The organism is Paenibacillus nuruki (assembly GCF_001721045.1).
Lineage (GTDB): Bacteria > Bacillota > Bacilli > Paenibacillales > Paenibacillaceae > Saccharibacillus > Saccharibacillus nuruki.
Genome location: NZ_MDER01000028.1, coordinates 1 through 57,671 on the forward strand (window position 1 = coordinate 1; position 57,671 = coordinate 57,671).

General features: G+C 39.4%; 54 protein-coding genes and 1 riboswitch (1 of these 55 running past the window's edge). Of the genes, 36 read left to right on the forward strand and 18 right to left on the reverse strand.

Going from position 1 to position 57,671, the window contains the following annotated elements; genetic code table 11:
- Window positions 1–273 precede the first annotated feature (273 nt).
- Window positions 274–1,215 carry a heme o synthase gene (gene cyoE, locus PTI45_RS03705; RefSeq protein WP_425415565.1) on the forward strand — a complete coding sequence of 314 codons (942 nt, stop codon included), beginning with the start codon at window positions 274–276 and terminating at the stop codon, window positions 1,213–1,215.
- Between the two features lie 60 nt (window positions 1,216–1,275).
- Here cyoE and PTI45_RS03710 read toward each other — a convergent pair whose 3' ends face one another.
- A complete protein-coding gene (locus PTI45_RS03710; RefSeq protein ID WP_069326198.1) occupies window positions 1,276–1,611 on the reverse strand; it encodes a toprim domain-containing protein in 336 nt (111 codons plus the stop codon).
- A 182-nt stretch (window positions 1,612–1,793) separates the two neighbouring features.
- Between PTI45_RS03710 and PTI45_RS03715 the strand changes: the two genes are divergently transcribed.
- The 18 genes from PTI45_RS03715 to PTI45_RS03800 all read left to right on the forward strand — a co-directional run bounded on the left by PTI45_RS03715 (window position 1,794) and on the right by PTI45_RS03800 (window position 22,385).
- On the forward strand, window positions 1,794–2,252 hold the full coding sequence (locus tag PTI45_RS03715; protein ID WP_069326199.1) for an ATPase: 459 nt from the start codon (window positions 1,794–1,796) through the stop codon (window positions 2,250–2,252).
- Window positions 2,253–2,282: 30 nt separating this feature from the next.
- Window positions 2,283–3,437, forward strand: coding sequence for a transglutaminase domain-containing protein (locus tag PTI45_RS03720; RefSeq protein ID WP_069326200.1), 1,155 nt, complete (start codon window positions 2,283–2,285; stop codon window positions 3,435–3,437).
- 132 nt (window positions 3,438–3,569) lie between these two features.
- Window positions 3,570–5,591, forward strand: a complete 2,022-nt coding sequence (locus PTI45_RS03725; protein WP_069326201.1) for a peptidoglycan D,D-transpeptidase FtsI family protein — start codon at window positions 3,570–3,572, stop codon at window positions 5,589–5,591.
- Between the two features lie 167 nt (window positions 5,592–5,758).
- Entirely contained in the window at window positions 5,759–7,765 is a 2,007-nt protein-coding gene (locus PTI45_RS03730) for a peptidoglycan D,D-transpeptidase FtsI family protein (protein ID WP_069326202.1), read from the forward strand.
- A gap of 26 nt (window positions 7,766–7,791) precedes the next feature.
- Window positions 7,792–9,819, forward strand: coding sequence for a peptidoglycan D,D-transpeptidase FtsI family protein (locus PTI45_RS03735; RefSeq protein ID WP_069326203.1), 2,028 nt, complete (start codon window positions 7,792–7,794; stop codon window positions 9,817–9,819).
- A 228-nt stretch (window positions 9,820–10,047) separates the two neighbouring features.
- Complete coding sequence (locus tag PTI45_RS03740; protein ID WP_245703412.1) at window positions 10,048–11,079, forward strand: metal ABC transporter solute-binding protein, Zn/Mn family; 1,032 nt, start codon at window positions 10,048–10,050, stop codon at window positions 11,077–11,079.
- Between the two features lie 51 nt (window positions 11,080–11,130).
- Complete coding sequence (locus PTI45_RS03745) at window positions 11,131–11,937, forward strand: metal ABC transporter ATP-binding protein (protein WP_083243326.1); 807 nt, start codon at window positions 11,131–11,133, stop codon at window positions 11,935–11,937.
- A 38-nt stretch (window positions 11,938–11,975) separates the two neighbouring features.
- Entirely contained in the window at window positions 11,976–12,893 is a 918-nt protein-coding gene (locus PTI45_RS03750) for a metal ABC transporter permease (protein WP_069326204.1), read from the forward strand.
- Complete coding sequence (locus tag PTI45_RS03755) at window positions 12,886–13,776, forward strand: metal ABC transporter permease (protein ID WP_069326205.1); 891 nt, start codon at window positions 12,886–12,888, stop codon at window positions 13,774–13,776. The genes PTI45_RS03750 and PTI45_RS03755 overlap by 8 nt, the downstream gene beginning before the upstream one ends.
- Window positions 13,777–14,063: 287 nt before the next feature.
- Complete coding sequence (locus tag PTI45_RS03760) at window positions 14,064–14,816, forward strand: Cof-type HAD-IIB family hydrolase (RefSeq protein WP_069326206.1); 753 nt, start codon at window positions 14,064–14,066, stop codon at window positions 14,814–14,816.
- Between the two features lie 75 nt (window positions 14,817–14,891).
- Entirely contained in the window at window positions 14,892–15,377 is a 486-nt protein-coding gene (locus PTI45_RS03765; RefSeq protein WP_069326207.1) for a DUF456 domain-containing protein, read from the forward strand.
- Between the two features lie 137 nt (window positions 15,378–15,514).
- Complete coding sequence (locus PTI45_RS03770; RefSeq protein WP_069326208.1) at window positions 15,515–17,134, forward strand: putative polysaccharide biosynthesis protein; 1,620 nt, start codon at window positions 15,515–15,517, stop codon at window positions 17,132–17,134.
- 13 nt (window positions 17,135–17,147) lie between these two features.
- Window positions 17,148–17,504, forward strand: a complete 357-nt coding sequence (locus tag PTI45_RS03775) for a thioredoxin family protein (protein WP_069326209.1) — start codon at window positions 17,148–17,150, stop codon at window positions 17,502–17,504.
- Window positions 17,505–17,726: 222 nt separating this feature from the next.
- On the forward strand, window positions 17,727–18,053 hold the full coding sequence (locus tag PTI45_RS03780; RefSeq protein ID WP_069326210.1) for a DUF3139 domain-containing protein: 327 nt from the start codon (window positions 17,727–17,729) through the stop codon (window positions 18,051–18,053).
- Between the two features lie 191 nt (window positions 18,054–18,244).
- Window positions 18,245–19,210, forward strand: a complete 966-nt coding sequence (locus PTI45_RS03785) for a COX15/CtaA family protein (RefSeq protein ID WP_069326211.1) — start codon at window positions 18,245–18,247, stop codon at window positions 19,208–19,210.
- Between the two features lie 181 nt (window positions 19,211–19,391).
- Window positions 19,392–19,554, forward strand: a riboswitch (SAM riboswitch).
- Between the two features lie 183 nt (window positions 19,555–19,737).
- Window positions 19,738–20,754, forward strand: a complete 1,017-nt coding sequence (locus PTI45_RS03790; protein ID WP_069326212.1) for a methionine ABC transporter ATP-binding protein — start codon at window positions 19,738–19,740, stop codon at window positions 20,752–20,754.
- Window positions 20,754–21,422, forward strand: a complete 669-nt coding sequence (locus PTI45_RS03795; protein ID WP_069326213.1) for a methionine ABC transporter permease — start codon at window positions 20,754–20,756, stop codon at window positions 21,420–21,422. Before PTI45_RS03790 ends, PTI45_RS03795 begins: the two co-directional genes overlap by 1 nt.
- 129 nt (window positions 21,423–21,551) lie before the next feature.
- On the forward strand, window positions 21,552–22,385 hold the full coding sequence (locus tag PTI45_RS03800) for a MetQ/NlpA family ABC transporter substrate-binding protein (RefSeq protein ID WP_069326214.1): 834 nt from the start codon (window positions 21,552–21,554) through the stop codon (window positions 22,383–22,385).
- 108 nt (window positions 22,386–22,493) lie between these two features.
- Here PTI45_RS03800 and ybaK read toward each other — a convergent pair whose 3' ends face one another.
- Complete coding sequence (gene ybaK, locus PTI45_RS03805; RefSeq protein ID WP_069326215.1) at window positions 22,494–23,003, reverse strand: Cys-tRNA(Pro) deacylase; 510 nt, start codon at window positions 23,001–23,003, stop codon at window positions 22,494–22,496.
- A 229-nt stretch (window positions 23,004–23,232) separates the two neighbouring features.
- On the opposite strand from ybaK, the gene PTI45_RS03810 reads away from it, so the two are divergent.
- Complete coding sequence (locus tag PTI45_RS03810; protein WP_083243328.1) at window positions 23,233–24,003, forward strand: SDR family oxidoreductase; 771 nt, start codon at window positions 23,233–23,235, stop codon at window positions 24,001–24,003.
- Between the two features lie 141 nt (window positions 24,004–24,144).
- On the opposite strand, the gene PTI45_RS03815 is transcribed toward PTI45_RS03810, so the two are convergent.
- Window positions 24,145–24,390 carry a NifU family protein gene (locus PTI45_RS03815; RefSeq protein ID WP_069326216.1) on the reverse strand — a complete coding sequence of 82 codons (246 nt, stop codon included), beginning with the start codon at window positions 24,388–24,390 and terminating at the stop codon, window positions 24,145–24,147.
- Window positions 24,391–24,565: 175 nt separating this feature from the next.
- Here PTI45_RS03815 and PTI45_RS03820 point away from each other — a divergent pair, with 175 nt between their 5' ends.
- The gene (locus PTI45_RS03820; protein ID WP_069326217.1) at window positions 24,566–24,820 is read left to right on the forward strand and encodes a YuzB family protein; all 255 of its coding nucleotides are present in this window, start codon (window positions 24,566–24,568) and stop codon (window positions 24,818–24,820) included.
- A gap of 72 nt (window positions 24,821–24,892) precedes the next feature.
- Here the strand turns inward: PTI45_RS03820 and PTI45_RS03825 are convergent, their stop codons facing one another.
- Window positions 24,893–25,969, reverse strand: coding sequence for an NAD(P)/FAD-dependent oxidoreductase (locus PTI45_RS03825; protein ID WP_069326218.1), 1,077 nt, complete (start codon window positions 25,967–25,969; stop codon window positions 24,893–24,895).
- A gap of 286 nt (window positions 25,970–26,255) precedes the next feature.
- A complete protein-coding gene (gene mqnE, locus PTI45_RS03830; RefSeq protein WP_069326219.1) occupies window positions 26,256–27,362 on the reverse strand; it encodes an aminofutalosine synthase MqnE in 1,107 nt (368 codons plus the stop codon).
- Between the two features lie 456 nt (window positions 27,363–27,818).
- Here mqnE and PTI45_RS03835 point away from each other — a divergent pair, with 456 nt between their 5' ends.
- Window positions 27,819–28,181, forward strand: coding sequence for a HesB/IscA family protein (locus PTI45_RS03835; RefSeq protein WP_069326220.1), 363 nt, complete (start codon window positions 27,819–27,821; stop codon window positions 28,179–28,181).
- Between the two features lie 147 nt (window positions 28,182–28,328).
- Here PTI45_RS03835 and PTI45_RS03840 read toward each other — a convergent pair whose 3' ends face one another.
- Entirely contained in the window at window positions 28,329–28,511 is a 183-nt protein-coding gene (locus PTI45_RS03840) for a hypothetical protein (RefSeq protein WP_069326221.1), read from the reverse strand.
- Between the two features lie 43 nt (window positions 28,512–28,554).
- Window positions 28,555–28,929, reverse strand: a complete 375-nt coding sequence (locus PTI45_RS03845; RefSeq protein ID WP_069326222.1) for a cupin domain-containing protein — start codon at window positions 28,927–28,929, stop codon at window positions 28,555–28,557.
- A 185-nt stretch (window positions 28,930–29,114) separates the two neighbouring features.
- Here PTI45_RS03845 and PTI45_RS03850 point away from each other — a divergent pair, with 185 nt between their 5' ends.
- Complete coding sequence (locus PTI45_RS03850) at window positions 29,115–29,840, forward strand: hypothetical protein (RefSeq protein ID WP_069326223.1); 726 nt, start codon at window positions 29,115–29,117, stop codon at window positions 29,838–29,840.
- Between the two features lie 73 nt (window positions 29,841–29,913).
- Here the strand turns inward: PTI45_RS03850 and PTI45_RS24535 are convergent, their stop codons facing one another.
- The 6 genes from PTI45_RS24535 to PTI45_RS03880 form a co-directional block, all read right to left on the reverse strand.
- Window positions 29,914–30,717: a hypothetical protein gene (locus PTI45_RS24535; protein ID WP_069326224.1), complete on the reverse strand. Its 804-nt coding sequence runs from the start codon at window positions 30,715–30,717 to the stop codon at window positions 29,914–29,916.
- Between the two features lie 274 nt (window positions 30,718–30,991).
- On the reverse strand, window positions 30,992–31,543 hold the full coding sequence (locus PTI45_RS03860; RefSeq protein WP_069326225.1) for a hypothetical protein: 552 nt from the start codon (window positions 31,541–31,543) through the stop codon (window positions 30,992–30,994).
- 198 nt (window positions 31,544–31,741) lie between these two features.
- Complete coding sequence (locus PTI45_RS03865) at window positions 31,742–31,969, reverse strand: hypothetical protein (RefSeq protein ID WP_069326226.1); 228 nt, start codon at window positions 31,967–31,969, stop codon at window positions 31,742–31,744.
- A 149-nt stretch (window positions 31,970–32,118) separates the two neighbouring features.
- A complete protein-coding gene (locus tag PTI45_RS03870; protein ID WP_069326227.1) occupies window positions 32,119–32,751 on the reverse strand; it encodes a TraX family protein in 633 nt (210 codons plus the stop codon).
- An 18-nt stretch (window positions 32,752–32,769) separates the two neighbouring features.
- The gene (locus tag PTI45_RS03875; protein WP_069326228.1) at window positions 32,770–32,967 is read right to left on the reverse strand and encodes a hypothetical protein; all 198 of its coding nucleotides are present in this window, start codon (window positions 32,965–32,967) and stop codon (window positions 32,770–32,772) included.
- A gap of 163 nt (window positions 32,968–33,130) precedes the next feature.
- Entirely contained in the window at window positions 33,131–34,129 is a 999-nt protein-coding gene (locus PTI45_RS03880) for an NAD(P)/FAD-dependent oxidoreductase (protein WP_069326229.1), read from the reverse strand.
- Between the two features lie 553 nt (window positions 34,130–34,682).
- On the opposite strand from PTI45_RS03880, the gene PTI45_RS03885 reads away from it, so the two are divergent.
- The gene (locus tag PTI45_RS03885; RefSeq protein ID WP_069326230.1) at window positions 34,683–35,876 is read left to right on the forward strand and encodes an NAD(P)/FAD-dependent oxidoreductase; all 1,194 of its coding nucleotides are present in this window, start codon (window positions 34,683–34,685) and stop codon (window positions 35,874–35,876) included.
- 1 nt (window position 35,877) lies between these two features.
- Window positions 35,878–36,135: a hypothetical protein gene (locus PTI45_RS03890; protein WP_069326231.1), complete on the forward strand. Its 258-nt coding sequence runs from the start codon at window positions 35,878–35,880 to the stop codon at window positions 36,133–36,135.
- A gap of 68 nt (window positions 36,136–36,203) precedes the next feature.
- Here the strand turns inward: PTI45_RS03890 and PTI45_RS03895 are convergent, their stop codons facing one another.
- The 3 genes from PTI45_RS03895 to hemQ form a co-directional block, all read right to left on the reverse strand.
- On the reverse strand, window positions 36,204–38,225 hold the full coding sequence (locus tag PTI45_RS03895) for a methyl-accepting chemotaxis protein (RefSeq protein WP_069326232.1): 2,022 nt from the start codon (window positions 38,223–38,225) through the stop codon (window positions 36,204–36,206).
- Between the two features lie 285 nt (window positions 38,226–38,510).
- The gene (locus PTI45_RS03900; RefSeq protein ID WP_069326233.1) at window positions 38,511–40,529 is read right to left on the reverse strand and encodes a methyl-accepting chemotaxis protein; all 2,019 of its coding nucleotides are present in this window, start codon (window positions 40,527–40,529) and stop codon (window positions 38,511–38,513) included.
- Window positions 40,530–40,809: 280 nt separating this feature from the next.
- Window positions 40,810–41,559: a hydrogen peroxide-dependent heme synthase gene (hemQ, locus tag PTI45_RS03905; protein WP_069326234.1), complete on the reverse strand. Its 750-nt coding sequence runs from the start codon at window positions 41,557–41,559 to the stop codon at window positions 40,810–40,812.
- Window positions 41,560–41,878: 319 nt separating this feature from the next.
- Between hemQ and PTI45_RS03910 the strand changes: the two genes are divergently transcribed.
- The 4 genes from PTI45_RS03910 (at window position 41,879) to uvrC (ending at window position 47,195) form a co-directional block, all read left to right on the forward strand.
- Window positions 41,879–43,441: a replication initiation and membrane attachment family protein gene (locus PTI45_RS03910; RefSeq protein ID WP_069326235.1), complete on the forward strand. Its 1,563-nt coding sequence runs from the start codon at window positions 41,879–41,881 to the stop codon at window positions 43,439–43,441.
- Window positions 43,442–43,470: 29 nt separating this feature from the next.
- Window positions 43,471–44,433, forward strand: coding sequence for a primosomal protein DnaI (gene dnaI / locus PTI45_RS03915; protein WP_069326236.1), 963 nt, complete (start codon window positions 43,471–43,473; stop codon window positions 44,431–44,433).
- 175 nt (window positions 44,434–44,608) lie between these two features.
- On the forward strand, window positions 44,609–44,935 hold the full coding sequence (gene trxA, locus PTI45_RS03920) for a thioredoxin (protein ID WP_465264549.1): 327 nt from the start codon (window positions 44,609–44,611) through the stop codon (window positions 44,933–44,935).
- A 193-nt stretch (window positions 44,936–45,128) separates the two neighbouring features.
- Window positions 45,129–47,195, forward strand: coding sequence for an excinuclease ABC subunit UvrC (gene uvrC / locus PTI45_RS03925; RefSeq protein WP_069326238.1), 2,067 nt, complete (start codon window positions 45,129–45,131; stop codon window positions 47,193–47,195).
- A gap of 82 nt (window positions 47,196–47,277) precedes the next feature.
- On the opposite strand, the gene PTI45_RS03930 is transcribed toward uvrC, so the two are convergent.
- Window positions 47,278–49,077 (reverse strand): CPBP family glutamic-type intramembrane protease, encoded by a 1,800-nt coding sequence (locus PTI45_RS03930; RefSeq protein ID WP_069326239.1) that lies wholly within the window; start codon window positions 49,075–49,077, stop codon window positions 47,278–47,280.
- Window positions 49,078–49,310: 233 nt separating this feature from the next.
- On the opposite strand from PTI45_RS03930, the gene PTI45_RS03935 reads away from it, so the two are divergent.
- Window positions 49,311–50,651 (forward strand): TrkH family potassium uptake protein, encoded by a 1,341-nt coding sequence (locus PTI45_RS03935; protein WP_069326240.1) that lies wholly within the window; start codon window positions 49,311–49,313, stop codon window positions 50,649–50,651.
- A gap of 10 nt (window positions 50,652–50,661) precedes the next feature.
- Here the strand turns inward: PTI45_RS03935 and PTI45_RS03940 are convergent, their stop codons facing one another.
- Window positions 50,662–51,579 carry a LysR family transcriptional regulator gene (locus PTI45_RS03940; protein ID WP_069326241.1) on the reverse strand — a complete coding sequence of 306 codons (918 nt, stop codon included), beginning with the start codon at window positions 51,577–51,579 and terminating at the stop codon, window positions 50,662–50,664.
- 277 nt (window positions 51,580–51,856) lie between these two features.
- Here PTI45_RS03940 and PTI45_RS03945 point away from each other — a divergent pair, with 277 nt between their 5' ends.
- The 6 genes from PTI45_RS03945 to PTI45_RS03970 all read left to right on the forward strand — a co-directional run.
- A complete protein-coding gene (locus PTI45_RS03945) occupies window positions 51,857–52,525 on the forward strand; it encodes a succinate dehydrogenase cytochrome b558 subunit (RefSeq protein ID WP_069326242.1) in 669 nt (222 codons plus the stop codon).
- A gap of 200 nt (window positions 52,526–52,725) precedes the next feature.
- On the forward strand, window positions 52,726–54,468 hold the full coding sequence (sdhA, locus tag PTI45_RS03950; protein ID WP_069326243.1) for a succinate dehydrogenase flavoprotein subunit: 1,743 nt from the start codon (window positions 52,726–52,728) through the stop codon (window positions 54,466–54,468).
- A gap of 53 nt (window positions 54,469–54,521) precedes the next feature.
- On the forward strand, window positions 54,522–55,310 hold the full coding sequence (sdhB, locus tag PTI45_RS03955) for a succinate dehydrogenase iron-sulfur subunit (protein WP_069326244.1): 789 nt from the start codon (window positions 54,522–54,524) through the stop codon (window positions 55,308–55,310).
- A 119-nt stretch (window positions 55,311–55,429) separates the two neighbouring features.
- A complete protein-coding gene (locus PTI45_RS03960) occupies window positions 55,430–56,227 on the forward strand; it encodes an AAC(3) family N-acetyltransferase (RefSeq protein WP_069326245.1) in 798 nt (265 codons plus the stop codon).
- A 65-nt stretch (window positions 56,228–56,292) separates the two neighbouring features.
- The gene (locus PTI45_RS03965; protein WP_069326246.1) at window positions 56,293–57,069 is read left to right on the forward strand and encodes a DUF3891 family protein; all 777 of its coding nucleotides are present in this window, start codon (window positions 56,293–56,295) and stop codon (window positions 57,067–57,069) included.
- 276 nt (window positions 57,070–57,345) lie between these two features.
- Window positions 57,346–57,671 carry the 5' end (the start) of a metallophosphoesterase gene (locus tag PTI45_RS03970; protein WP_281181683.1) on the forward strand. It continues 520 nt past the right edge of the window, so 326 of the gene's 846 nt are visible here — the first part of the coding sequence; its start codon is at window positions 57,346–57,348; its stop codon lies beyond the right edge, outside the window.

The following is a 57,671-nucleotide window of genomic DNA, read 5'->3' on the forward strand; positions in this document are numbered from 1 at the left end:
TTGAAGTCAGTAGAAGGGGAAGATTGCAAAGCAAAATATCTTACGATAAGCGCTTGGCAATTAAAGCGCGACATCTTCTAGTGCGGTAAAAAAGATCCATCTTTTATTGATATCGGCAACATTATCGAATGGATTATAGCTATTTTACATGATATACGTAATAATTGCCTGTTCAGATTATGATAAACCAATTGCAAAAAGATGAATCTTAGTTAGCTCATTTGATAACAAAATGCGCTTGCCAAAGTAAGCGCTGAGGAGGAACTTATCAACGTGGACAATCGATTCAGTCAACCTACTCCTTCAGAGGCTACAATGCTCTCTACAGAACCTGCTCTTCCAGATCAACCAGTGACTTGGAAAGACTTTGTGACGTTAGCGAAGCCCGGGATTTTAAGATCTAATCTGATCGCTACATTTGGTGGGTTTTGGTTAGCGTCCGGCTGGAATGTCAATTATATTCATTTAATATGGACATTGCTGGGAACCATGTTAGTCATGGCATCTTCCTGTGTATTTAACAATTACTTTGATCGTGACCTCGATACCAAAATGACACGTACCCAAGATCGTGTACTAGCAACACGCCGCGTCTCGCCTCATATCGTGCTCTGGTATGCGATCATATTAGGCGTACTTGGAATGGCTGTACTGACATTATTTGTAGGATTACTGGCAGTAGCATTCGGTATACTTGGAATGTTTGTCTATGTGGTGATCTATACGTTGTGGTTAAAACGTTCATCCACATGGAGCACCTCACTTGGTGGTATATCAGGAGCAATGCCACCGGTTATTGGTTATGTAGCCGTTACACATCAAGTGGATCTAGGAGCATGGTTATTATTTGCAATGTTATTCTTATGGCAACCTCCTCATTTTTGGGCACTCGGGATTCGCCGTGTAGAAGAATATCGTGCCGCAGGATTTCCACTTTTACCTGTTGTCAAAGGTATTAAACGCACAAAGTATCAAATGCTTCCTTATATTGCACTGTTGATTCCTATCCCTATCTTGATGTATGTCTACAATTATACAGGTATTATTTTTATGATCGTCTCGCTTGTTTTATCAGTACTATGGTTCGGGATGGCAGTCGCAGGATTTAGAAAACAAGATAATGATAAATGGGCGAAAACGGCTTTTATTTTTTCCATTAATTATTTGACGATTAGCTTTATTATGATGATTATAGATACGGTTCATCACTCCTAAACATGTATTAAAATCATAAAAAAGAACACCACAAGAGGAGTATCTCTATGCGGTGTTCTTTTAATATAGGATGGGATAAATAATGTATTCTTCTAAGCCTGCTTTTTCTAATTGAGCCACTAGATATTCATCCGGTGTGCCTTCAACCCCTGCATAACCTCGCCGGGTATATATATGAACAGCATCCGGGAAAGTATCACGTAACACACCACGAATTTTTTTGCCTGCGGGGTCATTGTCCATAAATAAGTAAACTTCATCATGCCCGATTTGTTTGCGAAGTTTTTCTGATTTTAAGGCGTTAAGTGTTCCAAATGTGCATTCGATCTTTACATCTTCTTTTAACAATCGGCGTAATCGACTACGATCATTTTTACCTTCAACAATAATATACATCGTATCGTTCTCCTTCCATTTATTGTAATATATTCGAAGTGGATGTTATAAAAGTTATGATATCGGGCGTTTGCTGACATATCGTCTATACATCTTGTATAATGAACAAAGGTTATCAGGTAGGGTATGTATTATTACACAAATGGATTCATCATGAAAAATGAAAGTTGGAGGTTATATGTATGGATTGGCAAGTATGGGGCGAGTTTTTTAAACAAAATTGGCTAATCATTTTGGTTGCCTTAATTATACTCTTTCTCGTTATCAATCTGGTCAAAACGGTGATCAAATGGTTGATTGTTATTATTATTGCTGTAGCTTTATTTATCTACAGTGGGATTTCAATGGATCAAATTAAAGATACGGTATCTGGAGTAACGGAACAGACGATTTCAGCATTACAACAAGAAGCAACAGAAGTGATGAAAAAAGAAGCCGCTGATGCGAAGTTTGAAAAAAATCAAGATGGTAGCTATACGATTCGTACCACTAATCTTCAAGTGCTAGGAACGCCTGGCAAAAATACAGTGGGTGTTACTTTCCGTGGTGTGTCTTTAGGGGAATGGGATGTGAAGGGAACGATGAAATCTTTTATTGATGAAGCTAAATCGAACGCTGGCACATCAGGTAACCCTTCTTAAACCGTGTGATCAAAATGTAGGGGGACCTGTATGACATTCAATGAGCTGTCCACGTTTTTCGATAGCAGTCCAGTATCGGTTTTGATTTATGTGATTGTTTTATTTTCGATTATTCAGGGAATACGTCATGGAGCTGTACGTTCAGCAGGAAGATTATTTTCGTGGGCGGGTCGTACGTTATTAACAGTACTTGCACTTGTACTAGCCGCTCCGTTTGCTTTGTGGGCATCGCCTCATGTTCAAGCATGGGCGCAAAGTGTATCTTCGGTTACACCAGAAGGTGAATTGAAATGGTGGACTGAAATGTATTATTCAGCCATTTATTTAATTTCTGAATTTTCATTATTGCGTTTTATTGTGCTATTTGTACTGAGTTATGTAGTAGCTAGTATTGCTTTTTCATTGCTAACCGTATTGCTTTTACCTGAAAAATGGCGCAGAGGAACAATCGTGGTGAATGAGAAGCGTTCTTCATGGGTCAATCGTCTAGCAGGTGGAGGAATTGGGCTTTTGAATGGAGCGATTCGATCCGTAATAGTGATTTTAATTTTATTTATCGTGGTCAGCCTGTATCCAAGTACAACGGTCACTGCTTATGTAGAAGGTTCCTCTCTGTATCAAAAAAGTGTGTCTACTGTGATTAAGCCGTTAACCGGTTCGTTTGTAGCGGATACTTTACCTGTATTCACCAGTGCAGTGGAAAAAGAGCTGACCGGTATTTTTCAACGTAAATACGATGTCGTTGATCGCAGTATCCCATCTGATATCGAAGATGCGGCGGCAGCGATTGTAGCCAAAGAAACAAGTACAGAAAGTAAAGCTCGTCTGCTCTACGAATGGGTAGGATCTCGAGTAACTTATGACTATAGTAAAGTCGAAAATTATGAACAGCGTGGAATCTGGCATGAGCAGAATCCTGAAGAAACCTTTGCGACTCGTAAAGGGGTATGTATTGATTATGCCCGCTTATATGCGGTGATGGCTCGTTCTCAAGGGATAGATGTAAGAGTCGTCACAGGGCTTGGTTATAACGGACAAGGTGGTTATGGTCCGCATGCTTGGAATCAAGTGTATTTGCCAGATTCAGAGCAATGGGTTCCACTTGATCCAACATGGGCTTCAGCGGGTGATTGGTTTAATCCTCCCAAATTTGCAGAAACACATATCGAGCAAAGCGTGTTGTAAAAGAGCGAAAATATTCAACAGCAGGTTGTCTATGGTATGATAAAAAAAGTTCAAAAGTCGTCTCGTTTTATAGTTGATGTACAGAATGACAGGCCTCATGTAGTGCCGTAAGAGAAAGGGAAATGTTACAACATGAATAAATCGGGTATGGACGATCCGTCAAAGCGCGAGATTAAAAATCAGCGTCAGTTTTCGATTCGACTGAATGTATTTTTTTTCGCGACCTTTGTCATTTTTAGTGTGTTAATTGTTCGTCTGGCGGTCTTGCAGTTTGTTGAAGGTCCAACGTTGAAAGAAAAAGAAGCAAGTATTTCTAGTAAAAGTACCCCGATTCCACCGATCCGTGGCAATATTATGGATGCTTCCGGTGAAAAAATTGCTTATTCTACGTCGTCTCAGTCACTTTATTTTACATTGGAAAAAAATTATTCTTTAGCTAAAAATAAAGATGAATTGTACGGCATCGTAAGCAAACTCAAAAAAGTATTCAATCAATATGGAAGTAAAGATGAAACAATGACAGCGGATCAGATTATTGAAGCGATGGATATTACATATCGCAAAAATTTCGGTTACACTCCGCGCCGTGTCAAAAAAGATTTAACCAATGAAGAGATTGCTTATTTCCTTGAACATAAAGATCAATTTCCAGGGATTGAGATTGTAGAAGAAAGTGTTCGACATTATGATACGGATCGTGTCGCTGTGCAGACCGTCGGCTACTTGTCTTCTTTTGCCGGTGTACGTAATACGATGGATCATTATAAAAACAAAGCGAGATTAGAAGATGCTCAAGAAAAATATCTAGATACAGAGTTTGTCGGTGTCGATGGTATTGAGTATGCGTATCAAGATGATCTACGCGGTAAAAATGGTCTTAAAACAACCCCTGTTAATGCAATGAATATTGCAAGCGGGCGTACTGAATTGACTGCTCCTGAAAAAGGGAACAACGTCTGGATGACGATTGATAAAAATGTACAAAAAACAACGCAACAAGCGATTACCGATCAATTGTCGTTTCTTCATTCCTACCGTAGCGGTTCATCCTATGCGCCTAATGCACAAACAGGATATGCAGTAGCGATGGAAGTCGATACAGGAAATATTGTCGCTATGGCAAGTATGCCTGATTATGATTCTAATGTATGGGAAAGTATGACAGACGATAAATATAAAGACATTCAGCATTATTATGCGAACGGAGCGATTCGTGAAGTGTATCGTGAAGGGCATGCTTCTTCAATGGTGTTGATGGGTTCTGTTATTAAGCCTTTGAGTGTTCTAGTAGGTCTTAAAGAAGGATTGTTTACACCTTATAGTGGTTATCAAGATATTGGATTTGCACAGTTTGGTAAAGCAGGATACGAGACCAAAGTACGTAATTCCAGTAATCATGTATATGGCTATTTAACTCCTTCTACAGCGATCGAACATTCATCAAATGCTTTTATGGTCGATATGGTCGGCAAAAAGTTATACACCAAATACGGTGGCGAATCGATCAATGTCTGGGATAAATATATGAAAGAATTCGGTCTGGGTGTTTCTACGAAAAGTGGGCTTCCTTACGAGAGTGATGGTTCAGGGGAGTATATGAATCTTAAAGCCGCTGGTAGTGCGCAAGCCGCAATGGCATATGCTTCTTTCGGACAACAAGGAAAATATACGACTTTGCAATTAGCACAGTATGTAGCGACCTTAGCCAACAAAGGGACACGTCTTAAACCTCAATTGGTAAGCAAAATTACAGATTCAGAAGGTAATATTGTACAGAAAACCAAAGCACAAGTAGTTAATCAAATTGATTTCCCTGATTCTTACTGGTCTGCGATCAAGTCAGGAATGAAGAGTAAAGTATCTGGATTTGATGGATTCCCGTACGACTATGCTCGTAAAACAGGTACATCTCAGCAATCAGTATATGGTCATCTTGTGGATAATGGTGTATTTATAGCTTATGCTCCACGAGATAATCCGAAATTGGCTGTTGCCGTAGTGATTCCAGAAGGTGGATTCGGTGCGCAAAGTGCGGCTCCAGTAGCTCGTAAAATCTTTGATGCTTATGATCAAGAATATGGCTTAGATGGTATTCCGAAAAAAGTATCTGAAGCAAAAACAACAGATCAAACCGCAGCTACAAGTAATAATTAATTGTAAAAGTAGATGTGTATGTTCCAAATATGTGTCAGCAGGTTCCTTTCGATAAGGAACCTGCTTTTTTGTTATCTTTTTGTAGTCTACATAGCGCTTACATATGTTAAAATGAAGAAAGAACAACATTATATGGAACAAAATACATAGGAGGTTCAACAACCCGAATGAAAAAGTGGAATGAACAATCATCAGAGGACCTCGAAGTCAGTCACCGTAAGCAATTTTCGGTGCGTTTGAATATATTCTTTTTTTCTGTATTTGTTATTTTTAGCGTGCTTATTGTACGTTTGGCTATTTTACAATTTGTAGAAGGTCCAACGTTGAAAGAAAAAGAAGCCTATGTTGCCAACGATATCACTCCGATTGTACCGACCCGTGGGAATATTTATGATGCTACAGGAACCAAAGTTGCTTATTCCCTTTCGATGCAATCGTTATATTTTACATTGAGTAAAGATTATCGCTTGGATAAAAATAAACCAGAATTATACCAAATTATTGGTGACCTCAAGCGTGTATTTAATAAATACGGTGATCCTGATCGTAAAATGACAGCCGCAGAAATTGAAAAAGAAATGGATATTAAATATATTAAAAACTATGGCTTTACACCGCGTCGAATCAAAAAAGATTTGAGTAACAGCGAGATTGCTTATTTTCTTGAACATAAAGATCAATTCCAAGGGATTGAAGTTAGAGAAGAAAGTGTGCGTGAGTACAGTAAAGATCAGTTAGCTGTACAGACGGTAGGTTATTTGAAAGCCTTTTATGGTGTGAAAACTTCAATGAATAAATATATAAATCGTGCTCGACTATCAGATGAGGAATCTCGTTATATTGATACCGAACTAGTCGGTGTCGATGGTCTTGAATATACGTATCAAGACGAACTTCGTGGAAAAAATGGTGTGAAGAAAACGCCAATCAATGCGTTAAATCGTGTGAATGGACGTGCTACTTTAACACCACCAGTTAAAGGGAACAATCTCTGGATGACGATTGATAAAAATCTACAGTTGGTTGCTCAACAAGCAATCACTGATCAGCTTTCATACTTGCATTCTTATAGTAGTGGTAATGCTTATGCACCTAATGCTCAAACGGGTTATGCAGTAGCGATGGAAGTCGAAACAGGCAATGTAGTGGCTATCGCAAGTATGCCAGATTACGATTCCAATATCTGGGGAAATGCACCTAGTCAAGACCAAATCAACGAGATCCTATCTCGCTCTGCTAATGGTACGATTCGAGAAGTATACCGGGGTAAAGGAGCTTCATCTATGGTCTTGATGGGTTCTGTTATTAAGCCTTTAAGTGTATTGATCGGAATGGAAGAAGGACTATTTACGCCGTATGCAGGATACTCTGACCGCGGATATGCTGAATTTGGTAAAGCAGGTCATGAGACTCGTGTACGTAATGCATTAGGTGAAGTTCTAGGCTATTTAACACCGACTGAAGGGATTCGAAAATCCTCCAATGCTTTTATGGTCGATATGGTCGGCAAGCGTTTGTATAACAAATATGGTGCCGAATCCGTCAACGTCTGGGACAAATACATGAAAGAATTTGGTCTAGGTGTAACTACAGGAAGCGGACTTCCTTACGAGAATGAAGGTCGGGGAGAGTATCTAAATCTTGAAGCCGCAGGTAGTGCGCAGGCAGCGATGGCTTATGCTTCTTTTGGACAGCAAGGTCGTTATACTACCTTACAACTAGCACAGTATGCAACAACACTAGCTAATCGTGGTAAACGCCTCAAACCTCAATTTGTAAGTAAAATTACAGATGCTCAAGGAAATCTAGTGAAAAAGATCGAGCCTGAAGTATTAAATACTGTAAACTTTCCAGACGAATATTGGAATACTGTTATTCAAGGGATGAGAAGTAAAGTACCTGTATTTGAAAATTATCGTTATGATGTAGCACGTAAAACAGGTACATCCCAGCAATCTATCTATGGTAAATTAGTCGATAACGGTGTATTTATTTCTTTTGCTCCTCGTAATAATCCGAAGTTAGCTATTGCTGTAATGATTCCTGAAGGTGGCTTTGGTTCTCGAAGTGCAGCTCCAGTCGCCAAAAAAATATTTGATGCGTATGATCAATACTATGGTTTGGATGGAGTCCCTAAAGGTAAAGCTGTAACTGAAGAAACAACAACAGAATAAACACAATTGATAAAAGGTGGATATCTATGAATTTGAACAAAAGTCCTGCTCATGAAAATGAGCAGGAAAAACACCGTAAACAGTTCGCTATTCGACTCAATATTTTCTTCTTTATAACGTTTGCTGTATTTTCAGTGATTGTTGTTAGATTAGCTATTATTCAATTTGTTGAAGGGCCAGAATTACGTAAAGTAGCAGAAGGCGATATTGTTAAAGAAGTCCCTCTTTTACCGACACGAGGAACGATTTACGATTCAAGTATGCATCCGATTGCTTATTCAGAACCTACGCAGTCTTTATATTTGACCCTAGATAAAGATTATAATCGAGCAGATCGTATTCAAGAAGCGAAGCAGTTAGCAAGAAAGTTACAGAAGATATTTGATCAATATGGCGATCCAAATACTAAGAAGTTAACAACAGTCGATATTTTTAAAGCGATGGATACTACATATGCTAAAGGAAATGGCTACACACCTCGACGTATCAAAACAGGATTATCTGATAAAGAAATTGCCTATTTTTTAGAGCGTAGAGATGAATTCGAAGGCATAGAAATTGTAGAAGAAAATATACGACATTATGATACAGATACGGTTGCTGTTCAGACGGTAGGATATTTGCGTCCTTTCGTATCTTCTATGAGTCGAAATAAATATAAAAATATTCAACGCAATTCAAGTGAAGATCCAGCTATGAAATATTCGGCTATCGAAAATGTAGGATTTGATGGATTAGAACTGTTATATCAAGATGAATTAAGAGGAAAAAGTGGTTATCGTAGAGTGCCAATCAATCCTAAAAATATGGCTTCTGGACCGACAGAGCTGATTCCACCTGTCAAAGGATCGGATCTTGTACTAACGATCAACAAAGAGATACAAGTAGCGACGGAGAAAGCAATCACAGAGCATACGGCTAAAATACGCTATTCAGGCACACGCGGAGTTAGTGCTCCTAATGCTGTAACAGGGTATGCAGTAGCAATGGAAATAGATACAGGTAAAGTGGTTACTATGGCAAGTATGCCTGATTATGATAGTAATATTTGGAGTAAAGATACACGTACTGAAAGTGAATGGAAAAATATAGAGCCTTACTATATGAATGGCGCTATTCGTTCGGTGAATCGTCCGGGTGGTGGAGATCATCCTTCTTCGGTTGTCTTGCTAGGTTCAACGATGAAACCTTTATCTGTATTGCTCGGTTTAAATGAACATCTATTTACAAGATATGATTATTATAATGATCGTGGTGTGACTACACTTGGTAAAGAAGGATATGGTACTAAAGTAAGAAATGCGAGTAGTCATGCTTATGGAATGCTTAATCCGGTTGACGCTATTTCTCATTCATCGAATACCTTTATGGTGGATATGGTTGGTAAACGGTTATATCAGAAGTATGAAGGTAAACCTGGTGTAGATGTATGGGATAAATATATGGAGCAATTTGGATTAGGAGTATCTACAGAAAGTGGACTTGCCGCAGAATATATAGGATACAAAGAGTATATACATGAAATGGAATCAGGAAGTGCTCAATCTGCTCTAGCATATGCTTCTTTTGGACAACAAGGGAAATATACAACTCTACAACTAGCACAATATACAACGATGTTAGCGAATCGTGGAGAACGTTTGAAGCCACAATTTGTGAATGAGATTCGTAATGCAGATGGACAAGTAACCAAGAAATTTAAAAAAGAAGTACTGAATAAAGTAGATTTTCCTTCAGAGTATTGGGATGCTGTACAACAAGGAATGCAAAGTAAAGTGGATGCGTTCAAAGGATTCCCTTATGATTATCGTCGCAAAACAGGAACTTCACAACAGCGGATGGCTACAGGTAAAACGATTGAAAATGCTGTCTTTATCGCGTATGCTCCAGCACAAAATCCTAAACTAGCTGTGGCTGTTGTTGTACCTGAAGGTGGATATGGTGCTCAAGGTGCCGCTCCAATTGCACGTCAGATTTTTGAAGCCTATGATCAGAAATATGGATTAGATGGTGTACCCAAAAAGAAACCCGCTACTGAAAATAGTGCAGAGTAATATACAGTAAATGATTAAATAAATGAGTCTAAATATAACATTAAGCAAGGGGGAAAATAGCCTCTTGCTTTTTTTTGCCTTCTACTTTAAAATTTGCACTAGGGAAACATTATTTCCTAATATAAAAATATAGTCATATGAGAAAAATAATTGCTTCAATGTAATATTTAAAGTGTAGATTATTGGTATATAGAAACAGACTATTTTGAAAGTACAGGAGGATCATATATGTCGATTCATCGTTCCAAATCAACATGGGCAAAAGCATATCTTATTAATAAACATAACCGTAAATCCGCAACATCGTCTCCGTTATATCAACGCATGCTGTATAGCATTAGTATCGCTGTGATTGTTCTTATTCTTAGTGGATGTACAACTATTCAAGGGGCAACCGACGAATCGCCTTCGTTTGCAGAAGGGGGAGCATTACGAATAACAGCAACTACCGGTATGATTGCTGATGCCGCTCAGGAAGTCGGTGGGGAGCATGTATCCGTTGTAGGATTAATGGGACCTGGTGTTGATCCGCATATGTATAAAGCTTCGCAAGGAGATATTCGTAAGTTAGACGATGCGGATCTAGTGTTGTATAACGGACTGCATTTGGAAGGTAGTATGACCAAGATTATGGAGAAAATGAGCAAATCTCGCCATGTGGTGGCTGTAGCTGAAAATATTGATCCTAACAAGCTTCGTTACAGTGAAGATGGAGCAACCGAATATGATCCTCATATCTGGTTCGATGTGAGTCTTTGGGTGAATGTGACTCAGACGATTGAAGCGGCATTGATTGAAGCTGATCCTGCACACGCAGCAGATTATCGCCAAAATGCTTCTGTTTATATAGCAAAGCTGAATACGTTACATCAAGAAGTACAGAGTAAAATAACGAGCATTCCAGAGTCGGGTCGAGTGTTGATTACAGCTCATGATGCTTTTGGATACTATGGTGATGCTTATAATATTGAAGTTAAAGGGTTACAAGGGATCAGCACAGCCGCAGAATACGGTTCTAAAGACGTAAGTGATCTACGGAATGAATTAGTCGAGCGGGGAATCAAAGCGGTATTTGTAGAGTCTAGTGTGCCTTCCAGATCGATGGAAGCTATTATCGCAGGTGCTCGGTCAATGGGACACACGGTTCGTATTGGTGGAGAATTGTTCTCGGATGCTATGGGTGAAGCAGGAACAACCGAAGGAACGTATATCGGAATGGTACGTCACAATACAGATACGATTGTAGAAGCGCTGAAATAATAAATGATTGCATACACTTGTTCATCATACATTATACAAGGAGGTTTATTTATGACCCATTTATCTCTATCTGATCCTATAGCCGTTACAGACAACAACGCGATGGCTATGCCTCTGCAAGTAACAGGGCTGACTGTAGCCTATCATAAAAAACCAGTTGTACAGGACGTATCATTCACTTTAGCTCCTGGAAGACTGATTGGATTAATCGGCCCGAATGGTGCAGGGAAATCCACTTTACTTAAAGCTTCACTTGGATTAGTCCCTTCGATCGCAGGGGATGTCAAAGTCTATGGAAAAACCTATCAACAACACCGTAAAAAAATAGGGTATGTGCCACAGCGAGAATCAGTAGATTGGGATTTCCCTACGAATGCTTTAGACGTGGTATTAATGGGCACCTATGGACGATTAGGCTGGTTCCGTCGCCCTGGCAAACATGAACATGAAACAGCGATGGAATGTCTACGCAAAGTAGGGATGGCAGATTATGCACAACGGCAGATTAGCCAATTGTCTGGTGGACAACAACAACGTATTTTTTTAGCTAGAGCGTTAGCGCAACAAGCTCAATTGTATTTGATGGATGAACCTTTTGCAGGGGTCGATGCGACGACAGAGAAAGCCATTATTTCATTGCTTGAACAACTCAAAGCAGAAGGTAAAACAGTTCTGGTCGTTCATCATGATCTTTCTACCGTAGAAGCGTATTTTGATGATGTATTACTGCTAAATCGTACACTGATTGGTGTAGGGGCAGTCAAAGATATATTTAATGCTGACATGTTACAGCAGACATATGGTGGCAAAATGGCGGTGTTACAAGGTAAAGAAGGCATTGTACTTGCAGGGAAATAAGCACTTATAGTGCCAAGTGCTGGGGGTGAGGAGAGTATATGTGGAATACGATAGGGGCTTTGATACTTGATCCGAATGTACGCTGGATTATTGTCGGTTGTATGTTACTCGGATTAAGTAGTGGAGTGATTGGTTCGTTTATGGTTTTGCGGAAGCAAAGTTTGATAGGAGATGCACTGGCTCATGCGGCATTACCGGGGATTTGTATTGCTTTTATGTTGAGTGGTGTCAAATCAACAGGTGGATTTTTTATTGGAGCTTTAGTTGCAGGGGTACTCGCGACCTTTGGGATTCGATGGATTACACAATATTCACGAATCAAACAAGATGCGGCAATGGGCATTATTTTATCTTTCTTTTTCGGAGTAGGCGTATTGTTACTGACTCATATTCAACATAGCGGAGACGGTGGACAAAGTGGGTTAGACAAGTACCTATTTGGACAAGCGGCTTCTATGATGCAAAGTGATGTCTATGTTCTTGCCGGTATTAGCCTATTGATGATTGTTATCTGTGTGGCTTTATTCCGATTATTTAAACTAATCAGTTTTGATCCTGGATTTGCCAAAGGTATGGGCTTGCCTGTCGCCTTTTTGGAGCAACTTCTTCTACTATTGACGGTTATTATTGTGGTTGCAGGAATTCAAGCAGTAGGCGTAGTATTGATGTCTGCGTTGTTGATTACACCTGCTATTGCAGCACGTTTCTGGACAGATCGTCTGCATATTATGGTGATGGTATCCGGTATATTCGGAGCGTTAAGTGGTCTAATCGGAACATTGTGGAGTGGAATGGTGTCTCAATTGCCAACAGGTCCAGTGACAGTACTTGCGGCTACTGTATTTTTTGCAATCTCGGCACTATGTGCTCCGCGTCGTGGATGGTTAGCCAAGTTATGGTCGCGTAAGCAGACCAAAGAGCAGTGGCAGCGTCAAGGAGGAATAAGCCATGAGTAGTGATTTTTGGATTATTTTAACGGCTTGTCTGATGTCAGCCGCTTGTGGATTACTGGGTTGTTTTCTTATTTTGCGCAAAATGGCACTGATTGGGGACGCGATTAGTCATGCCGTATTACCCGGCATTGCGATTGCTTTTCTACTGAGTGGCACACGAGATTCGTTAGCGATGATGATTGGAGCAACTGCTCTCGGATTGCTTGCTGTATTTCTAATTCAATGGTTACAAAATTCAGGTATTCAATCGGATGCGTCAATCGGCATTATTTTTACAGCATTATTTGCGATTGGCGTTATTATTATCAGTCTCAATGCCCGTAATATTGATCTGGATCTTGACTGTGTATTGTTCGGCGAGATTGCTTATGTACAGTGGGATACGTGGACAGCGAACGGGATAGATATGGGACCACGTTCGGTCTGGATGTTAGGATCGGCATTGTTGATTATATTACTGTTACTTGCATTATTTTATAAACAATTCAAAATTTCAGCATTTGATCCAGCGATGGCAGTAGCTTGTGGGATTCCAGTGATGTTATTCCATTATTTATTAATGGGAATGGTGTCGATGACTTCGGTGGCTTCTTTTGAAAGTGTAGGAGCTATTCTAGTGGTCGGTATGTTGATTATTCCAGCATCTACTGCTTACTTGTTAACAGATCGTCTAGGCAGAATGCTAATGTATAGTGTACTAACAGGAGTCGTTAGTTCTATTATTGGTTATTATACAGCATATATACTTAATGCTTCGATTGCAGGCAGTATTGTTACAGTAGCAGGTATATTGTTTGGAATTGCTTTTGTATTTTCTCCAAAGCATGGTGTATTGATTCGCCGTCTGCGTCAACGCCGTTCTCAAGGAACAGCAATCGCTGAATAAGAATCCTACCAGAAAAGTATAAATATAGACTTTCTAACCATCTTGTCTTTGTTGAAAGTGAAACAACATGATAGGTCTACACATGAATGTAAACCATTTGCAAAACATCCTGTAATCTTGCAGGGTGTTTTGATTATTTTTCACATGTAATTTACAAAAGCTTTTGTGACCGATGTAACATCTATGATAAAATGAGCCTGTTATCGCAATAAGCTCACTGACTGGCTACAGTAGATTCAATAAACACCACTATAGAAATAGGAACAGGAAAGGAACGATACGACAAGATGACGACACGTAAATATAAGTTATTAGCTTTAGATATGGATGGAACATTATTAAACGATAATCATGAGATTACCCTCGAAACGATTAAATGGATTAATAAAGCGATGGATGAGGGTATTCATGTGTGTTTGTCTACAGGACGTGCAGCTCATAGTGCAATGCCTTATGCCGAGCAATTAGGCTTAGATACTCCTATGGTCACTGTAAATGGTAGTGAGGTCTGGAAAGCTCCTCATGAGCTACATCGACGTACACTGGTTGATCCTGATCTCATTCGTCAAATGTACGAATTGGCAATCGAAAAAGATGTCTGGTTCTGGGCATATACAGTGAACGGTTTACACAATCGTGATAACTGGCTAGAAGAAGGTACAGACCTTACAAGTATTGAATGGCTCAAATTTGGCTATAATACCGAAAATGATGAATTGCGTTACCAGATTCTTATGGCATTACAAGATATGGGTGGACTTGAGATTTCCAATTCGTCTCCACATAATCTAGAGATCAATCCACTCGGAATTAACAAAGCAGCAGGCATTAACGAAGTATGCCAGTTGCTTAATATTGATATGTCTGAAGTGGTTGCTGTAGGCGATAGCTTAAACGATCTCGCTGTCATTCAAGCTGTTGGATTAGGTGTAGCGATGGGTAATGCTCAAGAACCTGTGAAAGAATCGGCAGATTTGGTTGTAGGCTCTAATAATGATGATGGAATTGTTGAAGTCATTCGCGATTATATTCTGATCTAAAAAAAGTTGCAACGGATCAGGCTCTCTTCGAGTATATAGGTATAGAAAGATTACTGGAAGGAGTGAACCACACCGATGGAAATTCTCGGTTGGAGTTTAGTCATTATTTTATTTTTAGTCGGGATCGCAGGAGCGGTTTATCCTGTATTACCTGGCGCATTAGCTATTTATTTCGGATTTTTTGTGTACGGATGGTTTTTCTCATTCGCTGAATATAATGTCTGGTTCTGGATTATTCAGACGTTAATTGTGATTGTGCTGTTTGTAGCCGATTACGTCGTAGGTGCTTATGGAACCAAAAAGTTTGGAGGAACCAAGCTCACCGTCATTTTATCAACGATTGGATTGATTGTTGGACCGTTTGTTATTCCTGCTTTTGGTCTGATTTTGGGTCCATTGATCGGTGCAATTCTCGGTGAGTTGATTTCAGGTAAAGATTTTCAGCAATCGCTTAAAGCTGCATGGGGCACGATGCTTGGATTATTCACCAGCATGGTTGTGAAGATTATTTTACAAGTAGCGATGATCGTTATCTTCTTTCTCTGGATTTTTGTATTTTAAAAAAATAACCCGCATTGCTTAGATGACTATAGGTTGTCTATAATAGAGGTTGTTGAAAAAGCCCAAGACCGGAAGGCCTTTCAGCCTTCCGGTTTTTTGGTATGGTTGAGATCGGGCGTGAGAAAAGGGGAGCCGTTTTGTCTAAAACAGAGTCATTTGTCAGAGGAACCGTGATTTTGGCCGTTGCTGCTTTGATTGCAAGGGTGATAGGTCTGGTACAACGTGTACCATTAGAGCATATGTTAGGCTTTACAGGAAATGCTTCATTTACAGTTGCTAACAATCTATATTTGATGTTACTTGCTGTAGCCACAGCAGGGATTCCTAGTACACTGAGTAAAATGGTATCTGAGCGTTATGCGTTAGGTAGACCGGCAGAAGCGCAACGTATTTACTTTGCCGCTTTGTTATTTGCAGGTGTGATCGGTGTTATTATGACAATTGGGTTGTATGCGTTAGCACCATTTTTTGCAATTTATAACTCGAAAGTACCTGAAGCGGTTATCTCTATTCGAGCGATTGCACCATCATTATTATTATTCCCGATGATTGCGATGATGCGCGGTTATTTTCAAGGACGTAACTTGATGATTGCAGGCGGTATTTCTCAGATTATTGAGCAAATTGCACGCGTATTTACAGCCATTTTGTTAGCTTATGTTATTTTGCATCTGGGTTATAGCGGTGTCGAAGCTTCAGCAGGAGCTTCATTTGGTAGTGTACTCGGTAGTATCGGTGCATTTACCGTGATGTTATACTATGCGTTCAAAATGCGTAAGCAAGATAAGTTAGAGGGATTGGATGCGAAGTCAGACACAACGCATGCTGTGATTCCTTTGCGACAAATTTATAGTGATATTTTCAAATTATCAATTCCGATTGTTATATCGTCTCTGACGATTCCAGCTGTGTATTATATTGATAGTACACTTGTTAAGCCGTTATTGATGGGCGAAATTGGAGATAAGATGGCGACAAGAGTACTGGCTATTCTCGGTTCAAGAGCACAAAGTGTTGCCGGAATCCCACCGATTCTAGCGATTGCACTGAGTCAATCACTGATTCCGATTATCTCGGCTGCTTTTGCCAGTAACAAAATGGAACATTTGAAAAATCAGATCACTTTAGCATTAAGGATTTCAATATTAACGGGTATACCGATTGTATTGATTTTTAGTACTTCTGCATATTCGTTAAATGGATTGTTATTTAGTAGTAAAGATGGAGCAGGCATTATTGCTGCTTTGACGCTGGGAACAATTTTCCAGATTACGATGATGACAACCAATTCAATGTTAATAGGTATTAATAAAGCGAATCAATCGATGGTACATGTGTTAATCGGAATTGTCGTGAAATTGATTGTTAGTTTTGCATTAGCACCATTTATTGGTATTTACGGCATTATTTTAGGTACTTCGTTATGTTTTATTACGATCACATGGATGAATATGCGTTCGCTTCAAAAGATCGTTACGTTCTCTATTTTGGGCAATCGTTGGATCGGCTTCTTGATTACCGTAGTAGTGCTTGGCGGAATCGGTCTATTACTTAACCAAGTAGGTATTTTATTAACAGGTTATATGAATGATCGAGTTGCATTTTTTATCGGTTGTTGTATGGTAGGAATAGCGATACTATTGGTATATCCAGTCATGCTTGTTTTACTAAGAGTGGTTAAAGCCAATGAATTGGATTCATACCCTAAAGTATTACGAAAAGTTTTCCGTCCATTAATGCGTCTACAAAAGAATTAGGAGGAATATCATTATGCAAATGATTAATAGCAAAGAAGATTTTATAACTGTCACTCATTCTTCTCAATTAACTGTCGCTGTATTTAAAGCAGACTGGTGTGGAGATTGCCGATATATTGATCCATTTATGCCTGAAGTAGAAAGTAAATATGCGGATCGTCTAACGCTTGTTGAAGTGGATGTAGAAGCAACAGGTGATGTGAGCCAAGAACAGAATATCCTTGGTATCCCTAGCTTTGTCGCGTATGCGAATGGCAAAGAATTAGTCCGTTTCGTTAACAAAGCACGCAAATCTCGTGAGGAAATTGAACAATTTCTAGATCGTGCTGTCGCTGTGTATGAGACATTGGCTACAACAGCAGCAGAATAAAAAGATTTTGTTGAAATAGAAATATATAATAACTATATGTTGCTATAAGTACATCTATATTTATAAGTAAAGACGTACAAAGATATGCTTTGAACAGCTATCGTTGTACGTCTTTTTATTTTGACTGTATATTGATTTTTAGTGCGAACTGGTTTATAAATTATGTCAATATTTGCTTACCTGACTTTTCATTTGTTACGATACATTCAGGAGGTGGATATCATGTCAAAAAAAGGAATGATTATTACCAGTTTTTTAATAGTAATTGTTATTGTTGGAGTAGCCGCTGTTTATTTAGGTTTACATGGCAATCCTTTTACAAAAAAAGAAGCAGGACAAAAAATTGAAGCTTATTTAGTTTATGATAAAGGATACAACATTGAAAAAGTTGAAGGTACATATTCATTTACATCATCCAATGCGCCTTATGGTGCTAATGTAGTTTTTAAAGATGAACCTAACACCACATATTCTTATGCTATTTTTAAAGATGGGCATATTGCTCAAGAAGGATATAGTGGAAATACTTCCAAGCATCTCATCAAGTAAAATAACATGAATAGTCTATAATTCTATCTTAGATAGAACACATTATATCTATAAAAGTTAGTTACATAGTATTGTGTAGATATTGATCATTTTTTGTCACAAAGGATGCGGTAGTAATTACTGGTGATTCGTTATAATAGATAGTGACTATAAACAATGTCACTATTATAAAATAGCGGGTGATTCTCTAAATGGCAAGAAAGTTCAGAATAACAACTACACATCTAAAATGGTTGAGCTTTGTCACCTGTGTTGTTATGTTTTTAGCAACAATGGGGGGACTTGTAGTAACGAAATCAGGTTCAGGGCTCGGTTGCGGAACAGAATGGCCGCTATGTCATGGCAAATTTGTACCAGCGTATACGATTTCTTCACTTATCGAGTATTCGCATCGGGCAATTAGTGCTTTAGCGGGCTTAACAGCATTATTTTCTTTTATCGGATTTATCTTTTTTAATAAGCATCGTGAGCTTAAAGTATATGCATCATTAACATTACTATTTGTGTTAGTTCAAGCAGTAATGGGCGCATTGGCTGTTGTATTCTCACAATCTGCTCCTATTATGGCGCTCCACTTTGGATTTGCGATGATTGCTTTTGCAAGTTCGTCGATGATGGCACTTGGAGCAAGACGGATGGATCAGCAAAAAGGAGATTTACCGATTCCTGATGAACCACCGGTGAGTAAAGGGATGCGTAATCTGACGTGGTTTGCTACGATCTATACGTATATGGTAGTGTATACAGGTGCTTTTGTAACTCATACCGATTCTAGAGGTGGTTGTTCAGGAGTACTACTGTGTAACGGTTCAATCTTACCGGAATTATCCGGTGGGGTAGCTGTAGCCTTTTTCCATCGTGTAGCAGCATATAGTCTGTTAATCGTAATTGCGGTTCTAGCACACTATGCTTACCGTCGTCATCCGTATAATCCGGGTATTCGTAAGTTAGGTGTAACAGCTATCGTCTTTATCATTATGCAGATTCTAAGCGGAATGTTGAATATTGTAACGATGAAAGTACCTGAATGGTATTTCTTCTCCAGTATGTTGCATACGCTATTGATTCAGATTTTGTTCGGTGTGTTATGTTATATGAGTGTACGAGTATGGCAATTAAGTCGTGGTACACGTGGTAAAATAGGACAGGATCTATAAAAGCAACACTATTAATATGCTTCTGGATACTTTAAAATCAATACTGATTGTGTATAACGACTTTATTAAATAATAAAAGATTTCTAATTTCCTTAGGAAATGTTTATTTTTGCTTTGACAAAGCGTGTGAAGTTCAATATACTGAGAAAAGATTTTCATTTTCATTCGAATTTTTCATATTTTCTTATCGAGAGTGGTGGAGGGACTGGCCCGATGAAACCCGGCAACCGATTTTAGAAAATGGATTGCAGTGAATGTAGCAATCTACTTTCTAAAATGTCATGGTGCTAATTCCTTCAAAATGGCATGTGCAGTCAATGCAATGTGATTTTGGCAGATGAGAAGGAAGTATCTCTAATAATAGAGAACCCTTTTCTGCGAAAGGGTTCTTTTTTTGTATAAAGAAGAGAGAAGCGAATACCGACATATATTATAATGAAAATATATCCGACTTATTCGATGGTTTATATATGATTAATGTAATATCGCTTGAGGAATGAAGAGATAGAAGGAAGGAGCACCCATCTGTGATTGAGTTAAAAAATATAACTAAAACGTATGGCAAAGGTAAAAATCTAAGTCCTGCGTTAAGCGGTATCGATTTGAAGATCGAAAAAGGTGAGATTTTCGGTGTGATTGGACATTCGGGTGCAGGTAAAAGTACGTTAATCCGATGTATCAACTTACTCGAACGTCCCACTTCCGGTGAAGTATGGATCGATGGCGTTGATATGACCAAGCTTAACAAAGCACGGTTGCAAGTGAGACGACGTAAAATAGGAATGATTTTTCAGCATTTCAATCTATTATCTTCGGCAACGGTGTATGAGAATATCGCTTTTCCTTTACGCTTGGTCAAAACACCAGAACGTAAAATTAAAGAAAAAGTGAAAGAATTATTAGCTCTGGTTGGACTTGAGAATCATGCAAATAAATATCCTGCGCAATTATCTGGCGGACAGAAACAACGTGTAGGAATTGCCCGTTCACTAGCAAGTGACCCTGATGTATTACTTTGTGATGAAGCTACTTCGGCACTTGATCCTCAGACCACCAATTCGATTCTCAAATTGTTAGTTGATATCAATGAGCGCTTTAATTTAACAATCATTTTGATTACACATGAAATGCATGTGATTCAGAGCATCTGCGATAAAGTAGCTGTTATTCATCGTGGTGGGATTGTAGAACAGGGTCCTGTCACTGACGTTTTTTTGAAGCCACAGCATGAAGTGACACGTGATTTTATTTTAAATGAATCCAACAATGCTGAACTATTGAACACGTCTTGGACAGCACCAAATGTTCCCAATTCTTTAACTGTTAAAGTTTCATTTTTAGGTGACAAAACGTATCAATCGATTCTTTCGCAAACGGTACGTCATACAGGTGTCGATTTTGCTATTTTGCAAGGAACGATTTCAACATTAAAAAATGTACCTTATGGACAACTGATTGTTCGCTTTGAAGGAACAGAAGGAGACATTAAGCGTACACTCGATGGATTGACTGCTGAAGGTCTGGATGTGGAGGTGATCAACTGATGGGTGAATTGGATTTTTCACAAATCGATTGGAATGAATTCGGTACAGCAACGCTAGATACACTCAAAATGGTAGGTGCTTCCGGGTTATTTACTTTAATTTTAGGATTGCCTCTAGGTATATTACTATTTATTACAGGACGTTCTACGGTAGCATGGGTACGTTATTTCTATGCGGTGATTGCATTTATCGTTAATATTTTGCGCTCGGTTCCGTTTATCATTTTGATCGTAGCCATATTACCATTAACGCAAATTCTAGTAGGTACAACAATCGGAGTACTGGGAACGATTCCACCGTTAGTCATTGCCGCTGCCCCGTTTTTTGCCAGATTGGTGGAGACAGCACTGCGCGAAGTGGATCGTGGTGTGATTGAAGCAGCCAATGCTATGGGAGCTTCTCTCTGGCAGATCGTCACACGTGTACTTGTACGCGAAGCTATGCCAGGACTACTTGCCGGATTGACAGTGACTGTTGTTGCTCTAGTATCAAATACAGCGATGGCAGGAATGATTGGTGCTGGAGGACTCGGAACACTTGCGATCAACTATGGTTATTATCGCTATGATACGGCGATTATGTTAGTGGCTGTAGTCATCATGGTCATTATTGTTCAGATTCTACAAATGCTTGGCGATCGTCTAGTGGTTCATTTCTCTAGAAGATAAATATAGATAAAGAATCGTCTATATGTGGTAATTCTGCTGAATATTCAGGTGGTCAGATCGACAACAATAAGATGTTCAGCATATCAATAGCATGAATTAAAATACCAAACCAATAAAGGGGTAGAGAAGATGAAAAAATGGACTCTAATTGTACTAAGTATTATGTTGGTAGCTATTATATCGGCTTGTGGTAATAAAGCCGCTGATAACACAGCAGCTACAGGAACCACTGAAGGTGGAGCAGAGGCAGTGACATTGAAAGTCGGTGCTACAGCTGTACCTCATGCTGAAATCTTAAAGCATATTCAACCTGCACTTGCTAAAGAAGGCGTTAATTTACAAGTTGTTGAATTTACAGATTATATCCAACCTAACGTTCAATTGAACGGTAAACAACTAGATGCTAACTATTTTCAAACATTGCCTTACCTTGAAGAACAAAATAAATCACGTGGTATGACACTTAAAGCAGTACAACCTGTACACATCGAACCTTTTGGTGCCTATTCTACAAAGTATAAATCTATCGATGAATTGCCAGATGGCGCAAATATCGCTATTCCTAACGAAGTATCCAATGGAGCACGTGCTTTGATTTTGCTTGCGAACAACGGATTGATTGAATTGAAAGACAAAACAAACATCACTTCTTCTGTCAAAGATATCACATCGAATCCAAAAAACTTTAAATTCACACCGATGGATGCAGCTTTTATCACTCGACAATTGGGTCAAGTAGACTTGGGTATGATCAACATGAACTATGTATTAGAAGCTAAAATCGATCCTAAAACAGCATTGTTGACAGAAACAAGTAGCGCACCTTATGCCAACTACTTGGTAACTCGTGAAGATAACCAAAACGATGCAGCTATCGAAAAATTGAAAAAAGCTTTAACATCTGATGATACAAAAAAATTCATTGAAGATACGTACAACGGTGCTGTTATTCCAGCATTTTAAGTCCATATCCTCACTGAAAGTATACAGAAAGAGCTTAACTTCACTCCAGAAGTTAGGCTCTTTTTTTTTTGCGTTTTTAGAAATGTATATTTATTGTAAAAAAATAACTTATATCGTATCTCCATGATCGTCTACGCTCTCCGTATCATGAACTAAAGATGTAGATATCGCACGAGTCACTTCCACAAGTTGTGATGGAGAAAGCTCTACTTGCATGCCTATTTTGCCTGCACTAACGATCATTGTTTCAAGTGACATAGCATCTTGATCGATAAAGGTAGGATACAATTTCTTCATACCTATCGGAGAACAGCCTCCTCGAATATAACCTGTCCATTTCTGCAACTCATTCACAGGCAATAACTCTAATTTCTTTTCTCCAGCTGCTTTGGCTGCCTTTTTAAGATCTAATTCAGCGCCAACCGGAATAACAAAAATAAATAAGTTATCTTTACTTTGAGTCACTAAGGTTTTAAACACCATTTCAGGTGGCTTATTGATTTTGACGGCAACCGCATTACCGTGAATTTTGCCGTCTTTATTATCATATTCAATAATGGTGTATGGAATATGGGCTTTGTCTAAAATGCGCATCGCATTGGTCTTACTTGTATTCATTCAAATACCCCCTACTTCATAAGCTGAATACTACTATTATAAACGATCTTTTGAGATTTCGTAGAGTGTGTCAAAGCTTGATGTACTGAACCTTTTGACATCTATAGGTTAGGGTCTGTACACTATATAAGAATGGGTATCATCCAAAAGCTATGATTCCAACGTATACCATTATAAAAGATCATAACAATCGAAAAGATGTAATAGATGTTCTAGAGGAGGAACTTTTTTGGATCGTAAAATTGCCCTGATTACAGGCAGTGCCAAAGGATTAGGTAAAATGACGGCGCTTACGCTAGCGGGTCAAGGCTGTGATATCGCTCTAAATTATATGAATAGTCATGAAGAAGCTATACATTTACAGTCTCGTATTGAAAAAATGGGAGTACGCTGTATTGTTGTACAAGCTGATATTTCGCTTGAAGCCGATATAGATCGCCTTGTAGACGAAGTGGAACAACAGCTGGGTGGTATTGATATTTTAGTCAATAACGCAGGACCTTTTATCCGGGAACGCCGTCTATTTGCTGATTATGAGCGTGCAGAAATCATGTCGTTAATGCAAGGAAATCTGATCGGTGCGATGTTGCTAGATCACCGTGTATTACCTCATATGCGTCAGCAGAAATGGGGACGCATTATTCATTTTGGTTTTGGACATGCAGCTGAATCGAGATCATGGCCTCATCGTGCTGTATATGCCGCAGCCAAAGTAGGATTGGTTTCGTTTACCAAAACATTGGCTGTAGAAGAAGCAGAAAATGCGATTACTGTTAATATGATCTGTCCGGGTGATATTCGCGGGGATAACAAAGAAAAACGGATTGCCGATGTCCTTCATCTTGGTGATGAAGAAACGCCGCGAGGTAGACCGGGTAGTGGAGAAGACATTTCGCGTGTTATTTCTTATCTATGTCATTCCGATTCTGACTTTATTACAGGTAATATCATGGATATCTCGGGTGGACTTGATCCGATTCGTCCATATATCAAAGGATGAACCGAATAGATAGGGCTTACAGTAAAAGGTGAATACATGTATAAGCACAAAAAAAGCGTCCTGCTTCCCGAAGGAAGACAAGACGCTTTTTGTTATGAAGCGAAGGCAATCAATCGTTGCCTCTGTATAAAAAAGTCTGAATTAGAATACTTGGACAACCTCTTGCACACCTTCAACTTCTTCGAAAAGGGCGCGCTCGATACCCGCTTTTAGCGTGATTGTCGAACTTGGGCAACTACCGCAAGCTCCCATCAACTTAAGCTTAACGATACCATCCTCAACGTCTACCAACTCAACGTCGCCGCCATCGCGTTGCAAGAATGGACGCAATTTGTCCAGAACTTCCAATACTTCATCGTACATTTCAACCTGTACACTTTCACTCATATTGTTCAACTCCTTTCGTAACTATATTATAGTATAAATACACCAAAATTTCAGCATTTACGCAATGATTTTTATACTCATTTCAAATTTCTTTCTAAAAATGACAATATAGGTGCATATTCAGACACATTTTAGTGTATGATGTTCAAGGTACAACGATTGGAGGAATACACATATGAGACCGATTATAGAGTTTTGCCAGAGTAATATGCATACCGGTACAGATCAGGTGATGAAGAAGTTAGAAGCAGATCCTGATTATGATATTATAGAATACGGTTGTCTGGGCAATTGTGGTCAATGTTATGCAATGCCTTATGCTTTAGTCAACGGAGAAATCGTTGCATCGGAAGATGCGGATACACTATATACGTTAATTTTAGAAAAGGTTAATGAAGCTGATGCTTGGGCTGATCTCGATTTAGACTGAGATCAGCTTTTTTTTATGCTCAAGCACCAATGAATAGTTCATTATCACAAAGTACATCATGAAGATAGGATTCTAACCGAAATGATGTTTGGACATCCAGAGCACGCCACTTTTCAGTAGACGAGGCACTTTACCTGTAACAGAGCTTTTACCACCGAATCCAAATCCTGTACCAAAACCAGATTTTTTACCTAATGCTCCTAAAGTTCCTTTAAGTTTCAGTGGTTGCACTTTCGGTTGTTCCCCTTTCCAACCGGCTACAATCACATTAGCAATCTGTTCTGCTTGAGCTTCTGCTGCTTGTGCACTAGCTGCGAAAGGGAGGGAAGCACAATCTCCACATACAAATACTTCCGGGCGACCTGGAATACGATACAGCTCGTCCAAAATGACACGTCCAGAGTTATCCTGATTGACATTTAACTCATCGATCAATGGTACAGGGCGAATACCTGCTGTCCAGACCGTTACATCTGCTGAAATGCGCTCAGACTCACCGTTATAGACACAATGTCCTTCTACACGGCTAATATTGATATGGTTACGTACTTCTACATTATGCTCACGGAACCATTCTTCTACATATTTAGACAAGCGTGGAGGAGATGAAGACAATAGACGCTCACCACGATCCAGAATACGCACATTCAAATCTTCACGACTTTCACGAATTTCAGCCGCAATCTCTATTCCGCTTAATCCTCCGCCAACAATATTCACTGTAGCTTGAGGAGGTAAATTATTTATTTTTAAGTACGTATCACGAGTAGCTGTGAATGATTGAATAGTACTTGTGTATTCAGCAGCACCGGGTACACCATGGAAATTATCGGTACAACCTAAAGCGATTACCATTTGATCGTAATTCAACGGTTCGCCATCTTCAAATGAAATCACTTTATCTTCTAAATTAATGCCTGTTACATCACCATATCTAGTGGTCATTTTGGCATGTGTAGGAAATTTAACGCGCAACTCAAGATCAGAAGCTGTTCCTGCTGCTAAAGCATAATATTCTGTTTTAAGTCCCTGGAAAGGCATACGATCTACTAAAATAATCTGTGTGTCTGCTGGAATCTTATGATCCAATAATTCGTGGGCTAATGTAACGCCACCGTAACCTGCACCGAGTATAACTAAATTTTTCATGATATCTTCTCCTTCTGGTAGATAATAAATAGATGAGAATCGTACATGATCCCCGTAGTCATAATGATTTCAAAAATCATAAACATAGAGGCAAGTCATCCGGCGCAGAGAAGGCAAAGCGGTGAGCCGGGTGATGCCTTTTTTGCCCAAAAAGCCACATATTGCCAGCTTACAGGCGTATAAACGGGCTTTACTTCTAAGATACAGCGATAGGATATCTAAAACGAATCCACTGTATGATTAAGTAAAGCCCGGGGTATGATGAGATGTTGAATAGATCTAAAGACTATTCGTATACTTTAATTTCGTTGTAGAATGTATCGCGTTCTACAGGAATACGACCTGCGCCTTTAATCAACCAGATCAACTCTTTACGAGTCAAACCTTCTGGAGTCAAAGCACCTGCTGCATGACTGATACGTTCTTTGATAATTGTACCGTGAGCATCAGAAGCACCAAAAGTTAGAGCCATTTGAGTCAACTGAGTACCAATATTGATAAAGTACGCTTTAATATGATCGATATTGTCAAGCATCAGACGACTGATTGCGATTGTTTTCAAATCTTCATAAGCCGAGTTACGACGCATAATACTTGCATTTTTACTTTTCGGTTGCATAGACAATGGAATAAATACAAGGAATCCATTTGTTTCGTCTTGCAACTCACGAATTTGTACCATATGACGTACACGGTCTTCGTAACTTTCAATCGAACCGTATAACATGGTGGTGTGTGTACGCATACCCATATTATGAGCAGTACGATGCACTTCTAGATAACGGTCAACGTTTGCTTTGTCGACACGCATTTTTTTACGATACTCATCAGATAAGATCTCTGCGCCACCACCGGTCAACGATTGCAAACCTGCTTCACGTAGCTTTGTGAGTACTTGTTCAATATTCAATCCGCTGATCCGAGTAAAGAAGTCAATCTCAGCTGCTGTGTATGCTTTGAGTACCACTTCTGGAAAAGCTTCTTTGAGCGCTTGAAGAGAATCAACATAATATTGGAAAGGTACATTGTTGTTATGTCCACCTACAATATGGAATTCACGAACGCCAGGATGGTAATGTTGTTGTACATAATCAACCATTTCCTGACCACTTAATGTGTATGAACCTTCTTCGCCTTCGTCTTTACGGAAGTTACAAAATGCGCAATGAGCTTCACATACATTAGTAAAATACAGACTCATATTTTCGATAAAATAAACCTTTTTACCATTTTTGCGTAAGTTCACTTCATTTGCCATTTGTCCGATGGTGAGGATATCATCACTCTCATATAGATATACCCCATCTTCAATAGATAAACGCTCACCTGTACGTACTTTATGGAAAATTTCTGCCATACGGGTATCGGTTTGTGGTGTAATAATAGTAGACATGCTAGGTTCCTCCTGTTCTCCTTAAAACTTCTGTCTATCTTCTGTGATGTCCGAATCTTGTAAGACGTGCTTGTCATTGTCTTACACCAATAAGGAGTCAATGAATAATAGCAATTAAAAAAAGCACACCATATATGCTGTCAATCCTAACAATAAAAATGCCAAAATAACTTCATCTTTGAACGCATACTATATAATATACAACAAATTACATAACATAGTCACCTGATTTGAAGAATTAATGTGAAAAAAGTTACAACGGCACATAAGGTGTAACGATGTTTGGTTTTTGACAGAATTTCGACATTTCCTGTCATCCTTCACTTACCCATTATAAACCTCTCATGTAACGCGGGCAATACAATTACTTAAAAAATGAGAGATTGTGCATAATGAATAAGCCTTGAGTGCAGTGGAACAGAAGAGTATAATGAAAAAGAAAAGGAGGGGATATCATTGATTACAATTAGTGATTCAGCAGCTTCACGTATGAAAGGCATTATGGAAGATCAAGACATACCCGGTCTATTCGTACGTATTGGCGTAAACCCTGGTGGTTGCAGTGGATTCTCTTATGCCATGGGCTTTGATAGCGAAGAAACGGATAAAGATATATATATGACTATTCAAGATATGAAAGTCGTTGTGGATAAAGAAGACCTGAAATACTTGAACGGTTTGGAAGTGGATTTTGAAGAATCCGGTATGAGTGGTGGATTTACCATTCATAATCCAAATGCTGTAGCAACTTGTGGTTGCGGATCAAGTTTCCGTACACGCGAAGAAGACGAAGTATTGGCTCAACCTTGTGAAGATTAAGATCATTTCGTAAATAATCATTAAATGAGAAGACCTTGAAAGCGTACATTTACGTATTTCAGGGTCTTTTTTTGTATACAAGATGTATAGCTAGCAATAGATACAAAAAAAGCGAAACCTAATCTTCATAGGCTTCGCTTTTTGTATTTACATTTTCACTTTTCGTTTACGGTATTTCTGAATCATTAAGAAGATTAATCCTGCTATCATTACATAAATACTCACAAGCAATACGGTTCTGCCATAAGGATGTTCAGCAATGATCATAATATTGCCAATGATCGATAAAAACGTTCCAATCAGTGCAATACTTCCGTCTTTACTCCACATATGCAACAGCTCCTTGATGTGTGTATAGATATCTTCATTGATCTTATAATTGATCTTCGATCGACTTGGTTAACGGAGATTCTACATCGCCGGTATGCTTGGTACTTACCGACTCGATTAAGACTAATCCACATTCTTCTTCAGCGAACGGGTTATGCATCGTTCCTTTGGGAACAACATAAAATTCTCCTTTTTCTAAAGTGATATCTTCAGCATCTTGTAGACGAATAATAACCTTTCCATAAACAACTAGAAATAATTCATCTTCATGATCATGTTGATGCCAGACCAGTTCTCCTTTAACTTTTGCCACTTTGACATATTGATCGTTTACTTGCCCGATCACTCGTGGCGACCAGTGTTCTGTAATTTTGGCTAATTCTTCTGCAATATTGGTAGGACTCAATACGTTTAACATCGTTAACACTCCATTCTGCATCGTTATGTATAGAATTGATAGATCGTATATAAATTATACATGAAAAGAAACGTTAACATCTATTTAGCAACTATTCATAAGAAGTTCACATGCCTCTTTTACAATAGTTTTACAGCCCACACATCATGATCAGATGGCAGGCTACACACAAGGAGGCAATTCAGATGAAGAAATGGACATTCCTTTTAGGAACCACGATGACGATCGCTCTGTTAGCGGGATGCAGTACAAATAGTGAAACGTCATCAACAGCAGAGCCAACAACCAATACAGCAGATGCTTCTGCAACAGCAACATCTACCAACACATCATCTTCTTCGGGAGATAGCACGGCACAAGCGAATGCTGATCTAATGGGCAAAATCAAATCTATTGACGGTAATATGATTACCATCTACAAGTCTACAATAGATCCTTCTCAGATGGTGCAAGGTGGAGGCAAAGGTATGAGTGCTCCACCAGAAGGACAACCCGGTGATGGAGGTGCTTCCCCAGCAGATGGCGGACAATCCCCTCCAGCTACGCCTGATGGAGAGTCTGCTCAAGCACCCGTCAATGAAGGTTCACAAGCTCCAGCCTCTTCTGAACAAGCGAGCACGGGTGGAAAAGATATGTTCTCGGACGAGACCGTTACGATTACAGTATCCGACAGTACAACGTTCTCTACAATGACGATGGAGAATAATGAAATGACGACAACGACCAAAGCCCTTTCCGATCTCAAAGCAGATGATGTCATCAACGTTTGGTTGAATACAGATGATTCTTCCGTAGCCGATCAGATTCAACTATTTAATGGTATGGGCGGCGGTATGCGTAGTGGTCAGATGAAAGGTGATATTTCGAGTCAAGATACTTCCTCAGATACAACATCTACAGATCATTCATAATACAGCAAAAAAGAGTGAACACGATGGTTCACTCTTTTTGCTATACAACTAAATCTAGATCATTATTTTTACGTTATGAAGACGATTCTTGGGTAGCTACTGGAGCAGAAGCATTTGCCGGTGGAGTCGGTGGTGTACTTCCATCTATAGGTGGAGCAGGTGGTGTAGGAGGCGTACTTCCATCTGCTGGTACAGGTGGAGCTGGCGGAGTGCTTCCGTCTTTAGGTGCAGGAGGTGTCGGTGGAGTTCCGCCATTTGCTGGTGGTTGCGGAGCTTCATGAATTTCAATTTTAGTCGCTTGTTTACTTGTATCGGATGCAAGTGTCACAGCGATATGATCTCCAACATTAAGAGCCGATAAGGAGATGGTCGTTTCCACATGTCCTTTTTCTGGACTGTGCGAAGTTTTCACAATATCGGTACCACTGTAGACATTGATCGTGACGCTTGTTCCTTCTGGCAAAAGACCTTGTGGTTTGCTATACGTATCTTTACTAACCGATGAGCGACTAGAAGATTTCGTATTTTTAGAACCCGATTTATAGTTCGCTTTGCGATCAGTTGCAGGTAGTGGTGGTTTTTCAGGTGCAGTGATCGTAATTTGATTGCCATTGATTGATTTAATTTCACCGATAACATCGGCTCTTTCTCCTTTAAGTCCTGGGCCATCTAGTTTACCTGGTGCAGGTGGAGCGGGAAGGACTGGAGTGGTTCCATCTGGTAGTGTAGGTGCATCTGCAAGTACCTGACGTTGTTGAGATTGTACTGATGTAGATTGTTCGGAAGAAGATGCTGCAAATGCCGATGGGGCTGCTACAGCACCTGCAATGAGAGCTGCTGAAAAAGCGACGTTAGATAATACTTTAAGTGTCTTCATAAAGAAACCTCCTTTGGATTGGAAGGACATTTCAAAAGGCACGTCCTATAAACGGAAGTATAGAGAGCGATTGTGAACTCAATGTGAACTAAAAATGAATGAAACCTTAAAAAGTAAGATATTCCACATTATTGTCTAAACAAGAGTAAATCAAAGAAAAAGGCAGCGAGCCGCTGACTTCAACGGTTCACTGCCTGCTTGTTTCAACAAGAGACTCTTTACATTTTGTGGGAAAATAGAGATGAAAAATATTTTAAATGAATCAATATATCGATTATTTGCTAGTAGTAGCAGGCATAACTTCAATTTTGGTGGCTTTAGTAGTACCAGAAGCGAGTGTAACGAAAATAATATCACCTGCTTTAAGACTCGATAATGCTTTTTTCGTTGGAGTGGCTTTGGTGCTACCCGCAGAACGTGTCACACTTACGATACTTGTAGCACTACTTACAGTCACACTTGTCGTTGTTGTGCTAAACGTCTGAGCAGGTGGAGTAGTACCTGTTCCTGCTGTTGGAGCGGAACCTGTAGGCGGCGCGGCTGGAGCTGTTCCACTTGGAGGAGCTTCTCCTGCTACTGGAGCTTTTGATCCTGCTGTTCCTGTGGGAATATCCGGTTGAGTGGAGGATTTGTACAATGTAATTTTGCTACCGCTGATTGATTTTATTTTACCGATCAATACATTGTTCATGGCTTTGGCATCTTTGGTAGCAGTCGTGGTCGATGGGGTCGTTGTAGCGGCATGAGTTGTTGCTCCTATAGATATCGATCCCACCAATAAAGCTGCGGACAAAGCGACACTCGAAAGTACTTTTAATGTTTTCATACAATAGATTCCTCCTAAAGTGAATGAGCATTAGATAAACGATTCAGACGATATCTTATGCCTCTTCACGTAGTATAAAAGGAGAATATGAACTGCAAATGAACATTCACTTTAAGAACACAAAAAAGCCAGTTTCTCGCTTCCTCTTCATAAAGAAAAAGCAGATAACTGGCTTTTGGATATCATATTAAGTATGAATCAATCGGTTTGAAACATTGTTGATTCACGAGAATACAAGCTTTTGGTTCCAGATTGTAAGTTACGCACGCGAACAGCTTCGTTCGTATAAGCTTCTACATAACCACGTCCAATTTCACAATATACGCCAGCAGGATCTTCCTGCCATACTGTAATAAGACTGCCAGACAGTCCAGCGGTGAAAAAGTCCATATCTTCAGTAAGTGTGTGTTTCTTGTTCGATTTCATGGGGGTTCCCCTTCCTATATTTAAAACTGCCTATAGCCGACAGATGACTTCCGCTAACGATTATACTCTAAGATGCACTCATAAGGCGATGGTTTTTTACGAAAAGACAGAAAAAAATCGGGAAGTGATATATTCCCGATTTGTATTTGTTAAAATACCAAACGTATGATCGCAATAATAGCTAAATGTGCGGGATAAAAAGAACGCCATATCCAGCGTGGAGGTGAATAAAGCTTTGTTTTTGGATACAAATTTAGATGAATAGCAATTAAAGCCGTAGCCAGCACACTAAATACCTGAATATCTGAAAACCCTCCAAACAGGACAAAAACAACAGTGAGTGCCAAATGAGCGACAATCACCCAATACCCGGTCGTGTAACGAAATACCAATACAAGCAGAACGCCGTACATCCCATAATCCATATGTAGCTGATCTGCCAACCAACCTACAATAAGAATTAGAAGAAGCGAAACCGGAAAATATTTCAGGGATAGTTTATCAATTACAATCATTAAAAGCAAGGAAATAAATAATGTACAGACCACATTTAAATTAGTGATATCAAAAGCATACATAAAAGGAAGTTGTGATAAAGCTGCAATTAGAAGTAACCGAATCGTATATTTGCGTACATTTCGTGTACGTTGATAACCGAGTACTAGAAAATAACAATAGATCGGAAAAGCTATTCTACCAATAACACGCAAATACCGTTCATCGGGAAAGAAAGCATACCCCAAATGATCGGTTAGCATCGTGATCATCGCTAACCACTGCACAGGCATACCTCCTTTAATTTACTTCATCAGACTAAAGTTAAATATCGTTTGTACAATCAATGAAATAATCAGTAGTCCAAAAATAGAAAAGCCGATTCCTGCTCCTTTACGACTTTCTTTGAAAAATTTGCGACTCAATGCAAATACAAGTCCAGCAATGGCTAATAATACGAGCACGATAATAATACGAAGAAAAATAAACACACCAACACTCACGAAGGGCACCTCCTGCAAATTTTAAATAATCTTATGTTTACTATACGACATATTGAGGGGTGTAATCCAAGTAAAAGGTGAACATTTCGCAAAACCACAAAAAAATGCTCTTTTCCCCATGGATTCTTGATCCAGTGAAGAAAAGAGCAGGGATAAAATAGAACTACATTTTCATATTACTACTGTGTCCTGGAGACAATTTTGCATCAGGATCTACATAGACTTTAGCATTGTTAATAGCGGTAGGCGCTTCACCAAAACCGACAGCGATCAATTTGAGCTTACCAGGGTAAGTCGTGATATCGCCAGCAGCGAAGATGCCTTCTACATTGGTCTCCATACGAGAATCGACCACGATAGAGTTACTATTGATCTCAATGCCCCATTCAGCGATCGGACCCAATGAAGAGATAAAGCCAAAGTTGACGATAACATCATCGACTTCGATTTCTTGCGTTTCTTTGGTTTTTACATGAGAAAGAGTAACACGTTCAATCGTATCTTCACCGTGTAGTTCAGTAATTTCTGTAGGTGTAATGATTTTGACGCCAGAAGCATTCAAGTTCTCTACACTGTGTTCGTGGGCACGGAATTTGTCACGGCGATGGATCAAGTATACTTCAGCAGCGATCGGTTCGATCATCAATGCCCAGTCGACTGCGGAGTCGCCTCCACCACTGATCAATACTTTTTTACCTGCAAAACGGCTCAAGTCGCTGACAAAGTAGTGTAGATTTGTTTTCTCAAAATGACTTGCGTTCGGTAAATCAAGACGGCGAGGTTCAAATGCGCCTACGCCTGCTGTAATAATCACTGCTTTACTTTCGTGTGTACCTTTATCAGTAGTCACTACAAAATGACGATCTGCTTTCTTTTCTACATTAAGTACTTTTTCTTCCAAACGAATATCAGAATCAAAATGATTCATTTGTTGTTGTAAGTTGTTTACCAGCTCTTGCGCTGTAATTTTCGGGAATCCAGCTACATCATAAATATATTTTTCAGGATAAAGGGCAGCTAATTGTCCGCCTAGTTGAGGCATACTTTCGATTAGTTTCACTGACGCTTGACGCATACCGCCATAAAAAGCAGCAAACATCCCGGCAGGCCCTCCACCAATAATAATAATATCGCTTAGTTCGTTGTTTGTTGTAGATGACACTTCACAAGCACCTCCGTAAATTAGTTCGATCTCACCCAATTATATATCATAAAGAGAATATTTTTAAAACGACAATTCTCAAAACAGCTCATATCCTTTTTATTGGAACGCGCAAAGTAAACAAAAAATATCTTTCGTATGCACAAAAATATATAAAAAGATAGATAAAAAATTAAATTTACTCTTGATATTTCAAAGAAAAATAGATATCATTTCAGTTGGGCTAATGATGTTTTGTGACGAAAATAAAACATTTTTTTCAGAAAACATAAATTTTTTTGAACATATCCGCTAGAAAGAGTACAATATAATGTGACATATCCTATTGCACTTTTATAGGTGAATATAATCATTTGTCTACTGTTGTGTATATTTTCACAATTTTATGAAGGTATACGGAGCAATCATGGTTATATATGGGTATTAACTATTTTAACTGATTTTATCGTTTCAGTGCAAAGTCTATTATTAATGATCTTTACCAAGTATTAATGTAGGCGATGTACTTCAATGAAATACATTCTAAGTGAATCATTGGAAGGGGAAGATGAATATGAGTAGCATTCCTAAAATTGTTATTTTGGGTGCAGGTTATGCAGGTATTCTTGCTGCACAACGTTTGCAAAAAGATCTAAATTATAATGAGGCTGACGTAACTTTGGTTAACCGCCATGACTATCATTACTTTACAACACACTTGCACATGCCAGCAGCAGGTACAGACAAATTGGATAACGCGCGTGAGCAAATTTCCAAATTGGTGGATGAGTTCAAAATTGATGTTGTAAAATCAAACGTACAAGAAATCATCCCACAAGAGAAAAAAGTTATTTTGGAAGACGGAACTTTGTCTTATGATCACTTGATCATTTGCCTAGGTGGCGAACCAGAAACTTTCGGTATCCCGGGTATGCTTGAAAATGCGATGACTATTCGCAGTATCAACTCTGTACGTAAAATCCGTGATCACATTGAAGCTCAATTTACAGCTTACAAAGTAGATAAAAAACCAGAGCGTTTGACTTTCGTAGTCGGTGGCGCAGGTTTCACAGGTATCGAATTTATCGGTGAATTGGCTGATCGTCTACAAGAATTGTGCAGAACTCATGGCATTAGCCGTTCTGAAGTTAAATTGTACAATGTAGAAGCAGCTCCAACAGCATTGCCAGGTTTCGATCCTGAATTGGTTGAATATGCTATGAAAGTTCTACAAAACAAAGGCGTAACATTCAAAATTGGTGTTGCGATCAAAGAATGTCTAACTGACGGTGTTATCGTTGGTGAAAATTCTGAAAAAATCCATGCAAACACTGTCGTATGGACAGGTGGTATCCGTGGTAACCGTCTAGTAGAACAAGCTGGATTCGAAGCAATGCGCGGACGCGTTAAAATTGACGAATACTTGCGTGCACCAGGACACGAAAATGTATACATCATTGGCGATAGCTCATTGATGTTCAATGAAGAAGGTCGTCCTTACCCACCAACAGCTCAAATTTCGATGCAACAAGGTGTACTTTGTGCACAAAACATCGTAGCAGCTATTCGTGGACAACAACCTAAGAAATTTGTATTCAGTAACAAAGGTACTGTAGCATCGCTTGGTAAAGGCGAAGCAGTAGGTGTTGTTGGAGATCGCAAACTTAAAGGTTTTGTAGCAGCTCAATTGAAAAAAGTAATCGATATCCGTTACTTGTTTATCATTGGCGGCGTATCGCTTGTTATGAAAAAAGGAAAATTCTTATAAGATGCGTCATTGTAGCGTTCAGGTACGTGGGCTTCTTACGCGTGAAGAGCTGGATCGGTATAATGGATTAATAGAAGTAGGTGGATTTTTGGAAGAGCAGGGTCGCTATGACCTTGCTTATCCTGTTCAAAAAGAAATCGATATTCTAATCTTACCAGCGATCGAACGTTTGAAAGACAAAAGCCGTGCACGAGATCGTGATGATCAGGAATATATGGCATCATTAGAACGTGATCAGGATTTGTCTGAAGAAGTCTGATTTGAAATGCTAACTAAAAAGCGAGGTTCCTGTTGAGGAACCTCGCTTTTTTTGTTTTTTTATCTAACTTATTGATTTGAAGTTGGTGCTGAAGAAGATGGAGTAGAATCGCTTTCAATTTTGAATTGTCCGACTTCTTTTAATAAGTGATTCGCACTTTCAGACAGATTTTTGGATGCAGTAGAGATACTTGCAATCGATTGAGTCTGTTCGATAGTGGATGAAGCAGCTTCTTCGGTAGCAGCTGCACTTTCTTCGGATACCGCAGCAAGCCCTGTAATAACATCGGATACTTGATTTGCGCTTGATTTGAGAGAAGTCACGCCATCAGATACATGACCAATTTGAGAAATAATATCGTCTACAGAATAACGAATGTGTTCAAATGAATCTTTCGTTTCATTTACCGATTGTTGTTGTTGAACGGTAGTATCACGGAATGAAGAAAGTTCCAACGAGCTTTGTTTACCTGCTTCATTTAACTGAATCAATAGCGCATCAATATCCGAAGCCGAGTGAGAAGCTTGTTCTGCTAGCTTACGCACTTCACTTGCAACAACCGCGAATCCTGCTCCATGTTCACCTGCACGTGCCGCTTCAATCGCTGCATTGAGAGATAATAGATTAGTCTGGTTACTGATTTCACGGATAACATTCGTGATTTGTGCGATTTCGTCTAATTTTTTCAATAGAATGGTGTTCGATGCTTCTACCCGTTGTGTCGATTCTTGTCCTGCTTGAGCAAGTGCAGTCTGTTGTGAAATCGCTTGTGTTCCCCGTTGCATCGCTTCGTTCACTTGTGTGATCATATGAGCCGCTTGATCAGCACTTGCAGCTACTTTTTCAAGTGATCCGGTCATATCCATAACCATCTCAGCGCCTGATTGGATCGATTCTGCTTGATCTCCTGCTCCACGAGCAATTTCTTCAATAACGGTAGAAATTTGTCCGGCGATATCGCCCGAGTTAGAAGCATTATTGTACATTTCATCAGAAGCTTTATTCACGCTTACCGCAGATTGCGCAACGGTCTGAATTAAGTTACGAAGAGCGGCAGACATGGTATTAAAAGCAGTTCCTAACTGTGCAATTTCGTCTTTGCCTTTAATTGCTACAACAACTGTCAAATCACCTTCAGCCAACTGCTGTGCACTTTTCTTAAGCAAGATAATAGGTTTAACCATCCGAACCGCTACCCAGAAAGCAAGTAAAGCAAATAATAAAGTAAGGGCGATAATCACGATTGTGTATTGATTGCGTAATTGAGTATATTCAGCAAAAGCTAATTTTTTGGAAGTGGATGAAGCAACAACCCAATTGATTCCTGGAATTTTTTCATAATATAGTAATTGAGGATCACCTTGATAAGTATATTCAACACTACCTGAATTTTGACTAAGCAATGTATTGGCGATACCGCTATAATCCGGTTGATCTTTCAATTGCTTGTTTACAAATGATTCATCGGGATGAGACATTACATTACCATTAGGATCGATCAAAAATGTGAAGCCGTTATTTGTTTTGAGTGTATTGATATAACTGGTGATTGTAGATAACAAGATATCTTCCGCAATAACACCAGCAAAGTTACCTTGAGGATCTTTCAGAGGAGCGCCAATAAATATAGCTTTGTACGTTTTGGTACCGGCATCTTCATAAGGAGCACTGATAAATAGTTTGTTAGCTTTTTTGGTTTCTTGATACCATGGTCTTGTTCTAGCATCGTAACCTTCAGGAGCTACCCAATCGCTACCATCTAGAAAAGTACCATCTTCTAACGAGAAATAAATATCAGAGATTGTTTTGGCATTGCTTTCATCTTTAAAGACTTGTAGATGTTTTAATGTAATTTGATCTAAAGGAACAGTAGTATTAATCACAGAAGCTAATGTTTCGACTACTTTACTATTGGTATTAATCCAACCATTGATCTGGGTTACCCCTTGAGTTACTGTTTTCTTTACATCTGCATCTACAGATTGAGTTGCTTGTTTTTTGATGATATACAGTGCAGACCAGCCTACAGGAACAGCAATAAGAATCGCAGTGGCTATAACAAGCAAAATCAATTTCACCTTTAAAGTCATACATACTCCTCTTTTCTCTACGTATATAAAATAATGAACGAATATGAATACCGTCTAGTTGCTTGTTATTTATATCGTCATGCCAACTGCATTTGGTTATCTTTTCCGACAAATTTCTGCCCATATTTGCTATTTTTGTCACATAAATGATTCTTTGTACCTAATAATTAATGATTCAATTTTAAAATGGATAAAAATGGTGGGAAGGTAAAGAGTGCATGAATTTACATATAATAAAAGAGCCCAGTTCATTAATAGAACTTGGCTCTTGATTGAACACTATATTTACTTGTTATGGATTGGAGAAGAAGTAGAGGATGAGTCATCGGTTTCGATTTTGAATTGTCCAATTTCTTGTAATAGATGATTAGCACTTTCAGATAAGTGTTTGGATGAAGTAGAGATACTTGCAATCGACTGAGTCTGATCCAAAGTAGAAGAAGCTGCTTGTTCTGTAGAAGCTGCACTTTGCTCCGATACAGCTGCAAGCCCTGTAATGACATCAGATACTTGATTAGCACTATATTTAAGCGTCGTAACCCCTTCAGACACATGACCTATACGAGCAATAATCCCATCGACCGATTGGCGAATATGTTCAAATGAATATTTAGTTTCATCGACAGACTGTTGCTGTTGAGTCGTTGTAGTACGGAATGAAGACAATTCTAATGAACTTTGTTTGCCTGCTTCATTTAACTGAATCAATAGGTTATCGATATCCGAAGCCGAGTGAGAAGCTTGTTCTGCTAGCTTGCGGACTTCGCTTGCCACAACAGCGAACCCTTTGCCATGTTCCCCTGCACGAGCTGCTTCAATCGCTGCATTCAGAGAAAGTAGATTCGTTTGGCTACTGATCGCTCGAATGACATTTGTGATCTGAGCAATTTCATCTAATTTCTGAATTAAGATACTATTGGAATGTTCGACACGCTCGGTTGAAGCTTGTCCTGCTTGTGAAAGCATCGTCTGTTGCGCTATCGCTTGGGTGCCTCGATCCATCGCTTCGTTGACTTCTTTAATCATATGAGCCGCTTGGTCAGCACTTGCCGCTACCGTTTCCAGTGAATCGGTCATCGTCATCACCATTTCAGCACCAGATTGAATCGATTCAGCTTGCTCAACAGCACCCCGAGCAATTTCTTCAATAACGGTAGAAATTTGTCCGGCAATATCGCCTGAATTTGAAGCATTATTATACATTTCATGAGAAGCAGAATTAACTCCATGAGCCGATTGCGACACCGTTTGAATCAAATGACGAAGCGCTGTAGACATTGTATTAAACGCAATAGCGAGTTCTGCAACTTCATCTTTTCCTTTGACTGGAACATGTACAGTAAGATCGCCTTCTGCTAATTGTTGAGCACTTTTTTTCAGTCCAATAATCGGTTTGACGATTCGAACTGCTACCCAGAATGCAAAGGCTACAAATAATAAGGTCAATGCAATAATAGCAATCGTATATTGATTTCGTAATTGTGTATATTCAGCAAAAGCTAATTGTTTGGAGGTAGAAGAAGCAACGATCCAGTTGGTACCCGGAATTTTACTGTAATATAATAATTGAGGCTCGCCTTTATAATTGTATTCGGTACTGCCTGACGGTTGACTGATTAATGTATCGGCAATAGCACTATAGTCGGCTTGTTCTTTAAGAGGTTTATTGATAAAAGTAGCATCAGGATGAGACATTACATTACCATGTTGATCGAGTAAAAACGCAAATCCACCGCTGACTTTAATATTGTTAATATAATCGGTAATCGTTGAAAGTAAAATATCTTCAGATAATACGCCAACAAATGTACCTTGATTGTTGGTTAAAGGAACAGCAATCGAAATGGCATAACCATCGGTAGTGGCATCAAGGTAAGGGTCACTAATAGACAAGGCATTGGTTTCTTTGGCTTTTTGATACCATGGACGTTGTCTTGCATCATAACCAGCGTCAGGAATCCATTCACTCCCATCTAGGAAAGTGCCATCTTCCAGTCCAAAATAAACATCAGATATACTCCCTGCATTAGAAGGGTCTTGATAGACTTGCAGATGCTTTAAAGTAATCTGATTGATAGGAACCGTTTTGTTGATTACAGAACCCAAAGTTTCGATCACTTTGCTATTGGTATTGATCCAACCATCTACCTGAGTAACTGCTTGGGATACTGTATTTTGAAGCGTAGCATTGATCGATTTGGTGGATTCATTTTTGATAATATACAGCGCTGACCATCCAATCGGAACAGCGATTAGAATCGCAGTAGCCATTACTAACAAGATCAATTTTACTTTTAACGTCATAAGTATCCCTCTTTTCTATACGTATATAAAATGACTTTCTTGGATAAATTTGATTTGTAATTGTTCCTTATATCGACAGTTAATCTGCATTTATGTATATTTTTCGACACGAAAATCTTCGATTAGGGATTTTTTTATTTATTTTTTAAGCCTTGAGCACTAATAAATAGGTATATATTCTAAAAATGCTCAAATAAAAAACCTTTTTACTATCCATAAAGATAGCAAAAAGGTTTTTTAATTCTACACTTATTTATTTTGTGATGTAGACTGAATTATTTTAAAGTTTGAGCATTTCTTCGAATTTAGCGGTGTCTAGCATACTACCGACATAGAAAGAACCAAATTCTCCAAAACGAGCACTTGCTTCATCAAAGCGCATTTCGTATACTAGTTTTTTGAATTGAAGTGCATCGTCAGCGAATAACGTTACGCCCCATTCCCAATCATCCAATCCAACAGAACCCGTAATGATTTGCTTCACTTTACCTGCATAACTACGTCCGATCAATCCATGACTACGGATCATTTCACGACGCTCATCCATCGGAAGCATATACCAGTTGTCTCCTAGATTACGCGTTTTGTTCATCGGATAGAAACAGATATAACGAGAATCAGGTAGAGCTGGCTTCAAGCGAGCCAGAATATGTGGATTCTCCATCGGATCGCCTTCCACATGACTAGCCATATAGCTGCTAAGTTCTACGATACTTACATACGAATATGATTTCTTCGTAAAGCTAGCGAAAGTGGTTTTGTTAAATTCATTTTCTATCGCATTTAAATCTTCTAACGTTTCACGTAGATGCATCATCATAAAGTCAGCTTTTTGTCCAACAACAGTATAAATAACTGTACTCCCACTGCCATCGTTGCTGACAGCTTGCCAATCATGAATCAATGCATTTAACTCGTCGATTGCACCGGCACGTTCTTCATCATCTGCTGCTTTCCAAGCATGCCAATCAATAGTGCGAAAATCATGTAATGCATACCAGCCTTCAAGCGTTGCTACTGCTTCATTCATAAAATCACTCCTATATATTAGTGGAATCCGTTTTTAGGTCATATCGTGCTTACACATCTTGATCTATTGTAACCGAAGGAGTCGATACAGAGCAATTGACTTCACAGTCTGTTCATGGTTACTTCATCATTATATTTATTTCAATCGATCATTGTATAAAATATATTCATTTCTAGCGTAATGGCGCAAAAGGATGATTGTTATGGAGATCGAGGGTGTTTATGTTCCAAATTCACCTTTCTTTTCAGCATTGAAATTTCAAGATTTGTGTTAGAATAGAATTCCGCATGCACAGGAGCAAAAAGAGAGGGGGCGGATCATGCGCATTAAGAATCTACTTCATTTTACTGAAAATCATCGATATTGCGTATACCGCGAATTCGGTATAGGTGCGCTGGATGAACGGATGCTCAGTCTAGTTTATCAACCGTTAACAGGGGCTTTTGCGATTAGTGTGTATCGATTATTGTGTGAACATGTCGAAGCACAGCAAGTCGGTTATTCGCCTATAGAACAACAGCGTCGTTTATTTTTAACTTTAGGGCTTGAACCGGGGGAACATGGACGTAAATTTTTGGTTGAACAGACTTCTTTATTAGAAGCTGTAGGCTTATTACAGACCAATCGAGTATACTTTCCCGATCAGGATGATTATATATATGAATATGAATTACAACAGCCGCTATCACCAAGTGAGTTTTTCCGCACACAACATTTAACATTGTTATTACGGGACAAAATCGGCAAATTCGCTGTGTTGTCTTTACGGGAACGCTTTTTAGCTAAAGAGCCTGATGGCTGGGGTGATAGTACAGTTCAGAAAGAAAATATTTCACAACCGTTTTATGATATTTTTGAATTAAATACGCATGTGATCGATTATGAATTAGAACAGGCGTTAACTGAAGTGAGTGCACAACAGCGTAGCAGTCAGCCGAAGCTAAGTGAAGATGATCTGATTAACTATGCAGATATTATTCGTTATTTCCCGCGTGGTTCTCGTAACCGTATATATGTAGAAAAATTACGCTTTCTTCCAGAGCAGATGAATGTACTGAGTTATATTGCTTATAAATATCGTTTGGATATTCAAGATATTTGCCGGATGTTAGATGAAGATGGTGTTTTTGATGCCAAAGGTGAGCTGGCTGAAGATGAGATTCAGCGCCGTGCTAATCTGCAATTCCGTCAAGGGAAAAAGCGTCAAGAAGAACGCCAGATTCACGAAGCTAAAGTGATCTCATTACGAGAAGAGAAAAAAGAAGAATCTCAAGATTTACCTGTAGAATATGCAGTCGAAATGGAGTATTATCTGGAAGTACCGCGTCAATTTACAAGCAAATGCGATATTCATCAATATAATACAATTCTACGCAATGAACCATATACGCGCGTTCTGGAAATGTTCTATCCCGGTAGCGTGCCTAATAGTGTGAATGATATATTCGAACATGTCGATATTAATTATAAATTGTCTGAAGAAGTGGTTAATGTACTGATCCATTATTTATTGGCAATCAAAATGTCTCAACCCGGGGAACGCTTAAGTAGTAAATTTGTCGATTGGGTCGTGACGAATATGCTTAATCAACAAGTCGATACGTATGAAAAAGCGGTTCGTTATGTAAGAGAACAGAATAAGCTAGATCTCAAAATCAGTGATCAAGCGAAATCACAAGCCAAAGGTGGAACCGCTGGCGGTAATAAACGTACCAATACACGAACATACAATCGAGCGCCTAATGCCAAACCGGAGATTCCGATTGTCAAAAGTGCGCGTGAAGGTTCAAGTATCGTGTCTGATGAAGAAATTGCAGAAGCGATGCGGTTAGCTGAACAAATGCAATCTGGACAAGATCGTGTCCAAAAGACCAATAGCTGAGTGAATGTAAAAGGAAGGGGCAAACTGCCATGGAATCCCTCGGTGATCTGTTACGGCAGATGAAAAGTCCGCGCTTTCGGGAAGAGTCACAAAAGATTGCTGCGCGTCTACTCAGTGATCCGCTTGTGCTGGAACTAAGAGCAGAGCATCCAGAGCTTACCGATCAGGAACTCATGACGAACCTTAGTAAGCTGTATCAATATGTAGGCGACCGTGGTCATTGTGATAACTGCCCGGGATTAGATAACTGTCCCAATGATTTTCAAGGACATTACACCAAATTAAGTGTAGAGCCTTCAGAGTCGGGACCCAAGTTATACGATCGCAAAACACCTTGTCATAAACAATTGACAAGACAACATGAGCAACAGGTCAAACAGCGTATTCATAGCTTCTATATTGATGAACGCGCGCTGAATGAAGGGTATAATCCCAAAGAAATTGTAGCTAAAGATTCGAATCGTGTACCTGCTGTGGTACAGATTTTTCAATATATTAGTGAAACCAAGCAAAATGGATTATCGCCACAAGGCTTATATTTAGAAGGTGGATTTGGAACAGGTAAAACATTTTTGGCTTCGTATCTGTTACATGAATTAGCCAAAGTGGGTCATACCGGTGTTATTGTGTATATGCCTGACTTTGTAGAAGACTTGAAGTCAATGTTCCAGGATAATAATCGGATGAAAGAAACGATGGATATTATGAAGCATACCGATCTGTTGATTTTTGATGATATTGGAGCTGAAAATCTAAGTTCATGGGTACGGGATCATGTATTGGGTTCGATTCTGAATTATCGAATGAATCGCAAACCTACTTTTTACACATCTAATTATTCATTAGCTGATCTGCAAAAGCATTTGAGTTTTACGAATAAAGATGGTGAAGAGTTCTACAAAGGGGAACGTTTGATGAACCGAATTAGTCCTTTTGTAAAAGTGATCCGGGTTGAAGGTGAAAACAAACGGGGCGGAATGAGCAATAGCTAGTATGCCTATTTCGTTATTTATGATACAATACTTACTAATTGAAAGATAATTATGAATAAATCGTAACATCTGTTTCGGAATGACCAATGTTGTGTTATAATAAAAGAGTCAGCAATGACAATACTTGTTTAATGTTTAAATAATATTAATTCAAAATAAAAGTTACTCAAGGAGGATATTTCACATGGCTATCGTTAATGTATCTGATCAATCTTTCACAAACGAAGTTGAAGGACAAGGAACAGTATTGGTGGATTTCTGGGCACCATGGTGTGGACCTTGTAAAATGCTTGCTCCAATCTTGGACGAGTTATCTACAGAAGTAGGCGACAGTGTTAAAATCGCTAAAGTAAACGTAGATGAAAACCCTGAAACAGCTTCACGTTTTGGTGTTATGAGTATTCCTACAATGATCTTCTTCAAAGACGGTCAACCTGTAGATAAAGTAGTAGGTTTGAATTCTAAAGATGCTCTTAAATCTATTCTTGCAAAACACCAATAATTAGTAATTCCATATACACGTAAATCCTGCCGATTTACTCATCAAGAGTCTTTATCATAAGTCATATGAATTACCAATAGACATAAGTGAGTGTATACAACTAGCTTATGTAAAACCTCCGGTCATGCACCGGGGGTTTTTTAGTTGTATAATTAGGGTACATTTGTTCTATATCGTTAGAAAGGAGAGATTTATGGACTCTCATATGGATCTTATTCAAGAGCAAGAACAAGCGATGATCAATATTCGTAACAAACTAGCATTGTTGCCCGATCTGTCGGGTTGTTATTTAATGAAAAACCGTGAAGGTACAATTATTTATGTAGGAAAAGCGAAAGTACTCAAAAATCGAGTTCGCTCTTATTTTACAGGAAGTCACGATGGTAAAACGCAACGTCTTGTTGCTGATATTCGTGATTTTGAATATATTGTGACTGGAAGCAATATGGAAGCACTTATTTTAGAATGTAATCTGATCAAAACGCATCAGCCTAAATACAATGTACTGCTCAAAGATGATAAAACTTTTCCATATATCAAAATTACCAATGAGGCGCATCCACGTCTGGAAGTCACGCGACGTATTTTAAAAGATAAAGCCAAATATTTTGGGCCGTATCCTAATGCGTTTGCAGCACAACAGACCAAAAAATTGTTAGACCGTATGTATCCGTTGCGTAAATGTAAAGTGATGCCTAAAGAAGTCTGCTTGTATTATCACATGGGGCAATGTCTGGCACCTTGTGAGTTCGAAGTGCCTCAACAATCCTATGATGAGATTAAGCAAGAAATCAGCAAGTTTTTGAGTGGTGGTCATGAAGAGATCAAAAAAGAGTTGCAACGTAAAATGGAAGAAGCCGCTGAAGATTTGTATTTTGAGCGTGCTAAAGAATTGCGTGATCAGATCATCAATATCGACGCTCTGATGGAAAAACAAAAAATCACCATGGCAGATGCTAAAGATCGTGATGTATTTGGTTTTGCTGTCGATAAAGGCTGGATGTGTGTACAGATTCTGTATATGCGTCAAGGTAAAATGATTGAACGTCATGCTTCTGTGTTCCCTTTTTATGGAGAGCCGTATAATGACTTTATGTCTTATGTGACTCAGTATTATAGCGAAAATCCAGCGATGCCACAGGAGATTATGTTGCCTGTTGAAGAAGTGATTGTGGATGAAGAAAATGATGTTCAGGATGAAGCTGTAGATCATGCAGAACAAGCAGGATTGGATGATAGCGAGCAAGCGACCTCAGAAGTAATGAGTGACCGTGTAGCAGAAGAAGGAACCGCTTATGCTGTTCATACGACAGAACAGTCTGTAGAGCAAGCAGAAGCTGCTAATGCTTCTGAAGCAGCACTTGCTAATGAACAACAGGATGCACAAGCAGAAAGTGGCGAACAAGCTGATCCTTCAAGCAGTGCAGCCGCTCTCCAACAATGGCTAGGGGTTAAAGTATTGATCCCTCGTCGTGGACTCAAAAAGCAGATGACAACGATGGCACAAGATAATGCTAGAGTGTCTCTGGACGAAAAATTCCGCTTAATTGAACGTGATGAAGAACGTACGTCCAAAGCCGCAGGTAATCTAGGACAAGCGATTGGTCTAGAAAGTTTGGAACGTATTGAAGCATTCGATAACTCGAATATTCAAGGAACCAATCCGGTATCTGCGATGGTTGTATTTATAGATGGTAAGCCTGCTCGTAAAGAATACCGTAAATACAAAGTACGTACCGTTGAAGGTTCAGATGATTACGGAACCATGCGTGAAGTGATTCGCCGTCGCTACGAACGTGTGGTAAAAGAAAATCTACCGATGCCTGATCTAATCGTTGTCGATGGTGGTAAAGGACAAATTTCAGCGGCAACCGATGTATTGGAAAATGAGCTAGGTCTATTTATTCCAGTCTGTGGATTGGTCAAAGATTCTAAGCACCGTACCTCTCAATTGATGGTGGGCGATCCAGCAGAACCGGTGAACTTAGCAAGAGATAGTCAAGAATTTTATCTATTGCAACGGATTCAAGATGAAGTCCATCGCTTTGCGATTACATTCCACCGTGAACAACGGGGCAAATCGATGATTACTTCGCAATTGGACAGTATCCCAGGAATCGGAGACAAACGTCGTAAGTTGTTACTGAAGCACTTTGGTTCACTCAAAAAAATCAGAGAAGCCAGTGTAGACGATTTCCGCCAGTTGGGTATCGGGGACAAATTAGCGAAGCAGATTTTGGATGCTTTAAAAGAAGAATAAATGCACCAACAATATCAATACAATGATTATAATAGCTCCCTACAATCAACAAAATATAGATAAAAAAAGAGTAGCCTAATGGCTACTCTTTTGGTTTATTGTCATGTTCAGACGGTGGCACTGGATTAGAATACTGTTGAAATTGTTGCGGATGATCTGGATACTGCTGCTGTCCTTGTGTAGGATCATAATACACTTGAGGGATAGGTGCAGGCGGTACATAAGGTGGATAAGCATTTTCGACACCTTTATTTTTGGTAAAAGTATAGATGATGATAGCGACAATAGCGGGTAAAACAATATAGAATGCACCGAGCAAGATATTGACGATTCCACCCATACTAATCAGACTGAGCGACATCAATATACTATCAAATATAACGTGTGCAAATACGGCTGCAATAAAACCATATCGTAAGAAGATAAAGCTAAACAATAAACCGATAAATAGTAACTCGATCGGACGTGAATATATTGGATAGATTGGATATAACGTATGTCCAAGCGCCCAGATCATCGTCGTGATAAAGCAAGCTACAAATGTATTGCGTAACAGTTTCTTCAACATGCCGATTCCGAATAGACGGTAAACCGCTTCTTCGCCAATCCCTGCCATCCATGCTAATAATGGGAATAAGGCTGGATAGATCATATTATAAGGCGAACTCGTATCATCGGTAGCAGAGTAGACACCTAGCGCATTTTCTAAGATTAAATAAATAATGGATTGTACACCTAGTAAAATAAGTGCATACAAGTAACCTACAGCTACGCTATGCAATACATATTTACCATAACCGATTTCTTTGGAACGTGGCCAGATATTGATTCCTCGTTCTCTCCATAATCCATCTCCACCTACAAAAGAGAAGTAGAGTAAAACTGCCATCAATATATTTAATATTAATTGTAGACCAATAATCACATAAGAAACGATTTTGTTGGATTCACCTAAAGTAATATCTACTAAAATAGGCCACATATTCACAACGCTAAATATAGAAATTGCACAATAGATTACACTTAGCACAATACCCCGTTTAAATGAAGTATGTCTGCGTTTGAGTGCGCCGAATACAATCGCGAGTACACCGAGTACAAGAGTGAACAATCCATAACCCAAAGCTGTTAACCAGCCAGCTAAAGCAGTCTGTTCTTTTACATAAGCCGTATACGTATCCGGTGGAGTCAATACCGGTTGGAAGGAACGAATTTGTCCATATTCATAGGTGAACTTGAGTTGTAATTGACTATCACCTAATTTGCCATCTGCGGCAGTGTACAGTAAATCTTGCTCATTACCTTTAGTCTGTAATGTTAATTGTCCTGCGTCAAATCCTAGTGCTTTTAAAATAGGTTGTGCTTGTTCTTGCTTTTCAGCCAGTGTAACGGATTCGTCTTTTTCCGTAGTTGCCGTAGGATCTAGACTGAACGGTTGTGATGCTCCTGTCTGGTTGTCATACATAGAAAAAGCAACCACTTTACCGGTATTCATATGTACATCAATATCAAGTGCATCTCCAGTACCCACATCTGGATAATGAACACGGAATACATCATAAGGAGCTACTTTTTCTAACTTCTTCATATACGTCTGTGTTAATTTTTCTTTGGCTACATAACCGCTTAATTCAGCATTCGTATGATACGTTACTGAAGGGGCGGGAAGATCGGGTAATACCAATGTGTCACTGGCAAACGCTCTAGCGCTTTCGATCGCTTTTTCCTGACTGATGATATTCACTTGTTGCACTTCTAACGTATCTGAAGCAGTGGAAGGGAATACTTGTAAAAGCAAAAATAATACCAGTCCGACAGCAGCGAGTACACTGAGAATTTTGTAATTCGGTTTGAGCTGTACGGGTTGTCCGGTGGGGTTCATGAATGTCCTCCTTCAATTTTAAAAACACCTAGTTAGCATAGAGAAAGATATTTTGGTGTACACAAATTCTTTATACTTAAGCTATTCGCATGTATACTACTAAATGCTAGTGTAACGTAATCTTTTTTTGATTGCAAAACGCTATAGCCGTCTGTCTTCAGAGCCACTATAATCAGAAGCAGTGAACAGATTGGAATAAGTCATATTTAGAGAATAGAGAGGTTGAATAGATTTTGAAAAATGTTTTTGCAATAAAAGTTTGGACACCACCTCGTATTCTCGCTTTAGGCTATGCTATCTGTATTTTATTAGGAACGTTTTTATTGATGTTACCTGTTGCGCATCAAGGTGGAGAAGGGTTGAGTTTTTTAAATGCCTTTTTTACAGCGACTTCAGCGACTTGTGTAACAGGTCTAGTCGTTGTGGATACAGGAACCTTTTTCTCGACCTTTGGTCAAGTGGTGATTATGTGTCTGATTCAAATCGGTGGACTCGGATTTATGACGATTGCTACATTATTTGCTTTGGTGTTTGGAAGACGTATTTCTTTACGAGAACGTCTGGTGTTGCAAGAAGCCATGAATCAAGGAGATATGGAAGGTATTGTTCGTTTAATAAAAAAAGTGATTTATTATTCATTTGCTATTGAATTGATTGCTGCATTTTTATTTACGCTACGCTTAATGGCAGATTTTCCACTTGGACAAGCCATGTATTATGGTGCTTTTCATGCCGTATCGTTATTTAATAATGCAGGTTTTGATTTGTTCGGTCATTATAGTAGCTTTACCCGATATGTATCCGATCCAGCATTCAATATCATATCTATGGCTTTGATCGTATTGGGCGGACTCGGATTTGTTGTATTGTCTGATCTGATTGAATATCGCAAACATCGTAAATTATCAATACATTCCAAAGCTGTATTATGGATGACTTCTATTCTGCTTGTTGGAGGGTTTGTACTGGTTTTCATATTTGAATTTACGAACCTAAAAACGATTGGAAGCTTGAGTTGGGATGGTAAGATATGGGGTTCGTTATTTCAATCGGTCACCACAAGAACAGCAGGCGCGAATACGCTGGATCTAACTCAATTAAGACAAGCTACTTTATTCCTGACGATTATTCTGATGTTTATTGGAGGTTCGCCGGGTTCAACAGCCGGTGGTGTCAAAACAACAACGATTCTACTGATTGTTGGAGCAGTCATCAGTATGGTCAAAGGAAAAGAAGATGTGGTTCTATTTTATTTTCGGATCAACAAAGATCGGATCTATAAAGCATTAACGATTACAGTTTTTTCATTATCGTTAGTGATTGTGGCTACGATGGTTCTTACGATGACAGAAGCGACTGACTTTATGAGTGTTTTATTTGAAGCCACTTCTGCATTCGGTACGGTTGGATTGTCTCTTGGATTAACTCCCAATCTAAGTACGACTGGTAAATTAGTGATCTGTTTGTTGATGTTTGCTGGACGGGTAGGCATGATTACACTGGTCTGGGCACTCGCTCCCAAACAAGACAAAGAACTATATCGCTATCCTGAAGGTAAGATTATGATTGGTTAAAAGTGTATGTTTATTCATCTAAACGAATAGGATCATTTATCGTTTCAAATTGTTCTTTGGTATCAATAATCCATTGTCTGGCTGCTGAGCCTAGATCAGAACTTTCACTATAAAGGAGACAGGTGGTGCGGCGTGTCTGCTCTAGTTCAGGAATATGAAGAGAGACCAGCTCGTTCCCTGATAACAACTGTTTCCCAACATAGGATTTGGGCAATAATGCAGCAGCCATACAAATAGGCAATAAACGTACAATCGCTTCAAAAGAATCAATTTCCATACGCAAGTCGGGCATCACTGTATACCGATGAAATACATCATCTATTAATTTACGATACCATGTGCCTTTTGAGAAAATAATCATAGCCAAACCTTGTAAATCCTGCATTGTAGTCTCTTGATGATCTGCAAGCGGGTGATTGCTCGGGACGACTAATTCAAGGTGATCATCAAATAAAGGCACGCAAGTAAGACCCGATTCATGGATCGAGGACGCTACAATACCGACATCTACTTTTTTATCACGGACGGCATTTACAATTTCATGCGTTTTGCCGGTAATTAATTTGAGCTCTGCATAAGGGTGTTTACGAGTAAAGCTACTAACAAGTGGTGGCAACGTCGTCTGTAAGGTCGTCAGACTGGCGCCAAAGGTCACTGTGGTCTGATCTTCAGACTTATAGCGGTTAAGGCTCTGCAAGAACTTGAGGTTCTGCTGACGCTGTTCTAATGCAAATGTATAGGTTAATCGTCCAATTGAAGTCAATTCAAGTCGCTTTCCATTACGATTGAACAATGATACACCTAGATTTTCTTCTAATTTAGAAATTTTACGAGAAAGAGCAGGCTGAGATAAATTCAATAATTTGGAAGCCTGATTTAAGCTAGATTGTTCCACAACGACCGCAAATATATCAATATCTTCAAGCATCTGGAATTTCTCCTTTCCTCTTATGCGTTTTAGTTATAACAATTAATAATTATATTGCAATTCCATTATAAGTCAAAGTAGAGTAACATAAAAAGTGACACAAGTTGTTCACAGTCTTAGAGCATTGTGAACAGATTGTAAAGCTACGGAAGATGGGGACTTCCTACGCGGAGATTAACGAAGGTCCGAATATCTCTCGTTGATCCACGTCTGGGACAGCATTAACCAATGACTGTCACTATGAAAACGCTCTTATTATGAAAGGGGAACGTCATTCATGAAAGGGTTTTACGCCAGAAGGTTACACTCACTGCTAGGGGTCATTCCGCTCGGAGCTTTTTTTATTGAGCATATGATTACCAATTTTTCTGCATATGAAGGCGGAAAAGAATCCTTTGATAAAAGTGTGGCATTTTTGAATAACTTGCCACTTGTATTGGTTTTGGAAAGTTTATTCATCTTTTTACCACTGATTTATCATGGAGTATACGGTCTTTATATCGCTTATCAAGCGAAGCCAAACAATGCGAATTACGGTTACGAACGTAACTGGCGTTATACACTTCAACGGATTACAGGTGTAATCACGTTTGTGTATATTGTATGGCATGTATTCGAGACTCGTTTCCAAGTTGCACTCGGTAATGTCACTCATGAACAGCTCGGCGGAGTTATGTACAATATCGTGACCAACCCGGTAACCTTCGTTCTTTACACTATTGGTGTATTGGCAGCTTCGTTCCACTTTGCAAATGGTCTATGGTCTTTCCTTGTAAGCTGGGGAATTACAGTAGGACCGAGAGCACAACGTGTATCCTCATACGTGTGTATGACGCTTTTCGTTATTGTGTCAATTATGTTTATTCTATCTCTTGTTGCTTTCCGCAATATGGAGTTCGAAGATCCAACGGTTGCGCTACAAACGATTCGTCATTTTGTAGCATAAGCATATAGCAAGATCCGTGCGGCACTGTTCAATACAACAGTGGATGGCACAGCAGATGTCTCATTGATCAAAATGATGCACAGTACAGCTCGTAGTCGAACAGAGTTAAAGGAATGAACGGTGGCAAGTGAACCGTTCTGCTGTTCGTTTAAGGTAGATAGGATCTAAGGATCAGTAGGCTAAGGGGAGGGTAACTCGTTATGGCAACATCCAATATTATTGTCGTGGGCGGTGGTCTGGCTGGATTGATGTCTACTGTCAAAGCAGCAGAAGCAGGCGTTCATGTACATTTATTCTCATTGGTACCGGTCAAACGTTCACATTCCGTATGTGCGCAGGGCGGGATCAATGGAGCTGTAAATACAAAAGGTGAAGGCGATTCACCTTGGGTCCATTTTGATGACACTGTATATGGCGGTGACTTTCTAGCGAATCAGCCACCTGTCAAAGCAATGTGTGAAGCAGCACCTGGTATTATTCACTTGATGGATCGGATGGGCGTTATGTTCAACCGTACACCAGAAGGATTGCTTGATTTCCGTCGTTTTGGCGGAACGAAGTTTCACCGTACTGCTTATGCAGGTGCAACAACAGGTCAACAATTGTTGTATGCCCTTGATGAGCAAGTACGTCGCTGGGAAACCGCAGGTCTGGTAACCAAGCATGAGAACTGGGAATTCCTTTCCGCTGTATTGGATGATGAAGGCGCATGTCGTGGAATTTGTGCGCAAGATCTTCGCAATATGGAAGTGGTTACTTTTGCGGCTGATGCTGTTATTTTGGCAACTGGTGGCCCGGGTATTATTTTCGGTAAAACAACCAACTCGGTGATCAATACAGGAACAGCTGCAAGTGCTGTTTATCAACAAGGTGTACATTATGCGAACGGAGAATTTATTCAAATTCACCCAACAGCGATTCCGGGCGATGACAAATTGCGTCTGATGTCTGAATCTGCACGTGGTGAAGGTGGACGAATCTGGACGTATAAAGATGGTAAGCCGTGGTACTTCTTAGAAGAAAAATACCCATCCTATGGTAATCTCGTTCCCCGCGATATTGCAACACGTGAGATTTTCCAAGTGTGTGTGGATGAGAAATTGGGTATTAACGGTGAAAACATGGTATATCTGGATCTTTCGCATAAAGATCCAAAAGAACTGGATGTTAAATTAGGTGGAATTATCGAAATCTATGAGAAATTCATGGGTGATGATCCTCGTAAGATTCCGATGAAAATTTTCCCGGCAGTCCATTATTCCATGGGCGGTATGTGGGTAGATTATAATCAGATGACCAATATTCCAGGTCTATTCGCTGCTGGAGAATGCGAATACCAATATCATGGAGCAAATCGTCTAGGTGCTAACTCGTTAGTATCTGCGATTTACGGTGGTATGGTTGCAGGTCCAAAAGCAGTGGAATATATTAAAGGATTGAAAAAATCGGCTGCTGATATGCCAACAACGATGTACGATCAAGTTCGCAAACAGCAAGAAGATAAATATAATCACCTGATGAATATGCAAGGCAATGAAAATGCTTATGTTTTGCATAAAGAATTAGGCGAGTGGATGACTGATAATATGACAGTTGTTCGTTATAACGATAAGCTTCAAGCTACGATCAACAAGATCAAAGAGTTGAAGCAACGTTATACCAAAATCAATATGAATGATTCATCCAGTTGGAATAATCCTAGCGTAGCGTTTACTCGTCAATTGTGGAATATGCTTGAATTGTCTGAAGCAATGACACTTGGAGCATTAATGCGTGATGAGAGTCGTGGAGCTCACTATAAGCCTGAATTCCCAACACGTAATGATGAAGATTTTCTCAAAACGACGAAAGCGACATGGACACCAGATGGTCCACAGATTTCTTATGAAGATGTGGATGTATCCTTGATTCCACCACGTATTCGTGATTATTCTAAAGATTAAGTCACCAAGACGGCATTCTCAAGTAAAGTGATTAATTTAAGGGGGCATTAGAAATGGCGGAAGTCTCAACACAGAGTCACCCAGCTAATGTAACGGCCAAAAAAAACGTCAAGTTTATTATTACCCGTCAGGATAAGCCGGATAGCCCATCATATACAGAAGAATTTGAATTACCTTATCGTCCAGGGATGAATGTCATCAGTGCGCTGATGGAGATTCAACGTAATCCTGTAGACAACACAGGTAAAGCAACAGCACCTGTTTGTTGGGAATCCAACTGTTTGGAAGAAGTATGTGGAGCTTGCTCGATGGTGATCAATGGTAAGCCACGCCAAGCATGTTCTGCTCTAGTTGATAAATTAGAGCAACCCGTTCATATCGCTCCAATGAAAACTTTCCCAGTGGTACGCGATCTTGTTATTGATCGTAGCCGTATGTTCGGCGCACTGAAAAAAGTAAAAGCATGGATTCCGATTGATGGTACGTATGATCTGGGTGCAGGACCACGTATGCCAGAGAAAAAACGTCAATGGGCATATGAATTGTCGAAATGTATGACTTGTGGTGTATGTCTGGAAGCTTGCCCGAATGTGAATGACAGAACAGACTTTATCGGCCCTGCGGCATTGTCTCAGGTTCGTCTGTTCAATGCTCATCCAACAGGTGAGATGAATAAAGAAGATCGTCTAGATGCATTGATGGAGCCGGGTGGTATTGAGGGATGCGGTAACTCGCAGAACTGTGTACGCTCTTGTCCAAAAGGTATTCCTTTGACAACTTCGATTGCTGAAATGAATAAAGACACATCCAAGCATATGTTCAAACGTTGGTTGGGTGTATAATAGTATAGTCGTATATACGATTATACCGGGTTGATAGTAAGCCACTAATCAGGCGGGTTCCGTGTAAAAGCGGAAACCCGCCTTTTATCTTGAGCCGGTGATCGATAGGAGTGATGTTGATGATCAGTGAAAGACCGATAAGTTATGATCAATTAGTCGATGAATTTAAAGCGTTAGGGATTACAGCAGGGATGAATATTCTAGTTCACTCTTCTTTGAAAAGTCTTGGAGGATGGATTCCCGGCAGTGCTGAAACCGTTATCTTAGCGTTAGAGGCTGTTTTGGGAGAGTCAGGTACATTAATTATGCCGACGCAGACTTCGCAATTAACCGATCCCAAAGGGTGGATGTATCCACCTGCTGAACAGCGTTGGTGGAATCTGATTCGTGACAGTATGCCGCCTTATGATCCTGATTTTACAGTGACGACAGGGATGGGTGTTATAGCGGAGACATTCCGTAAGCAAAAAGGAGTATATCGAAGTGCACATCCGCAAGTCTCTTTTGCAGCATGGGGCAAACATGCAGAAGAATGGATGAGCGATCACGATCTGGATTTTGGATTAGGAAGTCATTCTCCGTTGCAAGATTTATACAATGCAAATGGGTATATATTGATGTTAGGGACAACTTATCATACGAATACATCGATTCATTTAGCAGAATATTTCGCAGAATGGCATGGTAAAAAAGAGATTACGATGAAAGCACCAATGATGACGGATAACGGTAAACAGTGGGTGAAATTCAAAGATTTGAATTTTGACTCTGATGATTTCGATGAGATCGGAGCCGATTTTGAACAAGATTGCCCAGATTTATTCATTCAAGGCACGATTGCCAAAGCGCAAACGAAGTTGATTCAGCAGCGTGGACTGGTCGATTATGCCTCAGGATGGTTGGAAACGCATCGTTAAGGATAAATAATGAATAATAGAAGTTACATCCTATAGAAATGACTGATATCGAAAGGGGTATACTTATGATTTGGAGAGAGAATGAAGATGCTTTTATTATGATTCGTCAACATGATCATGCGAAGCTATCGGGAGAATTTGCTCGTCATTGGAAGCCTGAATATATTGAACAAGATGAACGCTGGGATGAAGTGCTTATTGGCTGTGAACAACATGATCGTGGTTGGATTCCATTAGATGAAATTCCACTATGGGATGATGCGAAGCAAGTTCCATTTTCGTTTATGCATTTTCCAGAACCGGCGAAGCTGGTTTTTTACAGATATGGAATTAACGAATTGGAAAATATGACTCCGTACGGAGGAATGCTTGCCAGTTATCATTATGCCGCGCTAGTCGGTCATTATGGTGAAGAAGATCCATTTGGGATCGCTTTTGTGCAAGAAGAGAAAGAGCGTCAGGAACGGATCAAAGCACAGTTGAATCCTAACGAAAAAGCACTCAAATTTCACCGATCGATCTTGGAATTATGCGATGATCTTTCACTCTATGTCTGCTTGAATGATCCTGGAGTGAGCAAAGAAAATGAGCAAGAATGGTGGAAAGAAGGATTTGAAGTCGGGAAAAAGTTCGCGTTCACTAACGATCAAGCGATTATGCCACGATGGGTAGATGAGCATAGTATTAGCCTTGCTCCATTTCCATTTGAAGCTCCTTTTGAATTGGAATTGATCTATCGCAAAGTTAGCAAAACACATATTCAACAATCCGGTCTAGCACAAGCTTTTGCCGATGCTGACAAACAAACGCAGACGATTGCATTTGTTCCTGCTGAATCCTAATTGATGATCTATTGCTAGGGGTATCTCTTAATGATGAAGAAAGGATATATATCTATTAAGAGATACATTTTTACATACGTATTTGATTGTAAAAAGAGTAGTCCACTATCGTAAATTTGACGATAGCTGTTGGATTCGGCACAATAAACATAATATATTCAACCGCCTGAGGGCAGCCGAATCCAAAGGAGGAATTTTAGCCTGAATGCCTATTGCTCTTTATACACATTTTACAATCCGATAAGAATTCCTTTTTATTTTAAGCATAGATATGAAATTACACGTCGGCAATTTCTCAAGCGAGGTACGTTGGTCGTGGCTTCGCTTGGACTAGGAACAGCCGGATACAGCTGGCTAGGAGAACCCAACTGGTTAGATAAAGTCTATATTGATCTGGCATTACCTCAGCTTCCTCCAAGTCTAAATGGAATGAAATTGATTCAATTCAGCGATGTTCATTTAGGGATGGGAAAAGAAGCTGCCGATCTGGAAAAGTTAGCCGATATCATTATGGCGGAGAAACCAGATATGATCTGTTTTACTGGAGATATGGTAGATGATGATCCGACCCCTTTACGTGCAGGAGTAGGAGCGCTTCAGAA

Bases quoted from the DNA above. Each gene is read 5' to 3' on its own strand.
- PTI45_RS03930 (WP_069326239.1), bottom strand. From the start codon at position 49,077: ATGAACCCCACCGGACAACCCGTACAGCTCAAACCGAATTACAAAATT.
- sdhA (WP_069326243.1), top strand. From the start codon at position 52,726: ATGGCAACATCCAATATTATTGTCGTGGGCGGTGGTCTGGCTGGATTG.
- PTI45_RS03780 (WP_069326210.1), top strand. From the start codon at position 17,727: ATGTCAAAAAAAGGAATGATTATTACCAGTTTTTTAATAGTAATTGTT.
- PTI45_RS03795 (WP_069326213.1), top strand. From the start codon at position 20,754: ATGGGTGAATTGGATTTTTCACAAATCGATTGGAATGAATTCGGTACA.
- PTI45_RS03820 (WP_069326217.1), top strand. From the start codon at position 24,566: ATGAGACCGATTATAGAGTTTTGCCAGAGTAATATGCATACCGGTACA.
- PTI45_RS03825 (WP_069326218.1), bottom strand. From the start codon at position 25,969: ATGAAAAATTTAGTTATACTCGGTGCAGGTTACGGTGGCGTTACATTA.
- PTI45_RS03755 (WP_069326205.1), top strand. From the start codon at position 12,886: ATGAGTAGTGATTTTTGGATTATTTTAACGGCTTGTCTGATGTCAGCC.
- PTI45_RS03715 (WP_069326199.1), top strand. From the start codon at position 1,794: ATGGATTGGCAAGTATGGGGCGAGTTTTTTAAACAAAATTGGCTAATC.
- sdhB (WP_069326244.1), top strand. From the start codon at position 54,522: ATGGCGGAAGTCTCAACACAGAGTCACCCAGCTAATGTAACGGCCAAA.
- PTI45_RS03785 (WP_069326211.1), top strand. From the start codon at position 18,245: ATGGCAAGAAAGTTCAGAATAACAACTACACATCTAAAATGGTTGAGC.
- PTI45_RS03725 (WP_069326201.1), top strand. From the start codon at position 3,570: ATGAATAAATCGGGTATGGACGATCCGTCAAAGCGCGAGATTAAAAAT.
- PTI45_RS03910 (WP_069326235.1), top strand. From the start codon at position 41,879: ATGCGCATTAAGAATCTACTTCATTTTACTGAAAATCATCGATATTGC.
- PTI45_RS03760 (WP_069326206.1), top strand. From the start codon at position 14,064: ATGACGACACGTAAATATAAGTTATTAGCTTTAGATATGGATGGAACA.
- PTI45_RS03960 (WP_069326245.1), top strand. From the start codon at position 55,430: ATGATCAGTGAAAGACCGATAAGTTATGATCAATTAGTCGATGAATTT.
- PTI45_RS03730 (WP_069326202.1), top strand. From the start codon at position 5,759: ATGAAAAAGTGGAATGAACAATCATCAGAGGACCTCGAAGTCAGTCAC.
- PTI45_RS03765 (WP_069326207.1), top strand. From the start codon at position 14,892: ATGGAAATTCTCGGTTGGAGTTTAGTCATTATTTTATTTTTAGTCGGG.
- mqnE (WP_069326219.1), bottom strand. From the start codon at position 27,362: ATGTCTACTATTATTACACCACAAACCGATACCCGTATGGCAGAAATT.
- PTI45_RS03720 (WP_069326200.1), top strand. From the start codon at position 2,283: ATGACATTCAATGAGCTGTCCACGTTTTTCGATAGCAGTCCAGTATCG.
- PTI45_RS03750 (WP_069326204.1), top strand. From the start codon at position 11,976: ATGTGGAATACGATAGGGGCTTTGATACTTGATCCGAATGTACGCTGG.
- PTI45_RS24535 (WP_069326224.1), bottom strand. From the start codon at position 30,717: ATGAAGACACTTAAAGTATTATCTAACGTCGCTTTTTCAGCAGCTCTC.
- PTI45_RS03900 (WP_069326233.1), bottom strand. From the start codon at position 40,529: ATGACGTTAAAAGTAAAATTGATCTTGTTAGTAATGGCTACTGCGATT.
- PTI45_RS03735 (WP_069326203.1), top strand. From the start codon at position 7,792: ATGAATTTGAACAAAAGTCCTGCTCATGAAAATGAGCAGGAAAAACAC.
- PTI45_RS03800 (WP_069326214.1), top strand. From the start codon at position 21,552: ATGAAAAAATGGACTCTAATTGTACTAAGTATTATGTTGGTAGCTATT.
- PTI45_RS03885 (WP_069326230.1), top strand. From the start codon at position 34,683: ATGAGTAGCATTCCTAAAATTGTTATTTTGGGTGCAGGTTATGCAGGT.
- PTI45_RS03775 (WP_069326209.1), top strand. From the start codon at position 17,148: ATGCAAATGATTAATAGCAAAGAAGATTTTATAACTGTCACTCATTCT.
- dnaI (WP_069326236.1), top strand. From the start codon at position 43,471: ATGGAATCCCTCGGTGATCTGTTACGGCAGATGAAAAGTCCGCGCTTT.
- PTI45_RS03945 (WP_069326242.1), top strand. From the start codon at position 51,857: ATGAAAGGGTTTTACGCCAGAAGGTTACACTCACTGCTAGGGGTCATT.
- PTI45_RS03740 (WP_245703412.1), top strand. From the start codon at position 10,048: ATGTCGATTCATCGTTCCAAATCAACATGGGCAAAAGCATATCTTATT.
- uvrC (WP_069326238.1), top strand. From the start codon at position 45,129: ATGGACTCTCATATGGATCTTATTCAAGAGCAAGAACAAGCGATGATC.
- PTI45_RS03940 (WP_069326241.1), bottom strand. From the start codon at position 51,579: ATGCTTGAAGATATTGATATATTTGCGGTCGTTGTGGAACAATCTAGC.
- PTI45_RS03710 (WP_069326198.1), bottom strand. From the start codon at position 1,611: ATGTATATTATTGTTGAAGGTAAAAATGATCGTAGTCGATTACGCCGA.
- PTI45_RS03845 (WP_069326222.1), bottom strand. From the start codon at position 28,929: ATGTTAAACGTATTGAGTCCTACCAATATTGCAGAAGAATTAGCCAAA.
- PTI45_RS03965 (WP_069326246.1), top strand. From the start codon at position 56,293: ATGATTTGGAGAGAGAATGAAGATGCTTTTATTATGATTCGTCAACAT.
- ybaK (WP_069326215.1), bottom strand. From the start codon at position 23,003: ATGAATACAAGTAAGACCAATGCGATGCGCATTTTAGACAAAGCCCAT.
- PTI45_RS03890 (WP_069326231.1), top strand. From the start codon at position 35,878: ATGCGTCATTGTAGCGTTCAGGTACGTGGGCTTCTTACGCGTGAAGAG.
- PTI45_RS03860 (WP_069326225.1), bottom strand. From the start codon at position 31,543: ATGAAAACATTAAAAGTACTTTCGAGTGTCGCTTTGTCCGCAGCTTTA.
- hemQ (WP_069326234.1), bottom strand. From the start codon at position 41,559: ATGAATGAAGCAGTAGCAACGCTTGAAGGCTGGTATGCATTACATGAT.
- PTI45_RS03815 (WP_069326216.1), bottom strand. From the start codon at position 24,390: ATGAGTGAAAGTGTACAGGTTGAAATGTACGATGAAGTATTGGAAGTT.
- PTI45_RS03850 (WP_069326223.1), top strand. From the start codon at position 29,115: ATGAAGAAATGGACATTCCTTTTAGGAACCACGATGACGATCGCTCTG.
- PTI45_RS03840 (WP_069326221.1), bottom strand. From the start codon at position 28,511: ATGTGGAGTAAAGACGGAAGTATTGCACTGATTGGAACGTTTTTATCG.
- PTI45_RS03745 (WP_083243326.1), top strand. From the start codon at position 11,131: ATGACCCATTTATCTCTATCTGATCCTATAGCCGTTACAGACAACAAC.
- PTI45_RS03895 (WP_069326232.1), bottom strand. From the start codon at position 38,225: ATGACTTTAAAGGTGAAATTGATTTTGCTTGTTATAGCCACTGCGATT.
- PTI45_RS03865 (WP_069326226.1), bottom strand. From the start codon at position 31,969: ATGAAATCGAACAAGAAACACACACTTACTGAAGATATGGACTTTTTC.